At 37.0% G+C, this 57,671-nt stretch carries 60 protein-coding genes, 1 tRNA gene, 1 pseudogene and 1 riboswitch; of the genes and pseudogenes, 35 read left to right on the forward strand and 27 right to left on the reverse strand.

The window, feature by feature from the left end:
- Positions 1-188: pseudogene (locus BGC7_RS14475) on the reverse strand (class I SAM-dependent DNA methyltransferase); the annotation flags it as partial.
- Between the two features lie 189 nt (positions 189-377).
- Between BGC7_RS14475 and BGC7_RS14480 the strand changes: the two are divergent.
- Positions 378-974, forward strand: coding sequence for a master DNA invertase Mpi family serine-type recombinase (locus tag BGC7_RS14480; RefSeq protein ID WP_050702324.1), 597 nt, complete (start codon positions 378-380; stop codon positions 972-974).
- A 55-nt stretch (positions 975-1,029) separates the two neighbouring features.
- Here the strand turns inward: BGC7_RS14480 and mobA are convergent, their stop codons facing one another.
- The 12 genes from mobA to BGC7_RS14540 form a co-directional block, all read right to left on the reverse strand.
- Positions 1,030-1,473, reverse strand: coding sequence for a conjugal transfer protein MobA (gene mobA, locus BGC7_RS14485; protein ID WP_050702325.1), 444 nt, complete (start codon positions 1,471-1,473; stop codon positions 1,030-1,032).
- An 820-nt stretch (positions 1,474-2,293) separates the two neighbouring features.
- Positions 2,294-2,794: an ORF6N domain-containing protein gene (locus tag BGC7_RS14490; RefSeq protein ID WP_050702326.1), complete on the reverse strand. Its 501-nt coding sequence runs from the start codon at positions 2,792-2,794 to the stop codon at positions 2,294-2,296.
- A gap of 8 nt (positions 2,795-2,802) precedes the next feature.
- Positions 2,803-4,044, reverse strand: coding sequence for a site-specific integrase (locus BGC7_RS14495; RefSeq protein WP_050702395.1), 1,242 nt, complete (start codon positions 4,042-4,044; stop codon positions 2,803-2,805).
- 271 nt (positions 4,045-4,315) lie between these two features.
- A tRNA-Ser gene (locus tag BGC7_RS14500) sits at positions 4,316-4,402 on the reverse strand.
- A gap of 81 nt (positions 4,403-4,483) precedes the next feature.
- Complete coding sequence (locus BGC7_RS14505) at positions 4,484-5,491, reverse strand: aspartate-semialdehyde dehydrogenase (protein ID WP_050702327.1); 1,008 nt, start codon at positions 5,489-5,491, stop codon at positions 4,484-4,486.
- A 112-nt stretch (positions 5,492-5,603) separates the two neighbouring features.
- Complete coding sequence (gene rlmD / locus BGC7_RS14510) at positions 5,604-7,022, reverse strand: 23S rRNA (uracil(1939)-C(5))-methyltransferase RlmD (RefSeq protein WP_050702328.1); 1,419 nt, start codon at positions 7,020-7,022, stop codon at positions 5,604-5,606.
- 125 nt (positions 7,023-7,147) lie between these two features.
- The gene (locus tag BGC7_RS14515; protein WP_050702329.1) at positions 7,148-8,659 is read right to left on the reverse strand and encodes a POT-type proton-dependent oligopeptide transporter; all 1,512 of its coding nucleotides are present in this window, start codon (positions 8,657-8,659) and stop codon (positions 7,148-7,150) included.
- Between the two features lie 92 nt (positions 8,660-8,751).
- Positions 8,752-9,903 (reverse strand): sensor histidine kinase, encoded by a 1,152-nt coding sequence (locus BGC7_RS14520; RefSeq protein ID WP_050702330.1) that lies wholly within the window; start codon positions 9,901-9,903, stop codon positions 8,752-8,754.
- Between the two features lie 123 nt (positions 9,904-10,026).
- Positions 10,027-10,605 carry a Maf-like protein gene (locus BGC7_RS14525; protein WP_050702331.1) on the reverse strand — a complete coding sequence of 193 codons (579 nt, stop codon included), beginning with the start codon at positions 10,603-10,605 and terminating at the stop codon, positions 10,027-10,029.
- A gap of 2 nt (positions 10,606-10,607) precedes the next feature.
- The gene (locus BGC7_RS14530; RefSeq protein ID WP_050702332.1) at positions 10,608-11,072 is read right to left on the reverse strand and encodes a methylated-DNA--[protein]-cysteine S-methyltransferase; all 465 of its coding nucleotides are present in this window, start codon (positions 11,070-11,072) and stop codon (positions 10,608-10,610) included.
- Positions 11,020-12,087: a GNAT family N-acetyltransferase gene (locus BGC7_RS14535; RefSeq protein WP_050702333.1), complete on the reverse strand. Its 1,068-nt coding sequence runs from the start codon at positions 12,085-12,087 to the stop codon at positions 11,020-11,022. Before BGC7_RS14535 ends, BGC7_RS14530 begins: the two co-directional genes overlap by 53 nt.
- 3 nt (positions 12,088-12,090) lie before the next feature.
- Positions 12,091-12,921: a 1-acyl-sn-glycerol-3-phosphate acyltransferase gene (locus BGC7_RS14540; protein WP_050702334.1), complete on the reverse strand. Its 831-nt coding sequence runs from the start codon at positions 12,919-12,921 to the stop codon at positions 12,091-12,093.
- Positions 12,922-13,074: 153 nt separating this feature from the next.
- Between BGC7_RS14540 and trxA the strand changes: the two genes are divergently transcribed.
- Positions 13,075-13,497: a thioredoxin gene (gene trxA, locus BGC7_RS14545; RefSeq protein WP_242034357.1), complete on the forward strand. Its 423-nt coding sequence runs from the start codon at positions 13,075-13,077 to the stop codon at positions 13,495-13,497.
- Between the two features lies 1 nt (position 13,498).
- Here trxA and BGC7_RS14550 read toward each other — a convergent pair whose 3' ends face one another.
- The 5 genes from BGC7_RS14550 to BGC7_RS14565 all read right to left on the reverse strand — a co-directional run bounded on the left by BGC7_RS14550 (position 13,499) and on the right by BGC7_RS14565 (position 16,898).
- Positions 13,499-13,996, reverse strand: a complete 498-nt coding sequence (locus BGC7_RS14550; protein WP_050702335.1) for a CvpA family protein — start codon at positions 13,994-13,996, stop codon at positions 13,499-13,501.
- A gap of 88 nt (positions 13,997-14,084) precedes the next feature.
- Entirely contained in the window at positions 14,085-14,237 is a 153-nt protein-coding gene (rpmH, locus tag BGC7_RS17695; RefSeq protein WP_082206785.1) for a 50S ribosomal protein L34, read from the reverse strand.
- 139 nt (positions 14,238-14,376) lie between these two features.
- A complete protein-coding gene (locus BGC7_RS14555; RefSeq protein WP_050702336.1) occupies positions 14,377-14,877 on the reverse strand; it encodes a dihydrofolate reductase in 501 nt (166 codons plus the stop codon).
- Positions 14,878-14,884: 7 nt separating this feature from the next.
- Positions 14,885-15,367 (reverse strand): hypothetical protein, encoded by a 483-nt coding sequence (locus BGC7_RS14560; protein ID WP_050702337.1) that lies wholly within the window; start codon positions 15,365-15,367, stop codon positions 14,885-14,887.
- A gap of 73 nt (positions 15,368-15,440) precedes the next feature.
- The gene (locus tag BGC7_RS14565) at positions 15,441-16,898 is read right to left on the reverse strand and encodes a CCA tRNA nucleotidyltransferase (protein WP_050702397.1); all 1,458 of its coding nucleotides are present in this window, start codon (positions 16,896-16,898) and stop codon (positions 15,441-15,443) included.
- A gap of 241 nt (positions 16,899-17,139) precedes the next feature.
- Here BGC7_RS14565 and BGC7_RS14570 point away from each other — a divergent pair, with 241 nt between their 5' ends.
- Positions 17,140-17,982: a hypothetical protein gene (locus BGC7_RS14570; protein WP_050702338.1), complete on the forward strand. Its 843-nt coding sequence runs from the start codon at positions 17,140-17,142 to the stop codon at positions 17,980-17,982.
- 20 nt (positions 17,983-18,002) lie between these two features.
- On the forward strand, positions 18,003-18,779 hold the full coding sequence (locus tag BGC7_RS14575) for an NUDIX hydrolase (RefSeq protein ID WP_050702339.1): 777 nt from the start codon (positions 18,003-18,005) through the stop codon (positions 18,777-18,779).
- 80 nt (positions 18,780-18,859) lie between these two features.
- Here BGC7_RS14575 and BGC7_RS14580 read toward each other — a convergent pair whose 3' ends face one another.
- The 3 genes from BGC7_RS14580 to BGC7_RS14590 all read right to left on the reverse strand — a co-directional run bounded on the left by BGC7_RS14580 (position 18,860) and on the right by BGC7_RS14590 (position 20,702).
- Entirely contained in the window at positions 18,860-19,534 is a 675-nt protein-coding gene (locus tag BGC7_RS14580; protein ID WP_050702340.1) for a YiaD family glycine zipper/OmpA-like lipoprotein, read from the reverse strand.
- 42 nt (positions 19,535-19,576) lie between these two features.
- Positions 19,577-19,906 (reverse strand): hypothetical protein, encoded by a 330-nt coding sequence (locus BGC7_RS14585; RefSeq protein ID WP_050702341.1) that lies wholly within the window; start codon positions 19,904-19,906, stop codon positions 19,577-19,579.
- A gap of 139 nt (positions 19,907-20,045) precedes the next feature.
- Positions 20,046-20,702 carry a rhomboid family intramembrane serine protease gene (locus tag BGC7_RS14590; protein WP_050702342.1) on the reverse strand — a complete coding sequence of 219 codons (657 nt, stop codon included), beginning with the start codon at positions 20,700-20,702 and terminating at the stop codon, positions 20,046-20,048.
- Positions 20,703-21,070: 368 nt separating this feature from the next.
- Between BGC7_RS14590 and BGC7_RS14595 the strand changes: the two genes are divergently transcribed.
- Entirely contained in the window at positions 21,071-22,315 is a 1,245-nt protein-coding gene (locus BGC7_RS14595) for a peptidase associated/transthyretin-like domain-containing protein (protein WP_050702343.1), read from the forward strand.
- A gap of 76 nt (positions 22,316-22,391) precedes the next feature.
- Entirely contained in the window at positions 22,392-22,547 is a 156-nt protein-coding gene (locus BGC7_RS18065) for a hypothetical protein (protein ID WP_185112987.1), read from the forward strand.
- A gap of 117 nt (positions 22,548-22,664) precedes the next feature.
- On the opposite strand, the gene clpB is transcribed toward BGC7_RS18065, so the two are convergent.
- A complete protein-coding gene (gene clpB / locus BGC7_RS14600; protein ID WP_050702344.1) occupies positions 22,665-25,253 on the reverse strand; it encodes an ATP-dependent chaperone ClpB in 2,589 nt (862 codons plus the stop codon).
- Between the two features lie 156 nt (positions 25,254-25,409).
- Positions 25,410-25,508: riboswitch (TPP riboswitch) on the forward strand.
- An 81-nt stretch (positions 25,509-25,589) separates the two neighbouring features.
- Between clpB and thiM the strand changes: the two genes are divergently transcribed.
- The 10 genes from thiM to BGC7_RS14650 all read left to right on the forward strand — a co-directional run bounded on the left by thiM (position 25,590) and on the right by BGC7_RS14650 (position 34,351).
- Positions 25,590-26,384, forward strand: a complete 795-nt coding sequence (thiM, locus tag BGC7_RS14605; protein WP_050702345.1) for a hydroxyethylthiazole kinase — start codon at positions 25,590-25,592, stop codon at positions 26,382-26,384.
- Entirely contained in the window at positions 26,381-27,028 is a 648-nt protein-coding gene (gene thiE, locus BGC7_RS14610; protein WP_347339000.1) for a thiamine phosphate synthase, read from the forward strand. Before thiM ends, thiE begins: the two co-directional genes overlap by 4 nt.
- A gap of 4 nt (positions 27,029-27,032) precedes the next feature.
- A complete protein-coding gene (tenA, locus tag BGC7_RS14615) occupies positions 27,033-27,686 on the forward strand; it encodes a thiaminase II (protein WP_050702346.1) in 654 nt (217 codons plus the stop codon).
- Between the two features lie 22 nt (positions 27,687-27,708).
- The gene (gene thiD, locus BGC7_RS14620) at positions 27,709-28,518 is read left to right on the forward strand and encodes a bifunctional hydroxymethylpyrimidine kinase/phosphomethylpyrimidine kinase (protein WP_050702347.1); all 810 of its coding nucleotides are present in this window, start codon (positions 27,709-27,711) and stop codon (positions 28,516-28,518) included.
- 61 nt (positions 28,519-28,579) lie between these two features.
- On the forward strand, positions 28,580-29,842 hold the full coding sequence (locus BGC7_RS14625) for a PLP-dependent transferase (RefSeq protein WP_050702348.1): 1,263 nt from the start codon (positions 28,580-28,582) through the stop codon (positions 29,840-29,842).
- 113 nt (positions 29,843-29,955) lie between these two features.
- A complete protein-coding gene (gene aroQ / locus BGC7_RS14630; RefSeq protein WP_050702349.1) occupies positions 29,956-30,384 on the forward strand; it encodes a type II 3-dehydroquinate dehydratase in 429 nt (142 codons plus the stop codon).
- Positions 30,385-30,429: 45 nt separating this feature from the next.
- A complete protein-coding gene (gene pyk, locus BGC7_RS14635) occupies positions 30,430-31,896 on the forward strand; it encodes a pyruvate kinase (RefSeq protein WP_050702350.1) in 1,467 nt (488 codons plus the stop codon).
- A 128-nt stretch (positions 31,897-32,024) separates the two neighbouring features.
- Complete coding sequence (locus BGC7_RS14640) at positions 32,025-32,669, forward strand: O-methyltransferase (RefSeq protein ID WP_050702351.1); 645 nt, start codon at positions 32,025-32,027, stop codon at positions 32,667-32,669.
- Between the two features lie 107 nt (positions 32,670-32,776).
- Positions 32,777-33,130, forward strand: coding sequence for a 30S ribosome-binding factor RbfA (rbfA, locus tag BGC7_RS14645; protein ID WP_050702352.1), 354 nt, complete (start codon positions 32,777-32,779; stop codon positions 33,128-33,130).
- A 3-nt stretch (positions 33,131-33,133) separates the two neighbouring features.
- Positions 33,134-34,351 carry an ABC transporter permease gene (locus tag BGC7_RS14650; RefSeq protein WP_050702353.1) on the forward strand — a complete coding sequence of 406 codons (1,218 nt, stop codon included), beginning with the start codon at positions 33,134-33,136 and terminating at the stop codon, positions 34,349-34,351.
- A 15-nt stretch (positions 34,352-34,366) separates the two neighbouring features.
- On the opposite strand, the gene BGC7_RS14655 is transcribed toward BGC7_RS14650, so the two are convergent.
- Positions 34,367-34,780 carry a hypothetical protein gene (locus BGC7_RS14655; protein WP_050702354.1) on the reverse strand — a complete coding sequence of 138 codons (414 nt, stop codon included), beginning with the start codon at positions 34,778-34,780 and terminating at the stop codon, positions 34,367-34,369.
- Positions 34,781-34,915: 135 nt separating this feature from the next.
- Here BGC7_RS14655 and yihA point away from each other — a divergent pair, with 135 nt between their 5' ends.
- The 6 genes from yihA to BGC7_RS14685 all read left to right on the forward strand — a co-directional run bounded on the left by yihA (position 34,916) and on the right by BGC7_RS14685 (position 39,985).
- Complete coding sequence (yihA, locus tag BGC7_RS14660; RefSeq protein ID WP_050702399.1) at positions 34,916-35,518, forward strand: ribosome biogenesis GTP-binding protein YihA/YsxC; 603 nt, start codon at positions 34,916-34,918, stop codon at positions 35,516-35,518.
- A gap of 23 nt (positions 35,519-35,541) precedes the next feature.
- The gene (locus tag BGC7_RS14665; protein ID WP_082206790.1) at positions 35,542-35,991 is read left to right on the forward strand and encodes a nucleoside deaminase; all 450 of its coding nucleotides are present in this window, start codon (positions 35,542-35,544) and stop codon (positions 35,989-35,991) included.
- 26 nt (positions 35,992-36,017) lie between these two features.
- Positions 36,018-36,662: a carbohydrate-binding family 9-like protein gene (locus BGC7_RS14670; protein ID WP_050702356.1), complete on the forward strand. Its 645-nt coding sequence runs from the start codon at positions 36,018-36,020 to the stop codon at positions 36,660-36,662.
- A gap of 151 nt (positions 36,663-36,813) precedes the next feature.
- Complete coding sequence (locus BGC7_RS14675) at positions 36,814-37,461, forward strand: DUF47 domain-containing protein (protein ID WP_050702357.1); 648 nt, start codon at positions 36,814-36,816, stop codon at positions 37,459-37,461.
- A 10-nt stretch (positions 37,462-37,471) separates the two neighbouring features.
- Positions 37,472-38,509, forward strand: a complete 1,038-nt coding sequence (locus tag BGC7_RS14680; RefSeq protein ID WP_050702358.1) for an inorganic phosphate transporter — start codon at positions 37,472-37,474, stop codon at positions 38,507-38,509.
- 210 nt (positions 38,510-38,719) lie between these two features.
- Positions 38,720-39,985: an FISUMP domain-containing protein gene (locus tag BGC7_RS14685; protein ID WP_050702359.1), complete on the forward strand. Its 1,266-nt coding sequence runs from the start codon at positions 38,720-38,722 to the stop codon at positions 39,983-39,985.
- 82 nt (positions 39,986-40,067) lie between these two features.
- On the opposite strand, the gene BGC7_RS14690 is transcribed toward BGC7_RS14685, so the two are convergent.
- The gene (locus tag BGC7_RS14690) at positions 40,068-41,057 is read right to left on the reverse strand and encodes a helix-turn-helix domain-containing protein (protein ID WP_050702360.1); all 990 of its coding nucleotides are present in this window, start codon (positions 41,055-41,057) and stop codon (positions 40,068-40,070) included.
- Between the two features lie 427 nt (positions 41,058-41,484).
- Here BGC7_RS14690 and BGC7_RS14695 point away from each other — a divergent pair, with 427 nt between their 5' ends.
- The 6 genes from BGC7_RS14695 (at position 41,485) to rpsA (ending at position 48,365) form a co-directional block, all read left to right on the forward strand.
- Entirely contained in the window at positions 41,485-42,648 is a 1,164-nt protein-coding gene (locus tag BGC7_RS14695; RefSeq protein WP_050702361.1) for a hypothetical protein, read from the forward strand.
- Between the two features lie 596 nt (positions 42,649-43,244).
- The gene (locus BGC7_RS14700) at positions 43,245-44,006 is read left to right on the forward strand and encodes a lysophospholipid acyltransferase family protein (protein WP_242034358.1); all 762 of its coding nucleotides are present in this window, start codon (positions 43,245-43,247) and stop codon (positions 44,004-44,006) included.
- A gap of 109 nt (positions 44,007-44,115) precedes the next feature.
- A complete protein-coding gene (locus tag BGC7_RS14705) occupies positions 44,116-45,393 on the forward strand; it encodes a DEAD/DEAH box helicase (protein WP_082206789.1) in 1,278 nt (425 codons plus the stop codon).
- A 56-nt stretch (positions 45,394-45,449) separates the two neighbouring features.
- Positions 45,450-45,899 (forward strand): cold-shock protein, encoded by a 450-nt coding sequence (locus BGC7_RS14710; RefSeq protein ID WP_050702362.1) that lies wholly within the window; start codon positions 45,450-45,452, stop codon positions 45,897-45,899.
- 30 nt (positions 45,900-45,929) lie between these two features.
- The gene (locus BGC7_RS14715; protein WP_050702363.1) at positions 45,930-46,241 is read left to right on the forward strand and encodes an RNA recognition motif domain-containing protein; all 312 of its coding nucleotides are present in this window, start codon (positions 45,930-45,932) and stop codon (positions 46,239-46,241) included.
- A gap of 324 nt (positions 46,242-46,565) precedes the next feature.
- On the forward strand, positions 46,566-48,365 hold the full coding sequence (gene rpsA, locus BGC7_RS14720; protein WP_050702401.1) for a 30S ribosomal protein S1: 1,800 nt from the start codon (positions 46,566-46,568) through the stop codon (positions 48,363-48,365).
- Positions 48,366-48,437: 72 nt separating this feature from the next.
- Here the strand turns inward: rpsA and BGC7_RS14725 are convergent, their stop codons facing one another.
- Entirely contained in the window at positions 48,438-48,812 is a 375-nt protein-coding gene (locus BGC7_RS14725; protein WP_050702364.1) for a DMT family protein, read from the reverse strand.
- A gap of 209 nt (positions 48,813-49,021) precedes the next feature.
- Between BGC7_RS14725 and BGC7_RS14730 the strand changes: the two genes are divergently transcribed.
- A complete protein-coding gene (locus BGC7_RS14730) occupies positions 49,022-50,479 on the forward strand; it encodes a tetratricopeptide repeat protein (RefSeq protein WP_050702365.1) in 1,458 nt (485 codons plus the stop codon).
- A gap of 4 nt (positions 50,480-50,483) precedes the next feature.
- Here BGC7_RS14730 and BGC7_RS14735 read toward each other — a convergent pair whose 3' ends face one another.
- Together BGC7_RS14735 and ybeY are read right to left on the reverse strand one after the other, a co-directional pair.
- On the reverse strand, positions 50,484-51,407 hold the full coding sequence (locus tag BGC7_RS14735; RefSeq protein WP_050702366.1) for a YeiH family protein: 924 nt from the start codon (positions 51,405-51,407) through the stop codon (positions 50,484-50,486).
- A gap of 4 nt (positions 51,408-51,411) precedes the next feature.
- Positions 51,412-51,831: an rRNA maturation RNase YbeY gene (gene ybeY / locus BGC7_RS14740; RefSeq protein WP_050702367.1), complete on the reverse strand. Its 420-nt coding sequence runs from the start codon at positions 51,829-51,831 to the stop codon at positions 51,412-51,414.
- A 201-nt stretch (positions 51,832-52,032) separates the two neighbouring features.
- Between ybeY and fbp the strand changes: the two genes are divergently transcribed.
- The 6 genes from fbp to BGC7_RS14770 all read left to right on the forward strand — a co-directional run bounded on the left by fbp (position 52,033) and on the right by BGC7_RS14770 (position 57,628).
- On the forward strand, positions 52,033-53,052 hold the full coding sequence (gene fbp, locus BGC7_RS14745) for a class 1 fructose-bisphosphatase (RefSeq protein ID WP_050702368.1): 1,020 nt from the start codon (positions 52,033-52,035) through the stop codon (positions 53,050-53,052).
- A 59-nt stretch (positions 53,053-53,111) separates the two neighbouring features.
- The gene (locus BGC7_RS14750) at positions 53,112-53,663 is read left to right on the forward strand and encodes a YcxB family protein (RefSeq protein ID WP_050702369.1); all 552 of its coding nucleotides are present in this window, start codon (positions 53,112-53,114) and stop codon (positions 53,661-53,663) included.
- Between the two features lie 140 nt (positions 53,664-53,803).
- Positions 53,804-54,811 (forward strand): phosphate acetyltransferase, encoded by a 1,008-nt coding sequence (pta, locus tag BGC7_RS14755; protein WP_050702370.1) that lies wholly within the window; start codon positions 53,804-53,806, stop codon positions 54,809-54,811.
- A gap of 20 nt (positions 54,812-54,831) precedes the next feature.
- Positions 54,832-55,797, forward strand: a complete 966-nt coding sequence (locus tag BGC7_RS14760) for a 3-hydroxyacyl-CoA dehydrogenase family protein (protein ID WP_050702371.1) — start codon at positions 54,832-54,834, stop codon at positions 55,795-55,797.
- A 4-nt stretch (positions 55,798-55,801) separates the two neighbouring features.
- Positions 55,802-57,001 carry an acetate kinase gene (locus tag BGC7_RS14765; RefSeq protein ID WP_050702372.1) on the forward strand — a complete coding sequence of 400 codons (1,200 nt, stop codon included), beginning with the start codon at positions 55,802-55,804 and terminating at the stop codon, positions 56,999-57,001.
- Between the two features lie 444 nt (positions 57,002-57,445).
- On the forward strand, positions 57,446-57,628 hold the full coding sequence (locus tag BGC7_RS14770) for a hypothetical protein (protein WP_050702373.1): 183 nt from the start codon (positions 57,446-57,448) through the stop codon (positions 57,626-57,628).
- Positions 57,629-57,671 lie beyond the last annotated feature (43 nt).

Below are 57,671 nucleotides of genomic sequence, written 5' to 3' on the forward strand. Positions count from 1 at the left end.
AGAATCGGGCGTATAATTTCGGCGTTTTTAGGCGATTTTTCTATCAATCCATCCTTAGTTTTTCCGTCTATAATAAACGCTTCATTATATCCTGTAAGAATACCTCGGTAGATATTTATATCCCATTCTTTCAGAGGAGTACCGACTCTTTCTATCTTTTCTTTTATACGCTTCTCTATATCAGACAATATAACAAACGAAGAAATTGCACTTTCTCCAAATGAAGAGATAGTAGCTGATTGATTAATATAATCGCTCTAAAATTGTATAAATTAATAGTATAATAAAATTATATTATAAATATAGATATAATATGATAGTCTATTTTATATATAGTATTTTTGTATATAATAATATTATATTTTAAATATGAATTCATGATTTACGGATACATTAGAGTAAGCTCAGATAAGCAGACAACAGAAAATCAACATTTTGAAATAACTAATTATTCCATAGATAAGAAGATGCCTATTGATGAGTGGATTGAGGAGACTATTAGTGGCACTAAAAAAGTTTCAGAAAGGGAGTTGGGTAAGCTTCTGGATAAAATGATAAAAGGAGATATTCTTATTGTAACTGAACTTTCACGTTTAGGTAGGAATTTAATGCAGATAATGAGTATCTTACACACCTGTATGGAGAAGGAAATAATGGTCTTTACTATCAAAGAAAATTATGAATTAGGCAATAATATAAATTCCAAAGTTCTAGCCTTTGCATTCGGCTTATCTGCAGAAATCGAAAGAAATCTAATATCGCAACGTACAAAGGAAGCTCTTGCTCGTAAAAAGGCAGAAGGGGTTATCCTCGGTCGTCCTATTGGAAGTAAGTCTAAAACCGTTAAACTTACTGGGCGTGAAGACGAAATAAAAGAGCTTTTAGATAAAAAGATATCCAAAAGTGCTATTGGACGAATTCTTGGTGTACACAGGTTAACAGTTAGTGCATTCCTTAAAGAGAATCAGCTTTAATTGATACTTTGTCACAGCTTTTTAAATTAAGCAATAACTCTAAAATAGACCATCCTTATTTCTGTAACCACATATGCTCATACTTTTTTTCAAATTCTTCAGTTAATTCCATAATCTTTTTTTGAAGAACAACCATTTCGATGGTTTGTTTTTCCAGTTTATAAAGAAAAGCCAAGGCCTTTTTCTCGGAAAAATTCGACTTTAGGGCTTTGACTATTTGGTTATAGTTCGTACCGACTATTCGAAATTGTCCGAAGAAAGTAGTGAGTCTCATGTAATAATCTTGTATAGCTTTATCGATTTTTACAATCTTTATTGGCTTGTTAAATATGCAAGAAGTAATAAAATGAGACTTAACATTCATACATGACTTATCATATAAAGCGAGAAAGCGTGCATTATCAACGTCGTTCAAATAAATAACATAACGATGTGTTGCCGGATCTTTTTTCGGATTTCTTCCTCCTTTTCTTCTTCCCGAAAGATTATTTGTTTTCATACCTACATAAAGATTTAATAAATAAAAATTACGACTTCGGAGTGATTTTCTCCCCCTGAAAGGGCAAGGGTTTTGAGGCACGGAAATTTATTTCAAGTGCTTCAAAACATACCTTGCTGTATTCTGACGAATACCAAAATCCATCCTCCGATGGATTGTCTTAAAGTTTATTTGAGAGATTATCATTACGCTACAAAGGTAGCGTCTGTTAATTGAAAGGTTATGATGAGGTTATCAGACAAATGGTGACAGCAGATGTCACTAGATGTCAGTTCTTTTTTTTTGACGATTTTTGATATCCTCTTGTCTGAATTCATAACTGGATTTGTTCATTCAGATATTTACTAATTATTGATGTATTTACTTCAGCAATAATTTATGTACTGAATACGTTAGCTCTTGACTGATACCAATAAAGAAGACAACCAATAAATACTGACTTCATGGGTTCATGAATGAATGTCTTCACTAAGTCATGAGGTCAAGACATAACTCATCTACTAAGGAATAAATAAATTACAGATCGAATGCCATAGTTAAGTAATGGGTGATTGACTGAATGAAGTATATATCTACAACTTCATTGAATATTATTTCTTTTTCAACTGATAAACACCCTTCCCTGTGAAAAGAATAAAATAGACCATATTTTTGAGGGAATACTACCCAACGGGTGGAGATTGCCGAAAAAACCTGCAAGGCTTGATATTGGCGTTTTATTCTTGGAATAGACCTTTGTTATCAGATGATAAAAAGGTTATGGCATAAAAAAGGGTAAAAGAACATTTTTACCCCATTAATTAAATCGAAATTATAATATCTATTTATCTCTTACATAGCCAACTCTTTTCCTCGATTTTGCATCTTGTTCCTTCTCACTTGCCAACTCTGTTAGTGCTTGGTAAATATCATTGAATTGTAGATTCGTTTCTAACATGAAGTTTTCTAATTTCTGATTTAGTTCAGCATAACCCAAAGCATATTGACGAAGCATAATAAAAGCCCTAACTATTTGGATATTAACCGAAATTGCTTTCTGACTATTTAATAATCCTGCTAGCATCGCAATTCCATGTTCCGTGAAAGCATAAGGTAACTTTCTAGTGCCGCCCCAACTTGATGTTCCATTTTGGAATATCAAGTCAAATTCTTTATTATTCAATTGAAACATAAAATCTTCGGGAAAACGATCCAGATTTCGTTTTACTGCTTTATTCAAATTGCTAGTTGTAACCTCATATAGTTCAGCCAAATCCTTATCAAGGATTACTTTATAACCTCTTATTTCATATATCCGATTCTGTATTACTTGTAATTCCATATTGATCTCTATTTAGCTTTTGATAATTGAGTGTTATTGGCTTGCAATTTGATAGAAAGTGAGTTCATTTCGTTACTTATCAGGTTTTCGGTAACTCGAGCATAAATTTGTGTTGTACGAATATTTGTGTGCCCTAGCATTTTAGAAACAGCCTCAATAGAAACACCCTTAGCTAAAGTGGTTGTACTTGCAAAAGTATGTCTTGCAAGGTGGAAGCTCAGACGCTTCTCAATCCCACACAAATCCCCAATTTCCTTGAGGTAAGAATTCATCTTTTGATTACTCAATGTTGGCAATACTTTATTATCATTTTGTAGCCCTCTATACTTCTCAATAATAGATAAGGGGATGTCTAACAGTGGAACAGTCACAACAGTATCAGTTTTTGCACGTTTAGTCATAATCCATAATTTACCATCTACTCCTGTCTGTATATTGTCATATGTAAGTTTATAAGTATCTACATATGCCAAACCAGTCATACAGGCAAAGACAAAAATATCCCGTACTTTCTCAAGACGTTCTATATCGAATTTCTTGTTTTTAATAATCTCTAGTTCTTGATCAGTCAAATATCCTCTATCTACTTTCTTAAAATGGATTTTATAGTTAGCAAAGGGATTGTGTTGCATCCATCCATTGTTTTGAGCAATGAGAATCACCCGTTTAAAGAATTGAATGAACTTTGCTGTTGTATTAGGACTACAACATGCTTGTGTTCTCAGATAGACTTCAAAATCGCAGATAAATTGATACTTTATCTCTTTTACATTGATATCAGAAATATTATACTTGAATTTCATAAATTCAGATATCCTTGTATAAGTCACTTTATATTTTTGCAAGGTTGCTTTTGCCTTAGTAATATTTACCAAAGCTTCTATATCTTTTATCAAGTCTCTAAACAAAACGAGCAGCATTGTATTATCGGTTGATATGCCCAGATAAGAATTCTTTAATTTTTCAGCAGTCACATAATTGTCTTTCTCGAATATCTCCCGATACATATTGTGTAAGATAGTACGACAAGCGTCAAGGGTTTGATTCACTTCTATGGCTTCTCTCGATTTGCTTCTGGCTTTGTGATTCTCCATATCCCAAAGCTCGGCTCTGATGTCTTTGTGGATATTAAAACTTACAGCCTCACCCGCAATAGTTATCCTGCAAAAGATAGGGGTGAACGAATCCTTCCTCATTTTGTCCTTTCTTAGGTAGAAAGTGATGGCAAACGTGCTTTTTGATGTTCTCATAATTCCTCTTTTTAAAGCATTAAAATTAGTTTTAATCAATTGTTTTTGAGGAAAATAAGTACTGCCAATATTGGACTGCAAACTACCAATTTGCGACACATCAAGGGTGAACGAATAAAATTGCAGGGGTGAACACTTTGGCAACAAGTTGTTGTCCGAAAGTGGCTTTTTTATGTCTTTCGGAGGAAGAGTGAGAACATAAAAAAATCCTACAATATGTTGATATTGTAGGATTTACCCAAGCTTTGTCGCTTTTTGTCTTTTCTTAAAGCGGAAGCGGGGGGATTCGAACCCCCGGTACAGTTACCCGTACGTCAGTTTAGCAAACTGGTGGTTTCAGCCACTCACCCACACTTCCTAAGATCGCAACAGACATTGTTTTGCTCAATTGCGATGCAAATATAATTGTTTGTTTTGATTATACAAACAAGTTAGACGATTAAATAGCTTTTTCTTTAATAAGATACTCTGCTATCTGAACAGCATTGAGTGCTGCCCCTTTCTTTATCTGATCTGCAACTACCCAGAATGTCAATCCATTAGGGTTAGCAATATCTTCGCGTATACGGCCTACATATACCGGATCTTTTCCTGAAACAAAAAGAGGCATAGGGTATTCTTTCTCCTTTGGATTGTCTTGTAATACTATTCCTTCGGCATTAGCAAAAGCTTTAGAGGCAGCTTCGGGAGATACCGGTTGTTCTGTTTCTACCCAGATAGCTTCCGAGTGTGAGCGTAATACCGGAACACGGATACATGTTGCACTTACTTGTATGTCGGAGTGCATGATCTTTTGTGTCTCGTTATACATTTTCAACTCTTCCTTTGTATAACCGTTGTCGGTGAAGACATCTATCTGTGGAATGAGGTTATATGCCAATTGATATGCAAACTTCTCCACTGTCACATCACTATTGTATGCTATTTGTTTAAATTGGTTTATCAGCTCATCCATAGCAGCTGCTCCGGCTCCCGATGCTGCCTGATAAGTGGCTACATGTGCTCGCTTGATGTGTGATATTTTTTCTATCACATTCATAGCTACTACCATCTGTATTGTAGAGCAGTTCGGATTTGCAATGATTCCTTTTGGACGTATTTTAGCATCTTCTCCGTTCACCTCAGGTACTACCAATGGAACATCTTTATCCATACGGAATGCGCTGGAGTTATCTATCATAATAGTCCCATGTTTTGTAATAGTAGATGCAAATTCTACAGAAACGCTTCCTCCGGCAGAAACAAAAGCGATATCTATATCTTTAAAATCATCATTGTGCTTTAGCTCTTTGACTGTATATTGCTTATCTCGAAAGTTATATACTGTTCCTGCACTGCGTGCAGAACCAAACAGAACTAATTCCTCGATAGGGAAATTACGTTCGTCAAGGACTTTGAGAAACTCCTGACCTACGGCACCACTTGTGCCAACAATAGCGATTTTCATTTTTTATTGATATAGAATAATTTATTATGATATCATAAAGGATTACAAAGATATGTATTTTGTGTAAAATTATAAGTGAATAGGGCTAATATTATGAATATAGCTATATTCTCTATTGCCTTTTTATTAATAATACTACATTCTCCACATGATGTGTATGTGGAAACATGTCTACCGGTTGTACTTTCTCCACTTTATACTTTTCATCGAGCAAGGATAAGTCTCTTGCTTGTGTAGCCGGATTGCAGCTCACATAGACTATCCGTTTAGGTTCGGCAAACAAGATAGATTCGATTACATCATCATGCATTCCTGCGCGAGGGGGATCTGTGATTACAACGTCAGGACGACCGTGTTCATTTATAAAATCTTGCGTAAGTATATCCTTCATATCTCCTGCATAAAACAGGGTATTGTTTATACCATTGTTTTTTGAGTTGAATTTTGCATCCTCAATAGCATCTTCTACATACTCGATGCCTATCACCTTTTGAGCCTGACTCGATACAAAATTGGCGATAGTGCCTGTACCTGTGTAAAGGTCGTAGACTAATTCGTTTCCTGTTAGTTCGGCGAAGTCACGTGTAACTTTATACAGGTTAGATGCTTGTTCGCTATTGGTCTGATAAAAAGACTTAGGCCCTATCTTAAACTTAAGACCTTCCATTTGTTCATAAATGAAGTCGTTTCCTTTCCATGTAACAACGGTCTGATCGGTAATGGTATCGTTTGCCTTTTCGTTGACAATATATAAAAGAGACGTTATTTGAGGAAATGCATCGGCAATGGTTGTCAGCAAATCTTCTCTTTGTTCTCTTTCGTTTTCATAAAAAACTACTATTAACATCAGTTCACCTGTAGTAGAAGTGCGTATGATGATGTTACGCATCAATCCACCACGATTGCGCAGGTCGAAAAAGGTATAATCTTTTTTGAAGCAATATTCTCGTATAAAGTTGCGGATCTGATTGGAAATGTCGTCTTGCAACCAACATTTGTTTATGTCTAAAACCTTATCGAAGCATCCCGGAATATGGAATCCGAGAGCATTCATATTCATGTCTTCAAAATTTACACCCTCATTGAGCTGTTCCAGTGTGAGCCATTTCTTATTTGAGAATGTGAACTCAAGTTTATTTCTGTAGAATTCTGTCTTTTCAGAACCGAGTATAGGCTGTATTTCAGGTAGTTCAATTTTGCCTATACGAGTAAGGTTGTCTATTACCTGCTTCTGTTTAAACTTCAATTGTTCCTGATAAGGTAATATCTGCCATTTGCATCCTCCGCATATTCCGAAATGCTCACAGAAAGCCTCTGCTCTATCGGGCGAATAAGAAATAAAACGAGTAGGTTTTCCTTCTGCATATTTATTCTTTTTACGGGTTATTTGCAAGTCTATTATATCCCCGGGCACAACATAGGGTATAAAGACCACCAGGTCGTCCACTTTGGCTATAGCTTTGCCTTCGGCGGCAATATCTATGATTTCTACATTCTCTATAAGAGGGAGGTTCTTTTTCTTTCGGCTCATTGACGTTTTTAGTTTTTTCTGAATAAGGTGCAAAGATAATGCTATTTTTTCTTTTCTATTGCAAAGAAAAAGAGGCTACTTCATAAAAGAGCCTCTTATCTATATTGTTTTTGTGGAGAGTTTTATTATATCGGGCTTTGCTCTTTTATTTCTTTTTCTCTATCTATGTTTTTGACTATTCGTCCGTATATAATCAATGCTATAGCGGAAACAAATCCTATAGCAAAAAAGACATACCAGAGATAATGGGCATTCGCTGTTGCAGCAGCATAATCTGCTGCGAAATTTGAGGAATTGGCAAATCGCTCGGATGTAGGGTCGGGACAAAACTTCTCTAATAGTACCCCTGCGACGATAAAGCTTACGAGAGACGACACAAATGAATGTAGGTGACTAAATCCAAGATAAAGCCCTTCTTCTCCTTTAGGAGATTGACGAGAAAAGTATTCGAGGAAACGAGGTGATATAAAGCATTCGGCCAGTGCCTGAAATGCAATACCTACAATCAGAGTCAAGGTGATAGGATGTATGTCGAACCATCCGAATACTGAAATTAGCTCTCCTCCCATCATATTTCCTAATGACATAATTAGGGCGGAAAATGGTATAATAAACATACCGACCATAATGGATGAGAGTGCTGAGCGCTTTTTCATTATAGTCGTTACCAGATTTACGAAGAGGAACACTACGAATGGATTTACATTGGCAATCCATCCGGGAGAAGCATCTTGCCCCACCATACGGATTACATATTTAGGCATGGATGCATACATTTGCTGCTGTACAATCCAGAATCCACTGGTGATAAGTATAAGAGCCACAAGTCTTCCATTCTTACATACTTTGATCAATGCTTGCCAAATCTCAGAGAAACTCTTTCCTTGTCCTGCTGTTTGTGTAGATTTATACATTATAAGAACCATAACCAAGGCTATTAATGTCATTGTAGCTGAGAAATAATTCAGGTAAACAAGTCCTTGATCTCCAATGCTTTTTCGTATAGGGTCAACTACTGTCTTTCCTGTGAAGGCTCCGATGTTTACCATCATATAGAATATTGCAAAGCCTCTGGCTCTCGTTTCTGATGTTGTTTCTTTGGCCACTGTTCCCGATATCACCGATTTGATGAAAGCTCCACCTACTACTATAAATAATAAAATGGGAACTATAGTCCATTGCTGCATACTATCACGCAATCCGGTAAATGAGGTATGTTGGTCGAAATTTCCTATTCCTATAGATTTGAAGAAAGAGCGGAAGGTTTCTATGATCCAACTAGAGTCTTTAGATCCGGGTTCTAGTCCAACTGCATTTGCTGCTCCATAGTGAACAAGTCCGGCGCTTTCGAGTAGAGAAGGTACAACCCCTAGTGCAAAGTAACCGATAGTTAATAATGCAAAGGCTGTTATTATTGCATTTCGGAATCCTATTCTATCCGAATAAGCTCCCAAAAATGTGGGTAGAAAATATAATAGGGCAGAAAATGAACCAGCTATAATACCCGCCTGAACATCGTTGAATCCCCAAATATTTGAAAGATATAAGGTTAATGATATAAAAACGGCATAGTACGCTAATCGTTCGAGTAATTCGACGGAGTTTGCAACCCAAAAGGCTTTTGAAAATTTAGTCATTGGTTTGTTAGTGATTGTTAAAATGAAAACGTATTGTTGCAAAAATAGAAAAATAAATTGACGACTAAAGTATTTTAACTATCTAAATGATGCTATTTTACGTTTTTTAATTCGATACAAAATATAGTTCCTGCATCTATTTCAGAGGATTTTACATATATCTTTCCTTTGTGATACGATTCTACAATGCGTTTGGCAAGTGATAGTCCTAATCCCCATCCTCTGGTTTTGGTGGTGTAGCCGGGAGTGAATATAGTCTTGAACTTTGACTTGGGAATGCCTTTGCCTGTATCTTGTATATCGAGGCTAATCCAATTTCCTTTTGATGTCAATGTATATGTTATTGTACCCTGCCCTCCCATTGCATCTACGGCGTTTTTGGTTAGATTTTCTATTACCCAGCTAATCAGGGATTCACTTATGTTAGCATAGAGAGGGGAGGAGGAAAATTGTAGTTCGAAGGAGACTTTTTTCGAGATTCTTTTCTCAAGATATATAATTGATTGTTGTATTATCTCTGCAATATCTTTTCTCTCTAATGATGGTGCCGAGCCTATTTTCGAGAAACGGTCTGTTATCATTTGTAGTCGGTTTACATCCTTTTCCATATCCAATACGATGGTAAGATCTGCATTTTTTAGTTTCAGGTATTCGAGCCATGCCAATAGTGACGATATAGGGGTACCCAACTGATGTGCTGTTTCTTTCGATAAACCTACCCATAATCGGTCTTGCTCCATTCGCATAGTGGTAAATAGAGCAAAAAAGGCTGTGATCATAAAAATAATCAGTACACCTACTTGTATGTATGGATATACCTGTAGTCGTTTTAAAGTATATGAGTCATCATAATATACATATTGATCGAAATCTTCTACCTCGATAATAATAGAGGCATGTCTTTTCTCAAATGATTTTGCTTTTGCTCTGAGGAAGTCTTGCTCCTGTGTCTCTGGTAGTTCGATATTGATGGAAGTGTAATAATTGTCTTTTTTGTCGTATAGAATAACCGGAATAGTAGTGTTGCTTTTTAATATTTGAATGATAAGGTTTGTGCTTAAATATTCGGTGCTGCTGGCCATTTCTTTTGTGGCTTCGGCCCATATCTCTATTTTGTTTCGCTCTTCTTTCGACAGGTCTTTTACCAGATAATGTGATATTATAAGAGATCCCATTGCTATAACTATAGCAATGGCTATAAAAATATATTGTAATAGAACTTTGTTATTCTCAACTATTTTCATGCCTTAAAGATAGTTGTTTATTTGGTTAGATATCTTTATCTATAACTAGAATATGACGATGAATGAAGAGAAAAACAGAAAAGAGAAAAGTAACAAATTTATGTCACGTTTGTCACTTTTTAGTTAAAATTCTTTCAATTCCTGATATAGTCTTTGTATCGGTAGTCCCATTATGTTGAAGTAAGAACCTGATATGTATTCTACAGCAATGTAACCGATCCATTCCTGTACACCATAGGCTCCGGCTTTGTCGAATGGGCGGTATTTGGATACGTAATATATTATTTCGTCTTCTTCCAATTTGGCAAAGCGCACATCGGAAGATACAGTAAATACCTTTTGCTTATCATGTGTAGTGATACAAACTCCGGTGATTACTCTGTGGGTTTTGCCGGACAGTTTATGAAGCATTTGTATGGCTTCTGTCTCATTGTGAGGTTTGCCATAGACTTTGCCTTCGAGTACAACAATAGTATCTGCTGTTATCAGCAGAGTGTTACTATTCATATATGATTTGTAGGCCTCGGCTTTCTGTTGCGAAATATACAGAGCTATATCTTCTCCTTTCAGGTGTGGAGGATACGACTCGTCTATGTCGGGCAAAGTTTTCACATCATAGCTTATATCTAATCCGCTAAGAAGGTCTTTTCTTCGGGGTGAATTGGATGCTAATACTACATTGTATTTCGATAAGTCGAGCATCCTTATGGTTTGTTTCTATAGTATTGCTCCAACTCCAGAAGGTGGCGTTTTACATCCAAGCCGTAAGCATAGCCTCCCAATCCTTTGTTCTCATTTATTACTCTATGACAAGGAACTATTATAGCCAGATTGTTTCTTCCGTTGGCAGAGCCTACAGCCCTACATCCTTTCGGAGAGCCTATTGCAATGGCTTCGTCTTTATACGAAACGGTTTCGCCGTAGGGGATACTATTAAGATATTCCCATGCTTTTTGCTGAAAAGGTGTACCTGCTTGTTTTATAGGTAATTCAAATTGCTTTCTGCTTCCTGCAAAATATTCTTCCAACTGCTTTATAGCTTTGTTAAGGATATCGTTGCTGTCAGATTCTTCTTTTGGAGTGTCTTCTGTAATGGTCAGAGATGTTATATAACCATTATTCGCCTCTATTTTTATAATTCCGACGGGAGATTGTAAAAAAGCCTTCATTTTTTTTCTTTTTGGGTTTGTTCTCATTATATGTCCAGCTCCAGTTGATCATTTGCCGAAGCCTTTTCAGGAAACGTTTAGAAGGTTTGTCTCTTAAATAAGACTCTATGTGCCGCTTTTTCTTTTCTTCCAGTATTTCATCTACATTGATGAGTATTCCTGTTTCTTCTACATTTCCAAATGTATCGTTTATGGCAGTTCCGAACATTTTCATTTGAGGGGAAAGACTCATATATGCATTTACCAATGGTGGAATATTAAGATCCAGCTTTCGTACCGATGTATTCAAAATCTTATAGTCCGACTTGAATGTGTCTCCGTCAAATAAACGGATCAGCTTTTTAACATCTGTCTCTATTTGCAGAGCCTGTTTTGGCCACACTAATTTGTCGGGATCAGGGAAATATTTACCTAAAAAATAGAGTATCATATCTCTGGCCTGAGTGTTGTATGTATCATACATAGTCACTTTGCCAAAGAAATATTTCATAGTAGGATCTGCAACAGAAAGTGCGCCCAAACCATCCCATAAGTTATCCAAGGCAAAAATGCCTTTCGATCCGGCTCGGGTAGATTGATACTCTAGCGTTACGAATGAACGTCCAAGTTCGAATGTATATGGTAAGTATTCGTCTATAAACTTTTTAGAGAAATGAAATAGATGTGAGGTTGCCAAAATAGGTTCTCCATTATCATCAAAGCAGATATCCGGCCCACAAATAAAACGATATCCTCCTATTATCTCTTCTGCATCAGGATTCCATACTATAAGTTGTTTGTATGGATTGTCCATAACGTCGTATTCGTCTATATCGGTAGATTTACCTGTACCTCCTCCATAGAAGCGAAAAGCGATTTCGCGCAGACGTCCGATCTCCTTCATCACATTCGGAGAGTTGTGGTGAGTGACAATGTATATTTCATTGTTAGCCTTGTTAGTATGTCTCAGAAATTTATCCTGAGTTAGTTCGGCTTTCAATAAATCTTTATCTATAGGAGAGATGATTGTTTCCATCTATTATTTGTTTGTTTTAACTAAGTCATAAACTGTTCCTTTTACATACTCCGCCCACTGTGTGGTGCTTTTCGAATTGTCGAAGTGTGAATAAGAAATGGTTTTCCCAACAGTAATGGTAAATGTTTTACCTTTGTTCTTAAACATTTCGTCGGGTAGAAATATTAATTCTATATTAAATTTTATACCTAGTCGTTTTCTTATATTTGCAAATCTATAAAAGAAATTTGAATTTTTTGCCTCAAAATGAACAGGAACAATATCTCTTTTCGATTCTATAGCTTTTAGTATAAAGTTTTTTTGCCATGTCAGATCACATATTTTTCCATTCTGCTTGCGTGAACACAGACCTGCCGGAAAGGTTACGATCTGGTTGTCTGAGTTGTAAGCATCGTTTACTGTGGTAGCTGCTTGTTTCGATTGGCGCCCATATTTATTGATAGGTAAAAATATCGACTGTAAGTTCCGAATAAAATAGAGAACATCGTTTACTACATATTTTATCTTTTTGTCGAATTTAGCGCCTATCACGGCCGATAAACATATTCCATCCAATCCACCAAGAGGATGATTGGATACAAAGATATAACGTCCGTCTTTGGATATATCATCTAGTCCACTAGTGTTTAAGGTAAGGTCGAAATATTCAACAACAGATTCCATGAAGTCAACTCCGTCTTTATCTGCATAAATGGTGAGTATTTCATTTAATTCGTCAATGTGGATTTTTCTCTTGAGATAATTTATAACAAAACGAGGGGTTCTATTATAAATTTTCGGAGCCTTTTCCTGTAATACCTTATCTAAATCTAGTTTCTGAGGTTCTCGGTTCATTCGAAATATTCATTTCTCCTTTCTAAATACAAAAATAGAAGAAATTAGCATATTATTACTTTAAAAATTCTATAAATAGTCATAACAGATATATTATAATAGATTTAAGCTATTATATTTGTGTGTTTGATAGATTATGTAATAGATTAAAATATGATGAAATATAGATTATTGCCTGCGACTCTGTTTCTTATTCTTTCAGTGTTTATGTCTGCCCCATTGCAAGCAAAGACCGCGGATGATCCTAAGAGTAAGCCTAAAGTAGTTAGTTTGTCGGCCTCGAACTATAGCAGTGAGGTGAAGAATGGGCTTGTGTTTGTCGACTTTTGGGCAGCATGGTGTGGTCCTTGCAGGAAGATGGCTCCTGTTTTAGATCAACTGGCTGCTGATTATAAAGACTTGCTAAAAGTAGGGAAGGTAAATGTAGATAATTATAAGAAATTCTCTATTGATATGGGTATTCAAGCTCTTCCAACTATTGTAGTGTATAAGGATGGTAAGGAAATGGAGAGAATTACAGGAGTTGTTTCTAAAGATGATCTTGTGAAGGTTGTAGAAAAATATTCTACGAAATAGATTATTGTCGGTCAATCCAGTCGAAACGAAGATAAGGTATTACCGTTTGTGCAACTTGTATAACGTAAGGATAGGTGTGAGAGTTTTCACGCACATCCTTTTTTATTAACCGTTCGTTTTGGTCAAATTCTACAATCAAATTCAGTAGTATGCTGAACAGTATCAGCCATTTTGCAGCAGAAAACAGAGAGCCTGCAAGCCTATTTAGAAAGTTCATTTTCAAAGCGTCGATAAAAGATTCCAGCAGTTTGCCTGCAAATAGTAATGCGACAATAATAATAATGAAAGCTATGGTGTACGATAAGGGCCCTAATATGTGAGGAGATAGGCTAACTAATTCTATGAGATGCGGTACTATGTATTCTGATAGTTTACCTGCAAAAATCGCACCTAATACAAGCCCGGCCAAAGTAGCTACCTGCATAATGAAGCCTGTAAAGAAGCCTCTGATAAGACTTGCCGCTATAATGATTATTATTGTGAGATCGAACCAGTTCATGATATTTATACTAGCTATAAACAACAAAAGTAAGAATTAATGCTAATTCTTACTTCGTTTGTTTAAGTAAAATATCTTTTACAGGCTATTATTTGCTGTATTCGTCAGAAACTGTTAGTTTTTTTCTGCCTTTGCCTCTGCGTGAGGCAAGTACTCTGCGTCCGTTTGCAGTAGCCATTCTCGAGCGAAAACCATGTTTGTTTTTTCTCTTTCTGTTTGATGGTTGAAAGGTTCTTTTCATCGCTATATATATTTTCTGTTATTATTTCTTTCTTGAGTTTCGGGTTGCAAAAATAGGATGTTTATTTAATATAAGCAAGTATATTAACGTTTTATTTTTTGCAAAAGTAATAAAATGAGATTTAGTCTCTTTTGTTACATTATTTCTGTACTCTGTCGAAGGTGATGAAGGTATAACCATACTCATGCTTCTCGTCAGGATTGTGGCTTTCTTCCGAAATCTTTTTCCATACGGAGGTATCTATGTAGGGAAAGAAAGTATCAGTTCCTTCAAATTTATGATGTATTCGGGTGATATATAGCTTATCAGCAAGATTTATAGTTTCAGAATATATTGTTCCTCCACCAATGAAGAATAATTGAGATTCATTACTGCAAAGGTCAATAGCTTCTTGTATGGATGAAGCCATTTCGCATTTGCCAAATTGTAATGCTTTATTTTTGGTTATTACTATATTTCTCCTGTTAGGTAAAGCTCCTTTGGGGAGTGACTCGAAAGTCTTGCGTCCCATTATTACAGGGTAACCTTGCGTTACCGCCTTGAAATATTTTAAGTCGTTAGGTAAATGGCAAAGCAGGCTGTTGTCCCTGCCTATTGCATTGTTTTCGTCTATTGCTACTATGATTGATTTTATTGTCATATTCTAATTACTTTATCTTCTTTTTGAATCCAACAGGAATCTGTAATACATCTGAGTCGTACATATTGATATATAGTATAACTTCCTTGTCCAGTCCTTTGTGCATTATGCTGTATTTGTCTAAAAAACCGGAGTCTCCCAATAGCCCATTTTTTGTTTTAAACTGGCAGCAGCTTCCCAAACGGCTATAGATGATTGGCTCTCCATTTGGCCCCATCAATGCATTTAAGAAACGTCTTTCATTCAGAGGTCCATTTCCGCCTTCGCTTTTTCCTACCATAATCGGATTTTCTATCGTATATCCATAAGTGGAATCATTGCTGTAGGTATCTACCTTGAACGTGTTCGCATCCTGTAATTCTTGTTTCTTTGTTGGACTTCCATAATTGATTTCACTCTTAGATCCTCTGCCTGAAGCTCCCGGCTTAGATACTCCACATGCTATAAATAACAAAGCAATAACTAATATTCCCAAAAGTTTTCTGTTCATTGTGTTTTCTTTTAATTGGTTATTTGGTTAACTAGAGCTTTCTAAAAGATAGAATCCATAAAGATTCTATAATTTAACTCGTCTTTGGTTCCAGTCCTATCTTTTTCGCCTTTTCTACCAAATATTTATAGGCCGCATCATATTCGTTTGGTATAGCGCCGTCTAAGATAGCATCTTTTATCGATGATTTTAATCGGCCGACCTCCATTCCTGGTGATAAACTGAATATTTTCATTATTTCCTCACCGTCAATTGGTGGCTGAAAATTTCGTATATGATCTTTTTCTTCTATATCTTTCAACTTCTGGCGAACAATCTTGAAGTTCTTTATATAACGTTTTACTCTTTCCGGATTTTTGGAAGTGATATCGGCCTCACATAATGTCATCAGATCTTCAATGTCGTCACCTGCCTCAAACAAGAGCCTGCGTACGGCCGAGTCGGATATGTCTTCGTCTACTAATACCTGGGGACGCATGTGTAAAGTGACAAGCTTCTGAACATACTTCATCTTCTCATTCATTGGCAGCTTCATACGTCTGAAAATTCCCGGAATCATTTTTTCGCCGATGAAATTGTGATTGTGAAAAGTCCAACCCAGTTTTTTGTCGAATCTTTTTGTCACAGGCTTTGCTATGTCGTGGAGTATTGCCGCCCATCGCAACCAAAGATTATCTGTCTTTCTTGCAATATTATCCAATACGGCAAGAGTGTGATAGAAATTATCTTTATGCCCTATACCATCTTTTGTTTCAGCGCCTTTCAGTGCTACTAATTCAGGGAATATTAGGGGTAATAATCCTGTTTTGTCTAGTTGCAGAAAGCCAATAGAAGGTTTCGGAGACAACACGATCTTATTTAATTCGTCTGCAATGCGTTCTCCTGATATAATTGCAATACGATCTTTGTTTCGGCTAATGGCATCGAATGTTTCACTCTCTATGTCGAATCCCAATTGGGTTGAAAAGCGTATTGCTCGCAGCATTCGCAGGGGATCATCACTGAATGTAATGTCCGGATCGAGAGGTGTGCGGATGATCAGTCTCTCCATATCGGCTAGTCCACCAAATGGATCTATAAGCTCTCCATATCTCTCCTTGTTGAGGCATATTGCTAAGGCATTAATGGTAAAATCTCTTCTGTTTTGGTCATCTTCGAGAGTGCCATCTTCTACGATTGGTTTTCGGGAATCCCTTTGGTACGATTCTTTGCGTGCTCCTACAAATTCTATTTCGGTATCCTTATATTTGATTTGTGCTGTGCCAAAATTTTTGAAAACAGAAAGTCGTGCTTCTCTTCCTAAGCGTTTTGCTACAGCCTGTGCAAGCTCTATGCCCTTACCTACAGTTACTATATCTATATCTTTAGATTGTCTGTGTAGAAATATGTCGCGTACATAACCACCTATGGCATAACATTCGAGGTGTATGTCATCTGCGGTTTGTCCTATAAGCCGGAATATATCCCCCGATATCTTATCTGTAATAATATCTTGTATTTCTTTATCTATCTGTATACTGTTGTTTTGCATCTTATTCTTTTTGACTATAATGAAGTGTATTCGTATATAGCTCTTTTTTCTTTGCAAAGATAATAAATCTGATGGCAAATATCTTTTTTATATTCAGGCTAAGATTATAAAGTATATATGTATCTATTGTCAAATTATATTAACAATATAGAGCGAATAGTTGTGTGTTGTGTTGCAGGAAGATAAAAAATATTGTACTTTGGTACAGAAATAAATGTTAAATCGCCAATAATGTATTATTATGCAAAAAGGTTTCAAAAAGATATTACTGTTTTTTCTCCCTTTCCTTTTGGCCTGTGGTGCTAAAGATAATGGAGCCCAATTACGCTTGGAATCAGCCCGTAAAGCTTTAGCAGAACAAGACTATGTAAGAGCAAAGCAAGATATTGATAGTTTGAAGATATTATACCCTAAATCATTTGCTCAGATCAAGGCTTCATTAAGTCTTCTTGATACGGTGAGAAGAGCCGAGAATAATAAAATTATAGCAGACTGTGACTCTCTTATTTCTCTACACGAACCCGACTTGCAGAAAATGAAGTCGATGTTTACATATCAGATAAATAAGAAGTATCAGGATGAAGGTAGATATATTCCAAAAGAATATTATTCGGGAGGCCTGATTACTAATACTACTTTGCAAACAGGGGTTAAGGATGATGGGACGATTTATCTGGAAAGTGTGTTTGTAGGAGGAAAACAAAAGCACAATCGAATAAAAGTAACAGCAAAGGATGGCTTGTTTGTAGAGTCAGGGGTAGTGACTGACGATGGGCTTAACTATCGTTCTTCAAGTCTAGAAATAAATTTTGAAATTATCCATTTTTCAGGAGCCAGCGAAAATGGAGTAGCTAAATTTATATATGCAAATAAAGAAAAACCCTTAACCATAACATTACAAGGACAGCAGAATAATTCCTATAGTCTGCCTCAATCTGCGAAATCAGCAATATCTAAATCCTATCAGCTATCAGTGATGATGCTTCAATTGGATAGTCTTAAGACAGCAAAAGAGAAGGCTGAGTTTCATATCTATTATTTAGATAATAAAAAGGAGGGGGAGGCTCTAACTGTTGTTGAATAAAGAATGAAGTTTGAAAATGTATGAGAAATGAATTGCCGGTGGAGAGTTTGATTCTCCGACAAGAAGAATGTATTCCCAATATTTTGGTCAATTGTGTTATCATCGGATTTGATAACGGGTGTTTGAAGGTATTACTGTCTCGATTGAAAGATGACACTAGGTGGCTGGTTCCCGGCTGTTTTGTGGATCAGGCCGAAGACTTAGACGATGCTGCGATTCGTCTGTTAGAGAGTAAGACGGGACAGGGGAATGTTTACTTAAAGCAATATTGCTTCTTTGGGAAAAAAGAACAGTCTATTGCCGACAAAGATAAAAAAATACTCAGATTGTTTAATCAGAGTCAACAAGGGGCAGATTATACTCAAAGCAGACTAGTGCACCTCGGATATTATTCTCTGATTAAGTTTGAGGATGTGAATATTTTAGCACAGGAGTTTGAAGAAGTTAAATGGTTTGATATAAATGATATTCCTCTTCTTTATCCTCATCAGGATGAAATACTTCAGACTGCTATAATAACTATACGCAAACAAGTGGGTTTTATTCCTATAGGGTATGAATTATTGCCTGTAGAATTTACTATGCCCGAGCTGAGAGGCATATATGAGGCTATTCTCGGTAGAGAACTCGATCGGCGAAATTTTCAGAGAAAAATGCTGTCGATAGGATTTATAAAGCCTATGAACGAAACACGAAAAGTAGGGGCGCATAAATCTCCTAATCTGTATAGTTTTATTAAAGATAAATATGATGAAGTCGAAAAATATGGAATGCAAATAATGAGTAATAATTTGTAGATTACGTTAAATATAGATATAAAAAAACAGGCTGGAAAACTTCAGCCTGTTTTTTTTATTAATAACTCTTTGGGTAAAGATTATTTACCTTGTTGAGCGTCTTGTATCATTTTTTCGTTAGGAAGGATATATACTTCTACACGACGGTTTTGTGCTCTACCTGTAGTTGAGCTGTTATCAGCAACTGGTTGAGTAGAACCGAATCCTTGAGATACCATACGAGTTCCGGAAACACCTTTTGTCTGAAGGAAATTATAAACGGCTTGTGCACGTTTTTCAGAAAGAGGGTTGTTGATTGCATCAGAACCTGTATTGTCTGTATGTCCGTAGATCTGAACATCAGTGTCAGGATTGTTCTTCAAAGAAGTAGCAAAGCTAGTTAATGAGTTCTGAGAAGCTGAATTTAATGTGCTGGAGTTAGTTGCAAACAAAATTCCTGATTCGAAAGTAACTTTGATAGCTTGTCCATCATTGATAGACTCAACCTGAGCACCATTGATTTGTTCAAGTTCTTTCTTTTGTTTATCCATCTTGTTTCCGATAACAGCACCTGCACTACCTCCAAGCACGGCGCCTATACCAGCACCCCATGCAGCACCTTTACCTCCTCCGATAATAGCACCTATTCCTGCTCCAAGACCTGCTCCGGCACCAGCACCGATACCTCCGCCTTTAACAGTATTGCTAGCTCCACAGCTAGAAAATAAAATAGCACAGCTTAAAATGATAGCTGCAATAAATGAAAATTGTTTCATAATTAAATCAAAATTAAAATGTTATTTGTTTGTGATATTTTATTATTCAAAAACTCCAATAGAATCGCAGTAGGCTAGTTCGCCCTGAATGATAAAGGCAATTTCTTCTGCTATAAAGTTGTTGATTTTTTCTTTCTTAGTGTATTTTAGCACGTATGCGACAATCTCGTCTTCATCAATATCTACAACTGCATCTTCGGCAGTATCTTCGTTCATGAATCCTTTTTCGTCATAGTAGTCATACACAATGTCTATGATGTAGTTGATTTCATCATTTGTGTATTTTCCTTTCATCTCTTGTGGAAGGTAGTTTTGTATATATTTTACAGCATCTTCCTCGTCGTATTGTATGAGGTCATTATTGTTGTTCATAACTCAATCTGTTTTTACGTATGTTTCAAAATCTATAACAAAGAAACTGTTGCTATGTTCAAAATGTAAAAAGAGTTTTTGTAAACTTTTTTAATAAAAAAATATATCATTTGTGTTAAATCGGTCGGCAAATGTACTATTATTTCTTTTTCAAAACAAGATATGCTAAGACAATAAGAGGTAAAGACATTAATAATATGTATTCGGGATGGATACTCAAAATGGTTGGCTTAAATATTATAGCCATTATTAAACCTATTGCAGCACCTCCGAGATGTGCATCGTGTCCTATATTCCCTGCTCTTGTGTGCATGCCGTAAACAGAGTAAGCCAAATAAACAATTCCGAATAGCCAACCCTTCATTGGTATAATAAACATAATACCAAGTGTCATGTCCGGAAATAGTGCTATGGCAGCAAAAAGAACGCCTACAACACCTCCTGATGCACCGATGGCGCTGTAATAATATTCTTTTCGGTGAACCCATAATGAAAGTAATCCTCCTCCAATAATAGCAACGATATATATAGCCAGATATTGCCATATTCCGAGAGTATATATGATAACATCCGAGAAGAAATATAAGGTCATCATATTGAACAGAAGATGCATATAATCTCCATGTAACGTCGCCGAGGTGAGCAGCCTGTCCCACTGTTTCTGACTGCCAAGTATAGCTCCTACATTAAACTTGTATCTGTCGAAAAAAGCCATGTCATTGAAGCCTTTCATACTGGTGAGTACAGTGAGAGCTATGATAAGTATAGGTGTTATTTCTGAGATACTGAAGTTCATAAATATTATTTTTTCATTTTGGGCAAAGTTATAAAAAAGACTATATAATTCTACCGATCAGTAGTTGATCTTTATTTAAAGCAACTATTTCTTCGGCTTTCGTAAAATGTGATTTTAACTAAAACCTGACAAAGTTGTACACTATTTATCTGCTTTTTTAATTGTTGTTCTTTAATTCTCTTAGCTTTGCCTAAACCTTCCTTTGAAGAGATTGGAAGGGCTGTTTATAGATAAAGTTTTGTTATCCTTACAGTAGATCCCTCCCTCCCTCGAGATACAGTTTCAACTATAGATTCGCATTAATTATTTATTCCAGTAATATTAATATCTATTATTCGTTAATAAGATAGATCTCTAACTTTGCACTAATGAAGTATTATCTGACTTTTATTTTATTGTTTTTTCTGTCTTTTTCTATTTGTGCTCAGGTGCGTATGCAGGGTGTGGTATTGGATAAAGATTCGGGGATGCCTTTGCCCGATGTTATAGTTCAGTATGGAACAACATCCCGTGATTATGTATATACTGATGATAAAGGCCGCTTTTTATTGCCTGATGCGACTGATAATGTGATTCACTTTCAATGCTTCGGATATAGGACTAAAGCTATAATAAAGTCTGTTCTTTCTCAAAATCCGGTTGTAGTAATGGAGTTAAATCCGGTGTCGCTTAATCCTGTTATAATCAGTCCCGGAGATGCTGATGAGTTATTGGAGTCCGTAATGGAGAACACAAAGAAGAAATTACTGGCAGATGTGCCTATTGCCTATATTCTTCACTTTTTGCAAACTAAATCTACGGATACACTACAAAACGAGATATACATGAAGTATGCAACTTCGTTGCCGGCAAAAGATCTGAAAAAGAAAATAAAGGAAGAGCGTGTGCCATATAAGTATAATATTATGGACATAAGAAGAGTACAAAAATCTGTGACTCCGACATCAGAATTGTATGGTGCTGAATATCACGCTTCTCATTTATTCACTTTCGGAAAAAGTATAAACAACGAGACTACTCGTTCGTACACCTCTGACAGTACACTTATATTTCTTCGGATAGACCCGCTTGCGGGTAAAGAAGGTTGGGCTACGGGCGAAATAAAGATAAATGCGGATGATATGACCATTGCTTCAATGGAAATAGAATCTGTAGATTCGTTGATGGAGTCGCAGCCATATAAAAAATATATGGGCAAACAGATAAAAATCCTTAAGAAGGTAGGACGATTCGAATTTACCCGTGTGGCTGGTAAATATTACATGAAAGAATGTTATACTTATTACAAATTTCGTTCGAAAGACGAGTTCGGAAAAGAAGAAGATATCTCTTACTATTGTGATGTAAATTGTGTCGGGCTGGCAGAGGGTACGAAGATGCGTAACCGGCTGTTGAGTGGTTATTGTCAGGAGTTGTTTTATTTTCCTGATTCTACGAAAGATGAGTTCTGGCTTGGTGATGAGAGTACAACTAATAATATTGAAACAATGAATATCAAAATAGAGGAGTTGATTTTAGGTGATAATACATCTCGTCCAAAGGGATTTAAAAGCTACCTTAAATACACTCCTTCTCTTGCGTTGATCGGACTGCTTATTCTCCTTGCTCAGTGAAAAAATTGTATCTGTATGATCAAAAAGTCTTGTTTGCGTGTTAATAATAAGAGTAGTCAATAGAAAACGAAATATTATGGATAATTTTTACTTGTCGAATGATGATGAAAGAGACGAACTGAAAAGAATAAAGCGAAAAAACAGAAGGCGAAATACTTTTCTTGTTCTTATGGCTTTGCAAGTAGGTTCTTTTTTTCTTTCCTATTATTTAGGGCGTTCTCATAAAGATTAGTTTAATGGCTGTCGTTTTGGCGGTTTAAGAAAGTTTGTCGCTAAAATATAGCGGCGAAAAATAAAGCCTGTTCTATATGCTTAAAATAGAACAGGCTTTGTTATAATTATAGAGCTGTTAGTTCTTAAAGTCTAATTCTCCATCTTTCAGACCGATAATGATCGGTGACGATTTGTCAATTGTGCCACCGAGTAACTGTCTCGATAAGGTGTCGAGAACGGTTCTTTGTATTACTCTTTTTACAGGACGGGCTCCAAATTCGGGATCAAATCCCATTTGGGAGATCCAGCCGATGGCTTCGTCTGTAAACTTGAGATCTACTCCATTGCTTTTTAGCATCTTGATCACGCTGTCGAGCTGTATTCTCACCACCTGTTCTATTTCTTCCACATTAAGTGGCTCGAACATTATTATCTCATCTATACGGTTCAAAAACTCGGGTCGAATATTCACTTTCAACATATTCAAGACTTCTCGTTTGGTTTTTTCCACTACCTCGTCATGATTCACAGGAGTTATTCCTGCAAAGTTTTCACGTATCAGGCTCGATCCCATATTCGAAGTCATTATTATTATGGTATTCTTAAAGTTTACCACACGTCCTTTATTGTCAGTCAGACGACCATCGTCCAATACCTGTAACAATATGTTAAACACATCGGGATGAGCTTTTTCTATTTCGTCGAATAGTACAACAGAATACGGTTTGCGGCGAATGGCTTCTGTGAGCTGTCCCCCCTCGTCGTATCCTACGTATCCCGGAGGTGCTCCTATCAGTCTTGTTGCACTAAACTTTTCCTGATATTCGCTCATATCGATACGGGTCATCATATTCTCGTCGTCGAATAAGAATTCGGCAAGGGCTTTTGCTAGTTCGGTTTTACCAACACCGGTAGTACCTAAGAAAATAAACGAGCCGATAGGTCGTTTCGGATCTTGAAGTCCGGCCCGGCTGCGTCTTATGGCGTTAGACACAGCAGCGATAGCTTCATTTTGTCCTACTACTCGCTGATGTAGCTCATCTTCCAGATTCAAGAGCTTTTCACGTTCGCTTTGCAACATTTTATTGACAGGTATGCCTGTCCAGCGCGAAACTACATCAGCTATGTCGAATGAGTCCACCTCTTCTTTTACCATCGCCTGATTTCCCTGCATTTCGTGCAATTGAACCTGAAGTTTCCCGATTCCGTCTTCCAGTTCTTTTAGTTTTCCGTAACGAAGCTCGGCTACTTTTCCGTAGTCTCCTTCACGTTCGGCTTTATCTGCCTCAAATTTTGCATTCTCAATATCTATCTTATTCTGCTGAATCTTATTGATAACTTCTTTTTCCGACTGCCATTTTGCTTTCAGATCTTTTTCTTCCTCTTTGAGTTGGCTGATCTCTTTTGTCAGTTCCGATTCTTTAGCTTTATCATTCTCTCGTTTGATTGCTTCCCGTTCTATTTCCAATTGTTTAATACGGCGGCTTTTTTCGTCCAACTCTTCAGGTACGGAATCTACTTCCATGCGTAGTTTGGCTGCTGCTTCATCCATCAGATCGATTGCCTTGTCAGGCAGAAATCGGTCGGTGATATAGCGGCTCGATAACTGTACGGCTGCAATTATAGCCTCATCTTTGATACGTACTTTGTGGTGGTTTTCATATTTCTCTTTTAGTCCACGCAAAATAGAAATTGCATCCATCTCACTTGGCTCGTCTACCATCACAATCTGGAAACGCCGTTCAAGAGCCTTGTCCTTTTCAAAATATTTTTGGTATTCGTCCAAAGTCGTTGCTCCTATCGAACGCAATTCTCCCCGGGCAAGTGCGGGCTTTAGTATATTGGCGGCGTCCATAGCACCTTCGCTTTTTCCGGCACCTACAAGGGTATGTATTTCGTCTATGAAAAGTATTATTTCTCCTTCCGATTTGGTAACTTCATTTACCACCGATTTTAGTCGCTCTTCAAACTCTCCCTTATATTTTGCTCCGGCAATCAAAGCTCCCATATCTAGCGAATATATCTGCTTGCTTTTCAGGTTTTCGGGTACATCACCTCGTATAATACGATGCGCCAAACCTTCTGCAATAGCAGTTTTTCCGGTTCCGGGTTCACCTATCAATATAGGGTTGTTCTTTGTCCTTCTGCTGAGTATCTGAAGCACTCGTCGTATTTCTTCGTCACGACCAATCACAGGGTCTAGTTTGCCATCTTTGGCACGCTGTGTAAGATTAATCGCATACTTTTCTAACGACTGATATGTGTCTTCGGCCGACTGGCTGGTTACATTATTGCCTTTTCTCAGTTCGTTGATTGCTGCCTGTAGCTCTTTTTCTGATACTCCTGCATCTTTCAATATCTGTGAAGCAGAACTTTTACCTGATAAGATACCGAGAAACAAATGTTCTATAGACACAAACTGATCTCCCATCTTTTTTGCATAATCGGCGGCTTTGTCCATATTCGTGTTGCTTTCTCTGCTCAGATAGGGCTCGCCTCCCGATACTTTCGGAAACGAATCTATTTCTTTGTTCAGCACCGAAGTGATGTGTCCGGCGTTTATGCCTAATTTCTGAAAAAGGAAATTAACTACATTCTCTCCGGCAAGGATAACACCCAATAATATATGGGCGGGCTCGATGGCTTGTTGTCCTTTCTCTTTTGTTATCTCAATAGCTTTTTGTACAGCTTCTTGAGATTTAATTGTAAAGTTATTGAAATTCATATGTTTAATATTTTATTATAGTCTTATGTAAATAACAAATTGTTTAATGTAAACGTTCAAAATATTTGCCAAACAGCATATATTTGACAAAATGTCAGTTTGAAAATCTTTCTGAACAAAAGGAGTGTTTCTTACAATATTTTATGTAAGTTTGTGCATCACTGTTAGGGGTGTTCTTCTAGTAAAGAGCTGAGATTAAACCCTTGAACCTGATATGTTGTAATTGACATCGTAGGGAAACGGTTGCTTTTTAGAAATGTAAATTTTACATATTATAATATTATAGCCGTTTTGTACATTACAAAACGGCTTTTGTTTTTTATAAAAATCAGAATAATGATAGATATTCAATGTTTAATTAGAGATTTGGGTGAAGTAAGAGCAAAGTCTCCGTTGGTTCATAATATTACAAATTATGTAGTTATGAACAATACGGCTAATGCTCTGCTGGCTGTTGGTGCATCTCCCGTGATGGCACATTCTCTCGAAGAAGTAGCCGATATGGCAGGTATAGCATCTGCTTTAGTAATTAATATAGGTACGCTCGAACCATTTTGGGTGGAAGCAATGCTGATAGCCGGCAAAACGGCATCAACAAAAGGTACTCCTGTTGTATTAGATCCCGTTGGGGCTGGTGCTACAGCTTATCGTACGAAAGTATGTAAGCAGATAATCGAAGAGTGCAAGCCGTCTATAATAAGAGGAAATGCTTCTGAAATAATGGCTCTCTGCAACTCGGCACAACAAACAAAAGGTGTAGATAGCACCGATTCGTCTGAGGTTGCAGTAGATTATGCAAAGGCATTGGCTAAGCAGTTGGGAGCTGTAGTTGTTGTTAGCGGGCAAACTGATTATATTACTGATGGAACAGTGGTGAATACTGTAGAAAATGGAAATCCGATGATGGCTCGTGTTACCGGAATGGGATGTACTGCTACTGCCATAGTTGCTGCCTTTGCTGCCGTAAATAAGAATGTACTCGAAGCTGCTACTCATGGTATGGCAATAATGGGTATTTCGGGAGAAATAGCATCGCGAGAATCAGCAGGAAACGGGAGTTTACAGGTAAATTTCTTAGATACGCTGTACAACCTTGACGAGAAGGATATAAAAGAAAATATCAAGAAGTGAATAGAATATTAGATTTTGATTTAAGCCTTTATTTGGTTACTGACCGTTCTTTATCGTTGAACCGTTCTTTGGTTGAAGTTGTCGAAAAAGCAGTTAAAGGAGGTGTGACGATGGTGCAGCTTAGAGAGAAGGATGCCTCTACATTGGAATTTTACAATTTGGCAATGATGTTGAAGCCACTGCTCAGTTCTTATAATGTCCCTTTGATAATAAATGACAGGCTCGATATTGCTCTGGCATGCGATGCCGATGGTGTACATATCGGACAGAGTGATATGCCCTATGCAGTAGCGAGAAAACTACTGGGGAAAAATAAAATAATAGGCTTATCGGTAGAGAGCATACAGGATGCTGTGGATGCTAACGGTTTAGATGTGGATTATATAGGTATATCTCCTGTCTTCGATACTTCTACAAAAACAGATACAGCCAGAGCCTTAGGGCTGGAGGGTATAAGAGAAATAACCCGCATATGCAAGCATCCGAGTGTTGGTATAGGAGGAATAAACAAAGAGAATGCAAGGAGCATAATGATGTCCGGAGCTAAGGGGGTGTCTGTTGTGTCGGCAATAATGTCGGCAAAGAACCCCGAAACGGCAGCAATAGAATTGAGGAATATAATAAGCAAAACAAATAATATATAAACAAATGAAATGGAGCGAAGATGCATGGAACGCAGCCAAGCCTGTATATGATAATATACTGAAACTGCCGTTTATCGAAGGATTGATAAACGGCACGCTAGAACAAAGCAAGTTTATTTTCTACATACAGCAAGATGCACTTTATCTGGCTGAATATGGTAAAGTGCTGACGGCAATCGCAACACGGCTAAACAGGGCTGAGCATATAGAAGCTTTTATCCACTTTGCAGCCGATACAATGGTTGTAGAAAGAGGTCTACATGAATCGTTTATTAGTCAGATAGATGGTTGTGCTAACCCTAAAGCCTCGCCAAGTTGTTTGTTATATACCTCCTTTCTACAAAAGCAGGTTGCTTTTGCTCCGGTCGAAGTTTTAGTTGCAGCTGTATTGCCTTGCTTTTGGATTTATAAAGAGGTAGGAGATTATATTCTCGAACATCAAACGAAAGGTCAAAATCCTTATCAGGCGTGGATAGATACTTATGGAGGTGAAGAATTTGAAAAATCCGTGAATACGGCTATTACTATCTCTAACGAATTAGCAGATAAATGCACGAAGGAGCAACGGCAGCAAATGACAGATGCCTATGTTATGTGCTCAAAAATGGAGTGGTTATTTTGGGATAGTGCATGGCGACTCGAAAAATGGCCTGTTTAAATTAAGTAAAAGAAAGAAGAAAATGAAGAAATATAAAATAGCGTTGTCTATTGCAGGCAGCGATCCTAGTGGGGGAGCTGGAATACAAGCTGATCTTAAAACTTTTTCTGCTTGTGGTTGCTATGGTGCAACGGCGATAGTGGCAGTGGTAGATGAGAATACGGTTGGGGTAACGGGTGTACATCCTATTCCTGTGTCATTTGTGTCGGGACAAATAAAATCAGTGTTGGACGATATCGGGGCAGACGCAATAAAGATAGGCATGCTTCATTCGTCAGAATTAATTAGGGCTATAAAAGAGACTTTGTCTCATTATAATGTCAGAAATATTGTTCTTGATCCTGTAATGGTTGCTACGTCTGGCGACAAACTGTTGCAAGACGAGGCAATAGAAACACTGAAAAATGAACTGATACCTTTTGTAAGAGTAATAACACCCAATATCCCCGAAGCTGAAATTTTATTAGGAAAGAAGATCAAGAGTCAGGAAGATTTGTTTTCGGTAGTCAAAGACCTTTCGTTTGGAAATAAGGTGTCGGTAATGTTAAAGGCAGGTCATCTTACTGACGATAAACTTATAGATGTATTTTACAATGCCGAAAGTGGAGAAATTATAAAACTGGAATCGAAGCGTATCTACACCAAAAACACACATGGAACAGGCTGTACTTTTTCTTCTGCTATTGCTGCGTATCTGGCTAAAGGTTTGCCTCTGAACGATGCGGTGCGAGAGGCCAAAGAGTACATAAATAATGCTATAGTTGCAGGTGCAGATTATGAAATAGGAAAAGGCCACGGGTCGGTACATCATTTTTCAAAATTCTGGGATTAACGTTCTATAAGTAGACAGAGTTTTTCTACCTTTGGGTTTTCAATTACAAATTATCATAAAAATGGCTTGTGAAGATTCTAAAAAGGAAAAATTCGCTACGCGGATAATAAATCAAAGGTTCAACAAAAAAGATGTACATGGTGCGATATCTATGCCGGTTTATCGCAGTGCTGCATTCGAGTTTGCAGATGCTGACAGTATAGCTGCTGCATTTCAGTATAAAGAAGAAATAGCTTCGCATACTTATACCCGCATAACGAACCCTTCGGTAGAGAATCTTGAACGTAAAATAAAGGCTGCCTCTAGTGCCGAAAATGTGCAAATGGTAGCATCAGGGATGGCGGCTATTTCAAACACGTTTTTGGCAATTGCGTATGCAGGAGCTAATATTGTAACGTCTCCACACCTGTTTGGAAACACATTTTCTTTTTTCAAGTTCACACTGGCTGCTTTTGGAGTAGAGGTGCGATTTGTGAATACAGATAATATAGAAGAGGTAGCTTCAGCTATAGACGACAATACATGTGCTTTTTTCTGTGAGCTGATAACTAATCCTCATTTAGAAATAGCAGACCTTCCTGAAATATCAAAGCTTCTCAAGAGTAGAGGTGTTCCCATGATTGTAGATACTACCATTGTTCCTTGGTGCGGATTTGATGCACGAGAAGCAGGAGTCGATCTGGAGGTGGTTTCTACAACTAAATATGTGTCGGGAGGAGCTACGTCTATTGGAGGAGCTATTCTTGACTACGGAACTTTCGACTGGAAAAATAATAAAAGATTGAACGATGTAGCAAAGACGGATTCAATGTCTCAGTTTACTTTCAAACTAAAGAGAGAAATTGCCCGCAATCTTGGTGCGGCAATAGATCCGGAAGTCGCTTATTTGCAGTCATTGGGCATGGAGTCGTTGCAAGTCCGTTTCGAGAGAATGTCGGAATCTGCCTATAAGTTAGCTCAGTTTCTCGAACGACAGGAACAAGTGGTAAAGGTAGGATATACCAAATTGTCTTCCTCTCCCTATAAAGCAGTTTCAGATAAATTATTTACGGGCAATCCGGGAGCTATGCTTACATTTAGTCTCAAGGACAAAGCGGCTTGTTATAGTTTTATGAATCAACTGCAAATAATAAGAAGAGCAACCAATCTGTTCGACAACAAAACACTTATAATCCACCCTGAGTCTACAATATACGGCACTTTCTCGAAAGAAATGAAACAGGTGATGGGTATAGAAGATAATCTACTGCGTCTGTCTGTAGGGCTAGAGGATATAGAGGATTTGCAGAACGATATTAAGCAAGCTTTATATTCGTTAAAGTAAGTTTAATATTTTGTTATAATTGTCAACAGTTAGTCCTTTTTTTAAATAAAAAATAGTATTTTTGTGCTCTAAACGAGTAAAAATCAATTTCTGGCGCTAATCCGCTGATAAATATGAAAATACAGATTGTAAACGGGCCAAACTTAAATTTGTTGGGAAAGAGAGAGCCTGATATTTATGGCAACACATCTTTCGATGACTATTTTGCCCGGTTACAGCAATTATATCCAAATTGCGAATTATCTTATTTTCAGTCTAATCACGAAGGTGATATTATTGACAAAATTCATGAAGTAGGATTTTTATTCGATGGTATTATTATCAATGCCGGAGCCTATACTCATACGTCCATTGCCATTCATGATGCTATTAAAGGCGTTAAGACACCGGTGCTGGAAGTTCATATATCAAATATTCATACAAGAGAAGAATTTCGGCATAAGTCTATGATTGCTCCAGCTTGCAAAGGATCTCTGATAGGCTTGGGTTTGTTGTCGTACGACTTAGCGATAGACTTTTTCCTGAAAAAGGAAAAGGCTTGAATTTAAATAATTAAAAAGAACTATATATTAAACAAATTTCCATTTATGACTCAGAAAAAAACGAAAATTGTAGCTACAATTTCAGACATGCGTTGTGACGTTGACTTCCTTCGTTCACTATACAATGAAGGAATCAATGTTGTGAGAATGAACTCCGCTCATATGACAGAAGAGGGCTTTGTTCAGGTAATGACAAATGTACGCGCTGTATCGCCTAGTATTGGTATTATGATGGATACTAAAGGTCCGGAGATACGTACTACTAAAACTGCTTCAGGCGAGAAAATCGTAGTTAAAACAGGAGATAAAATTAAAGTTATCGGAGATTTGGATTTTCTTTCTACACCGGAACAAGTGTCGGTTTCTTATCCAAGCATCGTTAAGGATGTGCCTGTAGGTAGCACCCTTTTGATCGATGATGGTGAAACTGCAATGAAAGTGATCGACAAAACTGCTGATTATTTGCTTTGCGAAGTTCAGAATGATGGAACAATTGGTAGCCGCAAGAGCGTGAATATACCGGGAGTAAGTGTAAACTTACCTTCTATTACTGCAAAGGACAGAAGAAGTATTGAAATTGCTATCGAAAACAAAGCTGACTTTATAGCTCACTCTTTTGTGAGACATAAACAAGACGTTTTGGACGTGCAAAAGATATTGGACGAATATAATAGCCCTATCAAGATTATCGCTAAGATCGAAAATCAGGAAGGTGTAGACAATATCGACGAAATATACGAAACTGCTTACGGAGTAATGGTTGCTCGTGGAGACTTAGGAATTGAAGTTCCTCAGGAAAAAATACCTGGAATCCAACGTCTTCTTATACGTAAAGCTATAGAATACAAGAAACCGGTAATTGTAGCTACTCAGATGTTGCATACAATGATCGAAAACCCTCGTCCTACACGTGCCGAAGTAACGGATATTGCTAATGCAGTATATTACGGAACAGACGCAGTGATGTTGAGCGGTGAAACAGCTTATGGTAAATATCCGGTTGAGGCAGTTCGTGCGATGGCTCAAATTGCAGCAGCAGCAGAACAATCTAAATTGGATGAAAAAGTAATTCCTGTTCCATTCAAGGACTCTGAATATGATACTACTTCTTTCTTGGCTAAACAGGCAGTAAAAGCTGCTACTCAGTTAGGTTTAGGAGCTATTATCACAGATAGCTATACTGGTCGTACGGCTCGTACTATCGCAGCTTTCCGTAGTAAATGTCCTGTATTTGCAGTATGTTGCAGTCACGAAGTTGCTCGTCAGCTTTCTGTATGTTATGGTGTTGAGGCTAGCTTCCAGGAATCTACAGGTTATACAACTCACAAGCATAAAGAATATTTCTTGAAAGCCCTAAATACTCTTCTTGAGCGTGGAGTTATCAAGAAAGAAGATACAGTTGCTTATCTTAGTGGTTCATTTGGTGAAGGTAAAGGAACATCATTCCTTGAAATCAACGGAGTAGGCCGTGTTGTAGATGCTGCTGACGCTTTCGAAGTACCGGTAGACTAACTGAAAAATAGGTGTTGATTATTGTTGAATAATCAAACTTGTAAAATATAATAAGAAAAATGAGGTAATGAGATTTGTCATTATCTCATTTTTGTATAAAATATCTATCTTCGAAAAAAAAGATTTTAATGGGGTTAGAAAGTAACGAAGCTATAGAAGGCTATATACTCTCTCATATCGATGAAGAGAGCGATTTGTTGAAGCAACTCAACCGTGATGCACATGTAAATTTGCTGAAGCCTCGTATGCTGTCGGGGCATTTGCAAGGTCGGATGTTGAAGATGTTCTGCAGAATGCTTCAACCTAAATATATTCTCGAGATAGGTACATATACGGCTTATGCAACTCTCTGTCTGGCAGAGGGAGCCATTGACGATGCCGAGATTCATACTTTGGAAGTGAACGATGAACTGGAAGACTTCATTATGAAATATCTGCATCAGACTAAGCTGAAAGATAAGATACATTTGCATATTGGCGATGCTATGGAAATAATACCTACCATCGACAGGGTTTTCGATTTGGTATTCATCGATGCAAATAAACGGCATTATATAGAATATTACAATCTGATCTTCGATAAAGTTCGTTCAGGCGGACTTATTATTGCGGACAATACTTTGTGGGATGGGCATGTGCTCGATGTTCCGAAACCTGCAGATAAGCAAACTATCGGCATACAAATGTTTAATGAAATGGTGGCAAAAGACGATAGGGTAGAAAAAGTGATATTGCCTGTGAGGGATGGTCTGACTCTTATATGGAAGAAATAGCAGATCGGTATTTTATCTTTACTGTATAAAGGATAACCATTGTTAGCTGTTAACTGATTACTGTTAACTGAAAAGTATTACCTTTACATTCTAAATTATTAAAATAAATGGATACAACCAGACAAGAAAAAATAAATCGTCTTATTCAAAAGGAACTAAGTGAAATATTCAGGAAGCAAACACAGCAGATGCGAGGGTTGATTGTTTCTGTCAGCACAGTACGTGTGAGTCCCGATTTGGGGATGGCAAAAGTATATCTGAGCATTTTCCCTTCCGAGCAGGCAAAGGATATATTGACAAATATCAAGACAAATATCAAGACTTTGCGTTTCGATTTAGGACAAAAGTTGGGAAAACAGTTACGTGTAATTCCTGAATTGGCGTTTTATCTCGACGACTCTCTCGATTATCTGGAGAATATAGATAGGCTATTAGGATCTGATAATAAAAAAGACGAATAAGCCTTGAATCTTCCTCTGCATATAGCCCGGCGTTATCTTTTTGCTAAGAAATCTCATAATGCAGTTAATGTCATATCTTTAATCTCGGTATGTGGTATTGCTATTGCCACAGCTGCACTGGTGTGTGTATTATCTGTGTTTAACGGCTTTACGGGGGTAGTGACTAAAACATTTAGCGATTTCGATCCCGATTTACAGATTGTTACTGTGTACGGTAAAGTGTTCACGCCTAATACGTCCCAACTGGAGAAAATAAAGAGTATTACGGATGTAGAATTTATTTCAGAATCTTTAGAGGAAAATGCCCTTGCGATATATGGAGACAGGCAAGAGCCAATTGTACTTAAAGGTGTTTCTTCCGAATTCGAGAATCTCGCAAATATAAAGAACCTGATAATAGATGGACGCTTTGTTTTGCGTGAAGGAGATGTGGATAATGGAGTAATAGGTGCAGGGTTGGCTATGTTTCTGAATGTAAGAGCCAACTTTATGAGCCCGGTCGAAATATATGTGCCTAAGAGGAATGCTCGTGTCAATCCTGCGAATCCATCTAGTGCTTTCGATCGAGATGATGTTTTTATAGGCGGTGTATTTGCTCTCAATCAGGCTAAATATGATGATCAGATGCTTATTGTGTCTATCGACCTTGCCCGCGAATTGCTAAGATACGAAAAGGAAGTTTCGTCTTTGGATATAAAACTGAAAGAAGGAGCAAATGTTGCTTCTGTGCAAAAGCAAATAAAAAGTATTATAGGAAATAACCTGATTGTAAAAGACCGTTTCGAGCAACAGGAAGATATGTATCGGATGGTGAATGTAGAAAAATGGGTGACATTTCTTATTCTTGGTATTATCCTCATAATAGCTGCTTTTAATGTCGTTGGTTCTTTATCTATCTTGATAATAGAAAAGAATGAGGATATTATTGTGCTAAAGAATCTTGGAGCAAATAATAAACTGATTACACGTATTTTTCTACTCGAAGGCTGGCTGATAAATCTGGTAGGAGCTTTTTCCGGACTTATTTTAGGACTTGTTATTTGTCTGTTGCAACAATATTTAGGTTTACTCAGACTGGGGTCGGGACAAGGCGAATTTGTGCTTGACGCATATCCGGTTTCTGTCTATCCATTAGATATATTACTTATTTTAATAACAGTGTCTGTTATTGGATTCTTAGCCGTAATATATCCTGTAAATAGCTTGCGTAAGCGTTTGTAGGTAAACTTTCGGTTTTTATTCTCCTGCTTGTGGAGGGATTTCCTGTTGTTGGCTTGGTATTACAGGCTCAAAAGCAACAATGCTATCCACTATAAATTTAGTGTAACCTCTCCAAGGCAACACTCCGTAAAATTCTTTATAGTGTAGTTTTACATTTTGTCCGCTCAGAGACATTAGTTTTATTGCAAGGTCTTTGTCGTCTATCGAAAATTGAAATTCATTGGATTGCAATCCTTGTTGTCCCGGACGAAATCCCGATTGAATCAATTCTCCTTCATATGTTTTAAAGATAATACCCTTATGTTTCACATTGTTCAATATTCCGGCTTTTACGCCCGAATCGCTGTAAGGAACATAATACCATATATAGCCAAATATCAGTAATCCGACAATTATTATAGTAGCTATTATTAACGATACTTTTTTCATAATTCTTGGTGGTTAATCTTCTGATTGTTAAAACGTATAAAAAAGTGTTTTGTTCAGGAGGCAAAGATATTCATATTTTTAAACTATTTTTGTTCTGGCATAGAATTTATAACAAAGGAACAAAAGAAAGATCAGATGATTGTAAAAGATGCACAGTTTGTAATTAGTAATACCGATTATAGAAAATGTCCTCAGGACGATAAACCTGAATACGCTTTTATAGGACGTTCCAATGTGGGAAAGTCTTCGCTTATAAATATGCTTACCAATCGTAAAGGATTGGCAATGACATCTTCGAAGCCGGGAAAAACACAGCTTATCAATCATTTTATAATTAACGACGAATGGTATTTGGTCGATTTGCCCGGATATGGATATGCGCAACGAGGTAAAGAGGGTAGAGAGAAGATACGTGTAATTATAGAAGATTATATTCTCGAACGTGCTCAGTTGACCTGTCTGTTTTTATTGTTAGACTGTCGGCACGAACCTCAAAAGATTGATTTGGAATTTATAGAGTGGTTAGGCGAATCGGAAATACCGTTTGCAATAGTCTTTACCAAAATAGACAAAATAAGTAAAGGTAAATTGAGTGATAATATGGCTCTCTATACATCTAAGCTTCATGAAACCTGGGACGAATTACCTCAGATTTTTTACACGTCCTCTGAACATAAACTTGGTGGACAAGATATATTGAATTACATAGAAAGCATAAATAAAAATATTAAAGAATGAATCAGGATATACATGCACGATATATGCAGCGTGCTATAAATCTTGCAAAGAAGAGTGTTGAAGCCGGAGGAGGCCCTTTCGGTGCGCTCATAGTTAAGGACGGAGAAGTAGTCGCTTTAGGGCATAATCGTGTTACTCTCGATAAAGATCCCACAGCACATGCTGAAGTTTCTGTTATCCGTAAAGCATGCAAGAAGCTTGACACATTCGACTTGTCAGGATGCGATATATACACTTCTTGCGAACCGTGTCCGATGTGCCTTTCGGCTATCTATTGGGCGCATATCGATAACATATACTATGGTTGTACCAAGGCAGATGCAAAAGATATTGGGTTTGACGATTCTTTTATCTACGATCAGATTGATCTGAAGCCTGAAAAACGGTCGATACCTACATCTCATATATTGCGAGACCAAGCTTTAGAAGCTTTTCATTTATGGGTAGCGAAAGACGATAAAACAGAATATTAATAATAATATATTTAATAGAGAAAATTATGTTGTTAGTACCTCAGATAAAAGTTTCGGATGTAAACAATCAGTCTTCTATTGTAGAAGCTATGCAAAATGTAAGCGAAAGTAGTATAGCAACTCTAAATTGGCCGGACCAATTTCCTTCAAAGCCGGAAGTGACTTTTAAGTTGGCTCACAATGGAGAATTCCTGTTTTTGGAATATAATGTTGAGGAAGATGAGATTTTAGCAAAAACGACAGAAGATAATGGCCCTGTATGGACAGATTCTTGTGTCGAATTTTTTATCTCTTTTCCGGACTCAGACTTTTACTATAATATGGAGAGCTCATGTATCGGAAAAGTGTTGCTAGGCTATAGGCAGGGACGCAACGATGTCGTATATGGCGATGCGGGTGTAATGTCGTCTATAAAGCGCTATCCGAGTTTAGGTACAGCACCTTTCGAGAAGAAACAAGGTGAGTTCAAATGGAGTTTGCTTCTTGTTATTCCTGTATCTGCATATTGGAAATCCGGTCTGACCTCATTTAATGGCGTTACAGCCAAGGCTAACTTCTTCAAATGTGGAGATGATCTGACTGTTCCTCACTTTTTGTCTTGGAATCCTATTGCAACAGAAAATCCGGATTTTCACCGTCCTGATTTTTTTGCGGAATTAAAATTTGAATAAATTGAAAAATATGATGTTAAGGTTCAAATATAGAGGGTGATACATCTTTTTATTTTTGTGTTAAAAAATCTTTCGTCCTATATATTTTTTTATATCTTTGCGTCACGAAAAACAGGTTCCGTTTTTCTAAATATGGATATATTTAATTTTTATGAAAAATAATCTATTCGATAGGTTCAAGCCTAAAGAAAGCAAGTTCTTTCCTTTAATGACCGGGATGGCGCAGGTCATAGTTGTTGCATCAGATCTGATAATAGAATGCGTTCAGATAACTAACCATACTGAGGCAGTAGAGTATTACAAAAAAATAAAAGAACAGGAGCGAAAAGCTGATGATATTCAAAATCAGATTTTCGAAGAACTCAATGAGACTTTTATTACGCCTTTCGATAGAGAAGATATCAACCATCTTTCTTCGACAATGGATGATGTGATGGATCTTATCAACAGTTGTGCAAAACGTATAATGCTCTATAGCCCAAAAGTAATGCCTGAGGCATCTCTCCGTTTGGCTATGTTTGTGCGCGAATCTGCCGGTTTCTTGGTTAAGGCAATAGAAGAGCTTGACGTACTGAAGAAAAATACAAATAGAATAAAAGAATATTGTGAACAATTAGGCGTGGTTGAGAAAAAAGCTGACGATGTATATGAGCATTTTCTTATTGACCTCTTCGAAAACGAAACAGATGCAATAGAAGTAATTAAACTAAAAGATATCTTACATGAGCTAGAGCGTGCAACAGATGCTGCCGAAGCTGTAGGTAAGATTATTAAAACAATGATTGTTAAGTATTCATAATTACAAAAAAATGACTCTATTAATAATAATCATTGTTTTAGCTGTAATCTTCGATTTTATCAATGGTTTTCACGATGCAGCTAATTCAATAGCTACAGTCGTATCCACAAAAGTTCTTACTCCTACTCAGGCCGTAATCTGGGCCGCATTTTTCAACTTTGTTGCATATTTTATAGCCAAATTTATCATAGGTGGATTTGGTATAGCTGATACGGTTTCTAAGACCGTTGATATGAGTTTTATTGCAAATCCTTCTCTTGTGATTGTCGCAGGTCTTGTAGCTGCTATTATATGGAATCTTATTACTTGGTGGTTAGGTATTCCTTCATCATCTTCTCATACTCTTATCGGAGGTTTTGCCGGAGCCGGAGTTGCTGCTTCTGGTTTTCAGGTAGTGCATGCCGGAGTGATTGGTGTTATCGCACTATTTATAGTTGTGGCTCCATTGATTGGTATGATTGGCGGTAATATAATAACCCTTATAACACTCCATTTTGCAAAGAAAATAAAACCGGCTAAAGCTGATCGTTGGTTCAAGAACTTACAGCTTGTTTCCTCAGCAGGGCTTAGTATCGGTCATGGATTGAATGACTCTCAGAAGGTAATGGGTATTATTGCTGCTGCCTTAATCGCATACACGGCTGATAATCCTGATGTGCATCCTTGGTTGTATATGGGGTCTATGGCTGATATGCACGACTGGGTTCCGTTGGTTTGCTTCTTTGCCATAGCGCTGGGTACAGTATGTGGAGGTTGGAAGATAATGAAAACAATGGGTAATCGTATCACTAAGATTACTCCTATAGAAGGTTTTTGTGCTCAAACAGCAGGAGCTTTAACTTTATTTCTTACCGAAAAATGGCATATTCCGGTTAGTACAACTCATGTTATTACAGGTAGTATCATTGGTGTTGGGTCAGTAAAACGCTTATCGGCTGTTCGCTGGGGCGTTACTAAAGATTTGTTAATAGCTTGGATTCTCACTATCCCGATAAGCGCATTGATGGCCATATTAGTATATCACGGATTAGCATTGATAGCTCTGTAAAAATAGTTGTAAATTATTCTTGTCATATATTAACGAAAGATCAAATGTTATTGTTAAATCATAAACAATAGTATTTGATCTTTCAGCTTAATTGCTATATTTACAACTTATTTTATTGAGATAGGCTTTACAAAATCAGACTATATCTTATCTTAACCTATAAGAATAAAAGATACACTGAGAAGTGAATACTAAAAAAACAGACAAACTATGCAAAACAAACAAACTGTATTTTTCCTTACTTTATTATTATTGTTATGTTCATATACTTCGGTATTTTCTCAAATTACAATAGGAGTAAGTGATGAGCCGGTAACTGGTGCTCTTCTGCAATTGAAGCAGGACGAAGGAGACACGGGTGGCGCAAATTCGCGAAAAGGGATGATATTGCCTCGTGTAGTACTCACTGATCTGAATAAGTTGATGATGGACGGAACTGCCGAGTATACCGGAGTTGATCGAGATTCTCATCTAGGCTTGGTCGTATACAATGTGAATGAAAATAGATGTGCTGATGATCCTATTTTCAAAGGTGCTTATGTTTGGTCAGGAACTAAATGGGAGTTACTGAGAAAAGAAGAAGCTCCTTATTTTATTGAGAATGATCAGGAAGGAAAGCCTTTTAAAGCTCGTGATTTTGGACCACAGGCAGGAGTGTGGATGTTGGAAAATCTTGCTGTAACAAAGTATGCTGATGGAACTCCTATACCTATGATCGGAAATCTGGGAGCAGATGTTGCCGGCTATGGATATCCTCGTACGGATGCAACAAAAACGGAATGGAATACTCCAATGCCCGAATGGAAAAGACATCATGGACTGCTTTATACTTTCCCTACGATATCGCGAGGATATGTTCCTACTCAAATAGATCAGAAAGTTTTAGATATTGACATGTCTGTAAAAGGAAATGAAGTAGAAGTAGTGTTGGAATCTACTGCCGGGGCTAAAAATGGCAAATTGCAGGGACCTTGTCCTAACAACTGGCATGTACCGAGTGATAGGGAGTGGTCGGAATTGGAGAAGGTGATATATAATGATATACCGAAATATAGCACCTATGCAAAAGATGATAAACCTACTCCTGATGTATGGAACGATCAGTGGGGTGTAGGCTGGTGGATATGGGACAGACCTTCGGGGCTGGATCCGAATAATGGTATACATGGGCATAGTCTAGCCATGTTGAATCCATGCTTAACACCCGGGCTTTCGTCACCTCCTTCAGGATATCAATATGGAAAAAGTCTTCTGGGTGTAGAAGGCGGCTTCGATGCTTATCGATTAGGTTTAATTACTGGGTATCTGAATCAAGCAATGACAGCAGCATCTTATGGAAAATATGCTTATTTTTGGACGAGTAGTCGTACTTCGCCTCTTAGTACTATAGACAGACGATTTGATTCGGCCTCCTCTATATATCGAGGAAATGGAGACTTGCATATACCGATGTCTATTCGTTGTAAAAAAGACTAATATTGCTGATAAAGAATTAGTAAATTAATTATATAATTTTTATTTTTAAGCGCTTGGGATAACTTCTCAGGTGCTTTTTAATTTATTTAGTATTGGTTATTTGTTTGTAATATTCGGAAGGTGTAATATTCATTTGTTGCTTAAATGCCCTGTTGAAAGAAGACTGGCTACTAAAACCCGAAGACATGTATATATATTCCAGTGTGTATTTTGATGTGTTGCTTTGTATTAGTTCTTTAGCCTTTTCTACCCTATAGTAATTGACCAAATTATTGAAGTTCATATTTTTATTCTTTCGTATTGCTTTGGCTAAATAAGCAGCATTTATATCCAAATCGTAGCCCATTTGCGTGATTTTGAAATTAGAGTTGAGGTAGGGCTGCCTTGTTTCGATATAATTTGTGATTTGTTGATATATCTTTTCATACTTATGGTCGTCTTCATTATCTAAAATAGTTGACAGATTTTCTTTACTATTAGTCGAGTCCACCGCGTTTTCGATCTGGCCGATCTGTATTTGATGAAAATAGTGTATATAATAAAGACAATAGCCAACTGCCACTAATGTTAAAAGAGCATTGATCATCTCTGAAAATAACATTTGGAAAAGTGACATGTCCGGATAATTTATCGGAGCATTATCATATACAGCGTATTGTAAGATGAAAGTGATGATAAATGTACACAACATGAGACATATACATAGAACAGACCATTTAAATGCATTTTTAAAAGGAAATGCGGTATACAGGTATATTGGAATAACAATATACCAAAACAGAGGAGTTACTACACCTTTCAACAGACATATTATTGTTATAAAGTGCATAGGAATAAGTGCTGCAATAAGGTATGCTTTAATAGACTTTTTTATATAATTAATAGGTATAAAGTGTACTATTATAATGGGTGTTATATTTAGAGTGCATCCTATCAAAAGTACGTATATTAAAGGATACGGTAGATTATAGAGAAGAATACTTAGAGTGTATGCAATGAAAACAATGTATAAGATGCCTAATGTAAATTTCTTAAATGCCTTGTTGTAGAGGTTTGTGTTGTTTTTCTTCATAAAACATATTACGTTTCTAACTGTAAAAGTATGAAAAATAAGCTTTTTATCGTAAATAAACGATCTGGGTATAAAGCGAAAATCGCATTTGATATATGTAATTATATTTCTTATAATGAGGGTGTTAATGTAGTCTTATTTTGAATTTGACTAATAAATAGAGTGTTTGATACGTTAGGGTTGGATTGGTGTTGACCTTAGGTCTTTTATTTTTATTTTACTTTACAAAAAATTATAATTCTTATAAAAGGATAATATCTTAGTCTGACACTGAGCACTATATATTCAATAATACTAATTATATATAGTTCGGAATTGAAGAATGGTTTAAATCTCTCTTTGTTGTATTGCGGCTAGCGATTGACAAAAAAATGCAAAATGACTTTACAATTTTCATATTACACTAACTATAACACACACACACACAATGAAAAAAACACTAAGAAGTAATAGCTTACTACTGTTAATAACAATCTTTTCCGTACTTGGAGTAAAGGCGCAGATTACTATCGGAGCAGGTATAGAACCTAACGGCGGAGCTCTTCTCGATCTGAAAGAATTTGCTGCCGGATCTTTAAATAGTAATAATGAGACATCTACAAAAGGAATGTTATATCCACGTGTAGAACTCCTAGATATTTATAAAAAAGAGTTACATCCTATGTATGATGTTGCAGGTACATCATATAATACAAATAAGGTTGTTTTAAAGAAAAATCATATAGGACTTATCGTTTTCAATGTGACCAATAGTGTATATTTTAGTTCAGGCTTATATCTATGGAATGGAGAAGAATGGAGAAGACTGGAAGATAGTCCCCTACTCGAATCTAAAATAAGTGATTTATTATGTGCAGGTGCTTTAATGACACCAAGTAGTTATACAGCAGGCACGCCATTTGATGGAGTGTTAAGAATATCGTACATTGGAGGTACAGGCGGGGGATACGAGGGAACGGCTACTTCTGCTCCGGTAAATGGATTGCAAATAGAACGATTAGAGGGGCGGTTGGCTATCGGAGGGGGAGAGGTCTTGTATCGTGTGTTTGGGACGCCAACCGTTTCGTCTCCGACAACAACAACGTTCCCTATAAGTTTTTTAGATAAAACTTGTAATATAACTGTCGGTAGTGGAGTGTCATCTGTAAATATTAGAAATCTGAGTGCTGATGTTCTTGTTACATCTCCTTATGCAAATGATTCACCGGGAACTGCAAACCAACTTGCTTTTGGAGATATAACCATTACAGAAGCTGGAAGTTATGCCTTTTCGTTGCGACTTTATGGTAAAATTAGCATAGATGATACTAAGCGTTGGCCTTTTTACATATATCTCCAGAAGAACAATAAAACGACAGTATTAGATGCTGCCGAGATTGACTTAGTAACAGTGCCTACAGGCGGATACCCGGACTATAGTTATAGTATTACATTGGGTGGTGTTTTTGATGTTAATGATAAAGTTTTAATAAGTATGCATAGGCCGGCAGGGAGTCTTACCGGACTATATCCTGTGCCTACCTGGACTTTAAGTAAAGGGTTTTCGTCCAATTCTCCGGTGCGCACCAGCCTTATATACTGGAAATTGTAATTACAATAAAAGTGAAGTGGAATTAACTAAAAAAGGTGTGTCAAAAGGTCTGAAATATATTAAAAACGTCATTGCGAACTTTTAGGCGAAGCAATTCAGGGTATTGTTTCACTATTTATCCTCGCAATGACAGGGAATGGTCTTTTGATACAGCTTTGTTCTTTATTATATTAACTCTCTTTTTTCTTGTTTTGAGTTTTTTCCTTCAAACCTTAACTTAATAATCAATAAGTTAAAAACTTTTCGTATCTTTGTATTCTGAACAGTAGAGTTTGTATTGTATCTTTCTTCTCAATGATTTGCTCCGCTACTATTTTGCGGATCTTCCCATCGTCAAAATCGACATCAAAATCAACTTGCTTGTTTGTATTATTAACAAGTCGCGAGGGTGTGTATCACAATTGTCGTGACACATTTTTAAAATATAGGATGAATTTATTGTTTATTGGTAATCAGGAAGCGATGTTTCCGATTATTCAGAGTGGAATGGATGCGCGAGTATCTCTTTCTCTGTCAAAATTTGTTGAAATTTATAGAGATTCGTCGACTTTTGTCTATTCTAAATTCCAGAAGAATAACTTGAATAATTTATGTGTATGGGTGCGAAAAGAAAAGGAGGAGCATCGATGCAAAAAATAATAGCATATCCCCTTTCTGTTGTCTATTATCTGTTGTTTGGATTCACGTTAGTTGTATTTCATGTTATTCAATGGTTGTGTTTTAATCTGTTTGGTTACAACGCTCACAAAAAGAGTGTCGATGTCTTGTGTTTTTTTCTTGTTGCCAATACTTATGTTCTGGGTACAAGATATAGAATAAAGAACCTCGATAAGCTCCCTGTTGGTGCTCCTCTGATTATTGCGGCCAATCATCAAAGCCTGTATGATATAACTACTATCGGTTGGTTTATGCGAAAGGTACATCCTAAGTTTATCAGCAAGGTAGAACTTGGCAAAGGCATTCCCAGTATTTCGTACAATCTCAATCATGGAGGATCTGTGCTCATTAATCGGAAAGACGCTAAGCAGTCGCTATCCGCAATAAAGGAAATGTCGCAATATATAGAGAAATATAAACGAGCTACAGTAATTTTTCCCGAAGGAACAAGAAGTAAGACTGGTAAGCCTAAGCCGTTTGCCGAAAACGGTTTGAAAATTCTATGCAAATATGCGCCATCAGCTTATATAGTACCTGTTACAATTAACAATTCATGGAAGATGACAAAGTGGGGTTCTTTCCCTTTGGGGATAGGTAACAAGCTCGAATTTATAATTCAGGACCCCATTCTGGTAAAGAATAGACCATTTACTGAACTTTTTGAAGAAACAGAACAGGCTGTAATTAAGGATATCAATTGATGCAAAATAGAAATATTTTCTAGCTTTTTTCCTTCATTGGGAAAAAATTACTAGATATAAAATTAAAAACTGCTGTTGTGAAACTATATCAACAGCTAAATATTAAAATATGACATTTGAGAAATTAAATATTATTGAGCCGGTATTAAGAGCTCTGAACGAAAAAGGATATACAACTCCCACTCCAATACAACAACAGGCTATACAGCCGGCACTCGATGGTCGGGATATTTTGGGATTGGCACAAACAGGAACAGGAAAAACTGCTGCTTTTTCACTTCCAATCATACAGCATTTGTATTTGAATAAAGCGCATGGAAAAAAAAGAGAAATAAGAGCATTGATGCTGACTCCTACTCGCGAACTTGCAATACAAATCAATGAAAGTCTTCGTGACTATACTCGCTATACAGGTATCCGTCATTGTGTAATTTACGGAGGGGTTAAACAAAATGCTCAGGTTAGTGAATTGAAAAACGGTGTGGATATATTGGTGGCTACTCCGGGGCGCTTACTCGATCTTATGAATCAGGGAATTATCAGCTTAGATTCTGTTCGTCATTTTGTGCTTGACGAAGCCGATCGGATGCTGGATATGGGTTTTATTCACGACATAAAGCGCCTGTTGCCAAAGTTGCCAAAAGAAAAGCAGACTCTTTTCTTTTCGGCGACTATGCCTTCGTCTATAGCCGCTCTGTCCCGTTCTATTCTACGCAGCCCTATAAAAGTAGAAGTTGCTCCTGTATCATCGGTGGTAGATACTATAGAACAATATCTTTACTTTGTGGAAAAACAAGAGAAAAAAGACTTGTTGATAGACCTATTGAAAAAAGATAGAAAGAAATCGGCATTAATATTTTCCCGTACAAAACACGGTGCTGACAAAATAGCCCGCATTCTTAGTAAAGCGGGAATAGGTAGCGCAGCCATTCATGGAAATAAATCTCAGAATGCAAGACAACGAGCCTTGTCTGATTTTAAACTGCATAAGATACAGACTCTTATTGCAACAGATATTGCAGCCAGAGGAATTGATATTGATAGCTTAGAACTTGTTATAAACTATGATCTGCCAGATGTGCCGGAAACTTATGTTCATCGTATCGGGCGTACCGGTAGAGCCGGTAATAACGGAGTGGCTTTGACCTTTTGTGCACAAGAAGAGCAAGAGATGCTTCGGGATATTCAGAAGCTGACGGGCAAGAAGCTGACTGTATCCGATTATGCCAATAAGGCAGGTGTAGCGGTGAAGCAAAAAACTTCTGAAAGCAAGAAAGATATCGTTCGTTCTGAAAACGTGTTGGCAAATAAGAACAGGAAGATTGTAGTGAAGAAAGCAAATGAAAAATTTGAAACGATGAGTAGTCCTACAGCCGTTAGCAGATAGGCCTATTTCCTGATTTATAGTATGTAAGATTAATATAAAGACATTTAGATATAAATATGGCAAAATCAAATTCTTTTAATAAAAGAGAAGTCGAAAAAAATAAACAACAGAAAAGGAAAGAAAAGCAGCAGAGAAGAGAAGAGCGGAAGAGCAATCCGACAGACTCGTTCGATGATATGATTGCTTATGTGGATGAGAATGGTGTTATAACCAGTACACCTCCCGATATAGCAAACAAACAGAAAGTAGAGATAGACAGCATAGCCATTTCTACTCCTAAAAAAGAAGATATAGAAGACCCGATATTGCAAGGTCGCGTAGAGTTTTTTAACTCCGAAAAGGGATATGGCTTTATTAAGCACATAGGCAGTACAGACAAGTACTTTTTTCATATAAGCAGTGCTCCTGCCTCCATTGTAGAAGGAAACATGGTAATATTCGAGTTGGAACGAGGTACTAAAGGAATGAATGCCGTAAGGATTGCTCTCGCCAATAAGAATGACTAAAAATCAATAATAAATTAATTAAGAAAACAAATGAACATTTATGTATCAAATCTAAACTTTAGTACAACAAGCGAGAGTTTACAAGAATTGTTTGCTGGGTATGGCGAAGTAACTTCCGCTAAGATTATCACTGATAGAGAAACCGGAAGATCTCGAGGTTTTGGTTTTGTTGAAATGTCTGATGACGCAGAAGGACAGAATGCTATTTCAGGATTGAATGAAACAGATTTTGAAGGCAAAACAATCAATGTGAATGTTGCACGACCTAAAACAGACAGACCTAGTGGTGGTGGCTACAATAATCGTGGCGGAAACGGAGGATATAATAGAAGTCGTTACTAAATAGAGACTGCTAAATACTATAGATAAAAGGGAAAGCAAAAGTGCTTTCCCTTTTGTTTTATATTCATTCTTAAACAAATTTGAGTGTTGGTAATATAAAAGATATTGATGCACATGTTTTTTGAAGGAATAGTGTGAAACTCAGTGGTTGCTATCTGAGAATATTTTTCCAAATGGATATTAATTGAATTGTTTAGATAATAATGTAGAAAAAGATTGCTTTATATTGCTGAAAATAATATCTTTGCACCGCTTTTATGAAAGCAAAATATGTTTAACTTTTAATGATACTGATCAGGACTGGTGCCAGATCGAATTTGAATGATCGACAATTTAAAAAATGTACAACCGGTTGCAGACTTCGACTGGGATTCGTACGAAAAAGGAGATTCTTACATTGGTAAGAGCAAAGAAGAACTTGTAGAAACTTATGACCAATCGTTGAACAAAGTAAACGACAAAGAAGTGGTTATGGGTAAGGTAACAGCGATGAACAAACGTGAGGTTGTTGTAAACATCGGTTACAAATCAGATGGTGTTGTATCAATGAACGAATTTCGTTACAACCCTGAACTGAAAGTTGGTGACGAAGTAGAGGTATACATCGAAAGCCAGGAAGATAAAAAAGGACAATTGATCCTTTCTCACAAAAAAGCACGTGCAACACGTTCTTGGGATCGTGTTAACGAAGCTCTTGAGAAAGATGAAATTATCAAAGGATTTATCAAATGTCGTACTAAGGGTGGTATGATCGTTGATGTATTTGGTATCGAGGCTTTCTTGCCGGGATCTCAAATCGACGTGAAACCTATCCGCGACTACGATGTGTTCGTTGGTAAAACTATGGAATTCAAAGTTGTGAAAATCAACCACGAATTCAAAAACGTTGTTGTATCTCACAAAGCTCTTATCGAGGCTGAACTTGAACAACAAAAGAAAGATATTATTTCCAAATTGGAAAAAGGACAAGTGCTTGAAGGTACAGTTAAAAACATTACATCTTATGGTGTATTTATCGACCTTGGTGGCGTAGACGGACTTATCCATATTACAGACCTTTCTTGGGGACGTGTACAACATCCTGAAGAAGTGGTTAAATTGGATGAAAAAATCAACGTTGTTATCCTTGATTTCGATGATGATAAAAAACGTATCGCTCTTGGTCTTAAACAGCTTACTCCTCATCCATGGGATGCTCTTAGCACTGAACTTAAAGTTGGCGACAAGGTGAAAGGTAAAGTTGTTGTTATGGCTGACTATGGTGCATTTATAGAAATTGCTCCGGGTGTAGAAGGTCTGATCCACGTATCGGAAATGAGCTGGGCTCAACACCTACGCAGCGCACAAGACTTTATGAAAGTTGGTGACGAAGTAGAAGCTGTAGTGCTTACACTTGATCGTGACGAACGTAAAATGTCTCTTGGTATCAAACAATTGAAACCAGATCCATGGGAAAATATCGAAGAAAAATATCCTGTGGGAAGCAAGCATACTGCAAAAGTTCGCAACTTCACTAATTTCGGTGTATTTGCTGAAATAGAAGAAGGTGTAGACGGGCTTATCCATATCTCAGACCTTTCTTGGACTAAAAAAATCAAACACCCTAGCGAAGTAACAACTATCGGTGCGGATATCGAAGTCCAAGTACTTGAAATAGACAAAGAAAACCGTCGTTTGAGCTTAGGTCACAAACAACTTGAAGAAAATCCTTGGGATGTATTCGAAACTATCTTTACAGTAGGTTCTGTACACGAAGGCACAGTTGTAGAAATGGTAGACAAAGGTGCAGTAATATCTCTTCCTTACGGTGTTGAAGGTTTTGCAACTCCAAAACACTTAGTGAAAGAAGATGGTTCTCAGGCTCAGGTAGACGAAAAGCTTGATTTCAAAGTAATCGAGTTCAACAAAGACTCTAAACGCATCATCGTATCACACAGCCGTGTGTTCGAAGATGAAAAACCTGAAGCTAAAGAAGCTGCGGCAGAAAAGAAAGCAAAAAGATCTGCTAAGAAAGAAAAAGAAGATACTATTGTACAATCATCTAGCATGGAGAAAACTACTCTAGGCGATATCGAAGAGCTTGCTGCACTGAAAGAAAAACTTTCGGGTGGTGATGCAAAATAAGATTTGTAAGATAGATTCTTTACTATAAATAAAAAGACCGACTCTTGTAGAGCCGGTCTTTTTATATCCGCACTATTTCTTAAATACCAGATATACCGCAGCAATCAGAAATACGAAAGCTAACAGGTGGTTCCATTTAAAGGTTTCGGTCTTGAATGCCAGTGTACTGAACAGGACAAAAACAACAAGAGTTATCACTTCTTGTATTATCTTTAGCTGCATAAGAGAAAATGGACCTCCGTTCCCTTGAAATCCAATACGGTTTGCAGGAACCTGAAAGCAATATTCGAAAAAAGCAATTCCCCAACTGATCAGTATTACCCCGATCAACGGTAAGGCGGCAAACCATGAATATTCTTTCATTTTCAAATGCCCATACCAGGCAAACGTCATAAATATGTTAGACACTACAAGTAATAGAACTGTATATAAGCCAGCTAAATTCATGTTTTATACAATTTTGAATAGTTGTTTTGCGGCGCAAAAGTAAACCAATTTTTTATACTTACATTATCTTTTCGTATTAATTCTTATCTTTGAAATCTATAAGGTCACGAGCCTATTTTTTGTTTTATCATGCGTGGTACCAATGTATTGTTACTGTACATAGATAGCATTGTTATTTTTAGTTTCTTAATCAGATAGAACTATACATTATGAAATCATTTGTTATTTATATATTACTATTATTCTGTTCCGTTTCTGTAGCTTATTCTCAAACATTGGCCGAAGCTCGGGAAATGTATTTGAAAGGGGAGTATGCGAAAGCCCTTCCTATATTTGAGGCAGAATATAATGCAAAACCAACAGATGCCAATCTAAACCAATGGTATGGAGTCTGTTTGTTTGAGACCGCGGGTGATATGAAAAAAGCAGAAGAATTGCTTGCAGTGGCATCTAAGAAGAATATACAAGAATCATTTTTTTATCTGGGACAAATATATACTAATGAATTTCGGTTTGCAGAAGCCGCAGATAATTTCGACAAATTTGAGACTTTAGTGAAGAAACATCCTCGCCGCAGAAAGGATGATTTAGCTAAGTATGAATCGGATATGGCGCGATTGGAGGACAAAAAGAACCTGTTGTCTCGCTTGCGTCGTGTAGTTTTCAATACAGAAGACATTCAGGTGATAGATAGTATTGTAGTCGATAAACCGGAATTTCTATCAGCTTACAAACTCAGTCGTAGCTCAGGTAAACTCGATTATTTTAATAAAGTATTTAAGGCAAATAAGACAATAGAGTCAACTGTCTATTTTAACGAAAAAGAGACAAAAGTGTATTATGGTCAGCCGGATAAGAATAGTGGCTTTACACTATATTCTATGGAAAAGCTTCTTAGTGATTTTGGAAATGAAAAGAAGATATCTCCTGACAATTTTGGTCTGAAAGGTGATGTGAATTATCCTTATATGATGGCAGATGGAGTTACTATCTATTTTGCAGCAAAAGATGAAGAAACTCTTGGTGGCTATGACCTGTTTGTGTCTCGTTATAATATGAATAATGATACTTTCCTTGCACCCGAACGTTTGAATATGCCGTTCAATTCTTTAGCTAATGACTATATGATGGCTATTGACGAAGAAAAAGGAGTAGGGTGGTTTGCTTCAGATCGCTATCAGCCCGAAGGCAAAGTTTGTATATATACTTTTATCCCGAACCAGACTGTGAAAGTCATAGATAGTGAAGATGAAAAGTATGTGTCTTCAAGAGCACGCATATCTTCAATAAAAGATTCGTGGGAACAGGGAAAAGATTATTCTCAGTTAATAACCTTAGCCCGTAAAGCGCCAAAGGAAGAAGTTAAGATTGCTAAGGATTTTGAGTTCGTTATCAATGATAAATATACATACTATCGTTTTGCCGACTTTAAGAACAAGGCTGCACGTGACACCTACTTCAATGTTGTGCAAATGAAAGCTAATAAAAAGAATATTGAGGAAAAGCTTGAGAAGCTTCGTGATAATTATAATAAAGCAGATCAGGCTTCGAAGCGTAACCTAACAAGTGAAATTCTCAACATGGAAACACAGCTAGAGCAATTGCAGAAAGATGTTCCGACACAAGAAGTACAAGCCCGTAATCTGGAAGTGCAAAACTTACGCTGATCTTTTAGAAGAATATTTCTATCCAAAAATAAGATAATACAGCTATTATCGCCCATAGCAAAATACCTAAGGCGAAAGTATTCAGTCCGGTCTTTTTTACTTCATTCATCTTGATGGATGTCCCAATGAAAAAGAGAGAGACCATCATGCCTTTCTTGCCAAGCCAACCGAGGTGCAGATTTGTTTCCTCCATTCCCGGAATATAATTACCTATAATGATTGCCACAACAAAGAGGAGTATAAACCACGGGATATTTATTTTTGAAGCATTATTTTTATTAAAAAAGGCTATACACAAAGCCAAGGGTATTATCCACAGGGTGCGGGTAAGTTTTACTGTTGTGCCTACTTGCAGAGCTTGCTCTCCATAAGCGGAACATGCTCCTACGACCGAACTGGTATCATGTATTGCTATTGCAGCCCAATATCCGAAATGGGTTTGATCCATTTGTAGGAGATGCCCTATAGCTGGAAAGATGAATAATGCGATTGCATTCAGGACAAAAATTACAGCTAACGAAAAGCTTATCTGGTTATTTTTTGCATCTAATATTGGGGCTATTGCCGCAATAGCACTACCTCCACAGATGGCCGTTCCTCCCGAAATAAGCAAAGTCGTATTCTTTTCTACTTTAAATAGTCGTCCGATCATTATACCGGCAAGCATCGTGATTGTTACAGAAACAATGGTTATCATAAATCCGGTCTTCCCCGTCTGGATGACTTCATGTACAGACATTGAAAATCCCATGCAAACTATCGAAGCTTGTAATAGATATTTTGTGAGTTTTCCTGTTTTTATTACATCTTCGCCTTTATATAGAAAAGCTAAAAGGATGCCTAGAAATAGAGCCAATGGCGCGGAAAAGAAAGGGAACAGACAGCAGGCAGGGATAATATAGTAGAGTTTGCTGAGAACTTTTTGCATAGTTTTATTTTTCTAATATTGCTAAGGCCTTATTTTCACATTTGGTCATTTCGTCCTGTTCTCCTTCTGTTTTGTCATTGAGGCCACATAGATGCAGTATGCCATGTATAATAACTCTATGAAGCTCTTCATTGTAATCTGTACCTAACTGTTCCGAATTGGTTCTTACAGTGTCCAGACTTATATATATGTCGCTCGATAGAGTGTCTCCTTCGTTGTAGTTGAATGTGATAATATCAGTGTAGTAGTCGTGCTGCAAATATTGTTTGTTTACTTCCAGAATTTTCTCATCGGAGCAAAATATATAACAAATGGCCCCTATCTTTTTTTTGTAAGTTTCTGCTACTGTTTTTATCCAGTTCGAAGTCTTTCTTTTTTTTATTGATGGCATTTTTACGTCATCAGTATAGTATTGTATTGCCATAAGAAGTTCTTTTATTTTTGCAAAGTTACTTCTTTAATTAAAATAGAAGAATAATTAGGTTTGAATTTATTCCGGTCTTTACATATTGCTATAAATATTGTTTATTGGTCGATAGAAAAACCTTATTCTGTAACATATTGTTCTATACAAATAATAATTTAACTTTGAAGAATAAATCAATTAACTTTAAAATATAATATCATGAATAGTATTGCAAGGAAAACTCTCGATGAGTTTATTATCGAGAGACAGGAAGATTTTAAGTACTCTACAGGGGAACTTTCTCGTTTATTAAACTCTATTCTTCTTGCTGCCAGAGTGGTTAGCTACAAGGTGAATAAAGCCGGATTAGTCGATATCTTAGGTGCGATAGGCAACACAAATGTTCAGGGAGAAGAACAGAAGAAGTTGGACGTTTATGCGAATGATGTATTCATCCAAACGTTAGTAAACAGAGAAATTGTTTGTGGTATTGCTTCGGAAGAAAATGATAACTTTATAACTATTCAGGGGCTAGATGAAGGACATAACAACAAATATGTAGTGTTGATGGATCCTCTGGATGGATCTTCTAATATAGAGGTAAATGTATCAGTAGGGACAATTTTCTCTATTTATCGCCGTATATCCCCGATTGGTTCCCCTGTAACTATCGAAGACTTTTTACAGCCGGGGGTAAATCAGATAGCAGCCGGTTATATACTATATGGAACATCTACAATGATTGTATATACTACAGGGCGTGGAGTAAACGGCTTTACACTGAATCCGGCTATCGGAAGTTTTTACCTTTCTCATCCTGATATGAGATGTACTAAAAATGCAAAGACATACTCCGTGAATGAAGGTAATTATGTTCATTTCCCGCAGGGTGTGAAAGATTATATTAAATACTGTCAGGAAGAAAAAGAAGATCGTCCCTATACGGCTCGCTATATTGGCAGCTTGGTCTCAGACTGTCATCGCAACTTGATAACAGGCGGAATTTATTTCTATCCTTCTACACATAAGTCTCCTAAAGGAAAGCTGCGCCTACTTTACGAGTGCAACCCTATGGCGTTTATTACAGAACAGGCAGGAGGTAGTGCTACAGATGGCAAAAACCGTATTCTCGAAATACAGCCGACAGAGTTGCACCAACGGACGCCTTTTTACTGTGGCAGTTCCAATATGGTAGAGAAGCTTAAAGACTTTATAGAGAGATCGGAAGCTAAGCAATAAATTATACTGAGTCCTATTATCCTATTCGGATGATAGGACTTTTCTTATTTTGATTATTGATGATAACGTTAGACTATTCCCTTACTAAAGACGATTTTTTATTTATACAATTATATCGTGCTTCACATGACGAGCAAGCTAATAAACAAAGACGCAGAGAGAAATACCGCATTATAGGATTGTCTCTTCTTTGCGGAATTGTACTTTTTCTCGACGAGGAATATCGTTACTATTCCTATTTTATGCTAGGTTCGGGGCTTTTATTTTTTCTTGTTTATCCTTGGTGGTCTGCGTGGTTTTATAAGCGGATGTTTAAGAAACATATTGAGGCACAATTTAAGGATCAACTTCCTTATTTCACAAAACTTGTTATGGAAGATGAATTTATAGAAGTTGCCAGTCCTAGGGGAAATACTCGTTTTCTGATTAGTGATATAAAGTCTATAATAGAAACAAAAGATCATCTTGTTATTCTGTTTTCAGAATTTATGAGTATAATTATTCCCAAGAAAGAGGTACCTGATCTTAATCTGTTACAAAAGCAGATAGAAGCTTATCGGGATAATTATAAGATTCCTGTTACACAGGACTTCGTCTGGAAATGGAAATAAATCTGCTTTTAGCATCTTTTTTATTTTAGAGGATATTTTCTCTCTCAAAATGCAATCTCTAGTTTGCATTTTTAGTACATTTGTGTGGATTAATCGAAATGAAATATTTTCAATAAGATAACTTAGAAAAATCAATCATAATGGACTTAATTAAAGAAATCGTAGAAAGGGCAAAAGCGAATAAACAGCGTATCGTTTTGCCGGAAGGAACAGAAGAAAGAACCATCAAGGCTGCAGATCAGCTTATAGGAGATGGAGTTGCAAACATAATTCTTATTGGCAATGTAAATGAGATTAAAGATCTTGCAGTTAAATTTAATTTGAAGAATATCGACAAAGCAATTCTTCTTGATCCTCGCGATTATGAAAAGAAAAGTGTATATGCAAACTTGTTATTTGATTTGCGAAAAGCAAAAGGCATGACACTGGAGCAAGCTGAAAAACTGGCCGAAGATCCATTGTATATTGCTTGTTTGATGATTAAGAACGGAGACGCTGATGGCGAAATCGCCGGAGCTCAAAATACAACGGGCGATGTGCTTCGTCCTGCTTTGCAGATTATAAAAACAGCTCCGGGTATCAGTGTTGTTTCAGGTGCATTTCTTATGTTTACTACCCAGAAACAATATGGAAAAGATGGTCTTTTGGTAGTTGCTGATTGTGCCGTTACTCCTGATCCTACAGCTGCTCAATTGGCAGAAATAGCTGTTGCAACAGGTCATACTGCCCGTGCTCTTGTTGGAGAAGAGCCTCAGGTGGCTATCTTGAGTTTCTCTACAAAAGGCAGTGCAAAACATCCGTTGGTAGATAAAGTGATAGAAGCTACTCAATTGGCTCAAAAGATAGACCCGTCTATGAATATTGATGGCGAATTGCAGGCCGATGCCGCACTTGTACCATCGGTAGGAGAACAAAAAGCGCCCGGAAGTAAAGTTGCAGGCCGTGCAAATGTATTAGTCTTCCCTTCTCTCGAAGTTGGTAATATTGCTTACAAATTGGTTCAGCGACTAGGAAATGCTGAAGCTGTAGGCCCTATTCTTCAAGGAATGGCTGCACCTGTAAACGATTTGTCTCGTGGTTGTTCGGTGAGCGATATCTATAACATGGTTGCTATTGCTGCAAACCAGGCAATTGCTGCAAAGAAATAATAAACCCTTAACTAAATAACATGGCAGAAATAATAGAACCTATTGAGGATTACGGATTAAGCAGCAAGCATAAGAAGAGATCCCTTTTTTCAAAGATTGGCGTTGTTGGTTGTGGTCGCGACGGCAGACACATCGTTAGTCTTACTGCACTCTCAGGGATGGAAGTGGTTTTCATCGAAGTTTCGGAAGACAGAATAAATGAAGCTTTAAGAGATATAGAGAATGGTCTTAATACAAAAATAGAAAACTGGGGATTGACTCAGGGTGAGAAGCGTGCTACTATGGGGCGTATAAAAGGCTCACTGGATTATAATGACTTGAAAGGATGTGACTTTGTTATTGAAGCCATCCGTTACGAGGCTAATGGCGAACGCAGCACCGAACTAAGAAAAGAAGTTTTCAAGAATCTGGAAATGGTGTTAGCTTCGGATGCAATTATTGCGACTAACGCTACCACAGTAATCATTAGTGAATTGGCAGCAGATCTTAAGTATAAAGAGCGTTGTATCAGCCTGCATTTTCCAATAACTCATACTGAAGCCCGTTTGCTGGAGGTAGTAAGGGGAACATTCACATCGCAAGAGGCAATAGATAAGATATATCTGTTTGCCAATATGATCAAATATACACCTATTTCGATACATGAGAGTAGTGGCCTTGTTAGTTTCCGTATACTTATTACGATGCTTAACGAAGCGTGTGAAATATGGATGGAGAATGTAGCGTCTATGGAAGATATAGATAAGGAATTTACTATTATCTATGGACAGCGTTTCGGAGTTTTTCAATTAGCTGATATTATAGGTATAGAAAAGCTTGTTATGATGATGGAAGATATGTTCCATGAATATGGTGATAAGAAATACAAAGCATCACCAGTTTTATGGCGCTTGTACCGTTCTAAACAAGTGGGCAAATCTTCGGGAAGAGGATTCTATATTTATGATGAGAATGGAAAACAACTAGGACCTAACAATTTAATTTAACGGCATGAAAGTATTAGTGTTGAACTGTGGAAGTTCGTCTATAAAATATAAGCTTTTCAATATGGAAAGCAAAGATGTATTGGCACAAGGAGTAGTTGAGAAAATCGGACTGAAAGGTTCTTTCCTTAAGTTTCCTTTGGCCAATGGGGATAAAGTAGTTCTGGAAGGAGAGATTCTCGAACATCAGGCAGGTATAGAATATATTCTTGGAGTTTTGACTAGCGAAAAATACGGATGTATTTCTTCTCTTTCCGAAATAGATGCTGTAGGTCATCGGGTTGTACATGGTGGCGAAGAGTTTAATAGTAGCGTTTATATTACTGATGAGGTAATAAAAAAGATGGAAGAATGTATCGAGTTAGCTCCGTTGCATAATCCACCGAATTTGGCTGGTATATATGCTGTGAAAGAGCTGATGGGAGATATACCTCAAGTTGGAGTCTTTGATACAGCATTTCATCAAACTATGCCTCCAAAGGCTTATATGTATGGATTGCCATATTCGCTATATAAGAAATATGCTATTCGGCGATATGGCTTTCATGGAACCAGCCATAGATATGTATCAAAAAAAGGTTGTGAAATTCTGGGCGTACCATACGAAGATCAGCGTATAATTACAGCCCATATTGGTAACGGAGGTTCACTTGCTGCGATAAAAGACGGCGTGTCTGTAGATACATCTATGGGGATGACTCCTGTAGAGGGGCTTTTGATGGGCACACGTTGTGGCGATGTAGATGCAGGTATTGTTTCATTTATAATGGAAAAAGAAAATATCGGAACACAGGCTATTTCTACTCTGGTAAATAAGCATAGCGGACTGCTTGGAGTTTCCGGGGTTTCTTCCGACATGAGAGAACTGCGTGCTGCTATAGAAGCCGGAAATGAAAGAGCGCAGCTTGCATACGATATGTTTGTACACCGCATAAAGAAATATATAGGAGCATATGCCGCAGTATTAGGAGGTGCCGATATTCTGATGTTTACCGGAGGTATTGGCGAGAACGCATTCTATCTCAGAGAGCAATTATGTAAAGAACTTGCATTTTTAGGAATAGAAATAGATGCAGAGAAAAATAGTAAAATATTTGGAGAAGAAGCTATAATAAGTACCCCGGATTCTAAGATAACAGTTATGGTTGTCCCTACGGATGAGGAATATATGATAGCTTCGGATACTATGGAAATAGTACAGAAATAGAGTTAAATTATTGTATTATTGTTTATTATAATTAAACGGCGTCTTCGGATGCCGTTTTTTATTTGTTTGTAATACTCAAGGTTCTTTAACAATTTGGAGGGGATTTGTTATCTCTCCGTTAAACAAATTTAAAGTGTTAAAATTAGAGGTTTGATTGTTTGGAGATGTCACAGTCAGCCCCTATCTTTGTAATGTGTTTTTCATAGTATTAGATTTAAGGTTAACAATGAAGATTGGTTGTCGTGATGACAACCTTTTCTTTTTTATATACATCGCTAAATCTAATCCACTTTTTTAATATATCTCTATCCGAAATATAAGCTTCACCAATCCATACTTAATTAGAATTTTATTGAAAGCTAAATTCTTACGTAAACAATTTTAAATTTTGCATTGTTCTACATAAGTAGGAGAGTTTATTTTATAACCTTAAAAGAGTATTTTATGGATAATGATGACAAAACCCGCAAAGACAATACTCCTTTGGATAATAGGTTAGGTGCACCCATGAAGAAGGTGGATGGTCTGAGCTGTGATAAGAAAAAATCAGAGTCTGAACATTTATATGCATTTAGAGGAGATGTGCATATAAATAGTAAGAATGATGATGATTTGGAAAAGAAATGAAATGTCTCAACTTATATGTAAGAATAAGCCCCATCAATATGTC

Origin of the sequence: Dysgonomonas sp. BGC7, from assembly GCF_001261735.1 — a bacterium.
GTDB lineage: Bacteria > Bacteroidota > Bacteroidia > Bacteroidales > Dysgonomonadaceae > Dysgonomonas.

Coding starts and splice junctions, on each gene's coding strand:
- BGC7_RS14480 (WP_050702324.1), top strand. CDS start 378: ATGATTTACGGATACATTAGAGTAAGCTCAGATAAGCAGACAACAGAA.
- mobA (WP_050702325.1), bottom strand. CDS start 1,473: ATGAAAACAAATAATCTTTCGGGAAGAAGAAAAGGAGGAAGAAATCCG.
- BGC7_RS14490 (WP_050702326.1), bottom strand. CDS start 2,794: ATGGAATTACAAGTAATACAGAATCGGATATATGAAATAAGAGGTTAT.
- BGC7_RS14495 (WP_050702395.1), bottom strand. CDS start 4,044: ATGAGAACATCAAAAAGCACGTTTGCCATCACTTTCTACCTAAGAAAG.
- BGC7_RS14505 (WP_050702327.1), bottom strand. CDS start 5,491: ATGAAAATCGCTATTGTTGGCACAAGTGGTGCCGTAGGTCAGGAGTTT.
- rlmD (WP_050702328.1), bottom strand. CDS start 7,022: ATGAGCCGAAAGAAAAAGAACCTCCCTCTTATAGAGAATGTAGAAATC.
- BGC7_RS14515 (WP_050702329.1), bottom strand. CDS start 8,659: ATGACTAAATTTTCAAAAGCCTTTTGGGTTGCAAACTCCGTCGAATTA.
- BGC7_RS14520 (WP_050702330.1), bottom strand. CDS start 9,903: ATGAAAATAGTTGAGAATAACAAAGTTCTATTACAATATATTTTTATA.
- BGC7_RS14525 (WP_050702331.1), bottom strand. CDS start 10,605: ATGCTCGACTTATCGAAATACAATGTAGTATTAGCATCCAATTCACCC.
- BGC7_RS14530 (WP_050702332.1), bottom strand. CDS start 11,072: ATGAAGGCTTTTTTACAATCTCCCGTCGGAATTATAAAAATAGAGGCG.
- BGC7_RS14535 (WP_050702333.1), bottom strand. CDS start 12,087: ATGGAAACAATCATCTCTCCTATAGATAAAGATTTATTGAAAGCCGAA.
- BGC7_RS14540 (WP_050702334.1), bottom strand. CDS start 12,921: ATGAACCGAGAACCTCAGAAACTAGATTTAGATAAGGTATTACAGGAA.
- trxA (WP_242034357.1), top strand. CDS start 13,075: ATGATGAAATATAGATTATTGCCTGCGACTCTGTTTCTTATTCTTTCA.
- BGC7_RS14550 (WP_050702335.1), bottom strand. CDS start 13,996: ATGAACTGGTTCGATCTCACAATAATAATCATTATAGCGGCAAGTCTT.
- rpmH (WP_082206785.1), bottom strand. CDS start 14,237: ATGAAAAGAACCTTTCAACCATCAAACAGAAAGAGAAAAAACAAACAT.
- BGC7_RS14555 (WP_050702336.1), bottom strand. CDS start 14,877: ATGACAATAAAATCAATCATAGTAGCAATAGACGAAAACAATGCAATA.
- BGC7_RS14560 (WP_050702337.1), bottom strand. CDS start 15,367: ATGAACAGAAAACTTTTGGGAATATTAGTTATTGCTTTGTTATTTATA.
- BGC7_RS14565 (WP_050702397.1), bottom strand. CDS start 16,898: ATGCAAAACAACAGTATACAGATAGATAAAGAAATACAAGATATTATT.
- BGC7_RS14570 (WP_050702338.1), top strand. CDS start 17,140: ATGCAAAAAGGTTTCAAAAAGATATTACTGTTTTTTCTCCCTTTCCTT.
- BGC7_RS14575 (WP_050702339.1), top strand. CDS start 18,003: ATGAGAAATGAATTGCCGGTGGAGAGTTTGATTCTCCGACAAGAAGAA.
- BGC7_RS14580 (WP_050702340.1), bottom strand. CDS start 19,534: ATGAAACAATTTTCATTTATTGCAGCTATCATTTTAAGCTGTGCTATT.
- BGC7_RS14585 (WP_050702341.1), bottom strand. CDS start 19,906: ATGAACAACAATAATGACCTCATACAATACGACGAGGAAGATGCTGTA.
- BGC7_RS14590 (WP_050702342.1), bottom strand. CDS start 20,702: ATGAACTTCAGTATCTCAGAAATAACACCTATACTTATCATAGCTCTC.
- BGC7_RS14595 (WP_050702343.1), top strand. CDS start 21,071: ATGAAGTATTATCTGACTTTTATTTTATTGTTTTTTCTGTCTTTTTCT.
- BGC7_RS18065 (WP_185112987.1), top strand. CDS start 22,392: ATGGATAATTTTTACTTGTCGAATGATGATGAAAGAGACGAACTGAAA.
- clpB (WP_050702344.1), bottom strand. CDS start 25,253: ATGAATTTCAATAACTTTACAATTAAATCTCAAGAAGCTGTACAAAAA.
- thiM (WP_050702345.1), top strand. CDS start 25,590: ATGATAGATATTCAATGTTTAATTAGAGATTTGGGTGAAGTAAGAGCA.
- tenA (WP_050702346.1), top strand. CDS start 27,033: ATGAAATGGAGCGAAGATGCATGGAACGCAGCCAAGCCTGTATATGAT.
- thiD (WP_050702347.1), top strand. CDS start 27,709: ATGAAGAAATATAAAATAGCGTTGTCTATTGCAGGCAGCGATCCTAGT.
- BGC7_RS14625 (WP_050702348.1), top strand. CDS start 28,580: ATGGCTTGTGAAGATTCTAAAAAGGAAAAATTCGCTACGCGGATAATA.
- aroQ (WP_050702349.1), top strand. CDS start 29,956: ATGAAAATACAGATTGTAAACGGGCCAAACTTAAATTTGTTGGGAAAG.
- pyk (WP_050702350.1), top strand. CDS start 30,430: ATGACTCAGAAAAAAACGAAAATTGTAGCTACAATTTCAGACATGCGT.
- BGC7_RS14640 (WP_050702351.1), top strand. CDS start 32,025: ATGGGGTTAGAAAGTAACGAAGCTATAGAAGGCTATATACTCTCTCAT.
- rbfA (WP_050702352.1), top strand. CDS start 32,777: ATGGATACAACCAGACAAGAAAAAATAAATCGTCTTATTCAAAAGGAA.
- BGC7_RS14655 (WP_050702354.1), bottom strand. CDS start 34,780: ATGAAAAAAGTATCGTTAATAATAGCTACTATAATAATTGTCGGATTA.
- yihA (WP_050702399.1), top strand. CDS start 34,916: ATGATTGTAAAAGATGCACAGTTTGTAATTAGTAATACCGATTATAGA.
- BGC7_RS14665 (WP_082206790.1), top strand. CDS start 35,542: ATGCAGCGTGCTATAAATCTTGCAAAGAAGAGTGTTGAAGCCGGAGGA.
- BGC7_RS14670 (WP_050702356.1), top strand. CDS start 36,018: ATGTTGTTAGTACCTCAGATAAAAGTTTCGGATGTAAACAATCAGTCT.
- BGC7_RS14675 (WP_050702357.1), top strand. CDS start 36,814: ATGAAAAATAATCTATTCGATAGGTTCAAGCCTAAAGAAAGCAAGTTC.
- BGC7_RS14680 (WP_050702358.1), top strand. CDS start 37,472: ATGACTCTATTAATAATAATCATTGTTTTAGCTGTAATCTTCGATTTT.
- BGC7_RS14685 (WP_050702359.1), top strand. CDS start 38,720: ATGCAAAACAAACAAACTGTATTTTTCCTTACTTTATTATTATTGTTA.
- BGC7_RS14690 (WP_050702360.1), bottom strand. CDS start 41,057: ATGAAGAAAAACAACACAAACCTCTACAACAAGGCATTTAAGAAATTT.
- BGC7_RS14695 (WP_050702361.1), top strand. CDS start 41,485: ATGAAAAAAACACTAAGAAGTAATAGCTTACTACTGTTAATAACAATC.
- BGC7_RS14700 (WP_242034358.1), top strand. CDS start 43,245: ATGGGTGCGAAAAGAAAAGGAGGAGCATCGATGCAAAAAATAATAGCA.
- BGC7_RS14705 (WP_082206789.1), top strand. CDS start 44,116: ATGACATTTGAGAAATTAAATATTATTGAGCCGGTATTAAGAGCTCTG.
- BGC7_RS14710 (WP_050702362.1), top strand. CDS start 45,450: ATGGCAAAATCAAATTCTTTTAATAAAAGAGAAGTCGAAAAAAATAAA.
- BGC7_RS14715 (WP_050702363.1), top strand. CDS start 45,930: ATGAACATTTATGTATCAAATCTAAACTTTAGTACAACAAGCGAGAGT.
- BGC7_RS14725 (WP_050702364.1), bottom strand. CDS start 48,812: ATGAATTTAGCTGGCTTATATACAGTTCTATTACTTGTAGTGTCTAAC.
- BGC7_RS14730 (WP_050702365.1), top strand. CDS start 49,022: ATGAAATCATTTGTTATTTATATATTACTATTATTCTGTTCCGTTTCT.
- BGC7_RS14735 (WP_050702366.1), bottom strand. CDS start 51,407: ATGCAAAAAGTTCTCAGCAAACTCTACTATATTATCCCTGCCTGCTGT.
- ybeY (WP_050702367.1), bottom strand. CDS start 51,831: ATGGCAATACAATACTATACTGATGACGTAAAAATGCCATCAATAAAA.
- fbp (WP_050702368.1), top strand. CDS start 52,033: ATGAATAGTATTGCAAGGAAAACTCTCGATGAGTTTATTATCGAGAGA.
- BGC7_RS14750 (WP_050702369.1), top strand. CDS start 53,112: ATGATAACGTTAGACTATTCCCTTACTAAAGACGATTTTTTATTTATA.
- pta (WP_050702370.1), top strand. CDS start 53,804: ATGGACTTAATTAAAGAAATCGTAGAAAGGGCAAAAGCGAATAAACAG.
- BGC7_RS14760 (WP_050702371.1), top strand. CDS start 54,832: ATGGCAGAAATAATAGAACCTATTGAGGATTACGGATTAAGCAGCAAG.
- BGC7_RS14765 (WP_050702372.1), top strand. CDS start 55,802: ATGAAAGTATTAGTGTTGAACTGTGGAAGTTCGTCTATAAAATATAAG.
- BGC7_RS14770 (WP_050702373.1), top strand. CDS start 57,446: ATGGATAATGATGACAAAACCCGCAAAGACAATACTCCTTTGGATAAT.